This is a genomic window from Streptomyces sp. NPDC002133 (assembly GCF_040296405.1).
GTDB lineage: Bacteria > Actinomycetota > Actinomycetes > Streptomycetales > Streptomycetaceae > Streptomyces.
The window spans coordinates 56,234-112,408 of record NZ_JBEOXF010000019.1 but is presented as its reverse complement, the minus strand read 5'-3'; the positions used below and the strand labels follow the sequence as shown (position 1 = coordinate 112,408).

Here is a 56,175-nt window from a genome sequence, read left to right as displayed (position 1 = left end):
CCCCGCGGCCGCCCGCCGGGGCGGGGTGCGGGGTGACCCGGTGCCGGGTCGGCGTCCGGGATGTCCGTCCTCCAGGCGCGGGACGGGCTGGGTGTGGGATCGGCCCGTGCCGTGCGGTTGCCGTCGGGGGCCGGGCCCCCGGTGGCTGAGCCGGGTGGGCGGGTGCCTCATGGTTCGTGGGGGGTCGTTCCGCGCCCGTGATTCGTGGGAAGTCGTTCCGCAGGCGGACGGGCGGGCACAAACCACCCACCTGGCGGCAGACGGAGACGCACCCCGACTCGGGGTGACCGGGCGACACGTGCCCGGAGCGGGTAGGCGTACCCGCAGACACACGCATACGCACACAACGACATCAGAGAGGCACACCGTGGCGCAGGACCTGATCGCGCAGGCCCAGGCTTGGCTGGCCGAGGACCCCGACGCGGAGACCCGGGACGAGCTGGGCAAGCTCATCGAGGCCCAGGACACCGACGAGCTCGCCGCCCGATTCGCCGGGACGCTGCAGTTCGGGACCGCCGGGCTCCGCGGTGAGCTGGGGGCGGGCCCGATGCGGATGAACCGCGTCGTGGTCATCCGCGCCGCCGCGGGACTCGCCGCCCACCTCAAGGCCCAGGGCCACACCGGCGGGCTCGTGGTCATCGGCTACGACGCCCGCTACAAGTCCGCCGACTTCGCCCGCGACACCGCCGCCGTCATGGTCGGCGCCGGCCTGCGCGCCGCCCTGCTGCCGCGCCCGCTGCCGACGCCCGTGCTCGCGTACGCCATCAGGCACCTGGGCGCCGTCGCGGGCGTCGAGGTGACCGCCAGCCACAACCCGCCCCGGGACAACGGCTACAAGGTCTACCTCGGCGACGGTTCCCAGATCGTGCCCCCTGCGGACGGCGAGATCGCGGCCCGCATCGACGCGGTGGGCAGCCTGCACGACGTGCCGCTGCCGGAGGCCGGCTGGGAGACCCTCGGGGACGAGGTCCTGGAGGCGTATCTGGCCCGCACGGACGCCGTGCTGAACCCCCACTCCCCCCGTACCGCCCGCGTCGTCCACACGGCCCTGCACGGCGTCGGCAAGGACGTGCTGCTGGCGGCCTGGGCGCGGGCCGGGTTCCCCGCGCCGGTGCTCGTCGAGGAGCAGGCCGAGCCGGACCCCGCGTTCCCGACCGTCGCCTTCCCCAACCCGGAGGAGCCGGGCGCGATGGACCTCGCCTTCGCGAAGGCGCGCGAGGCCCGGCCGGACGTCGTCATCGCCAACGACCCGGACGCCGACCGCTGCGCCGTGGCCGTCCCCGACGACAGTGCGGACGGAGGCTGGCGGATGCTCCGCGGCGACGAGGTCGGCGCACTGCTCGCCGCGCACCTCGTCCACAAGGGTGCGCGCGGCGCGTTCGCCGAGTCGATCGTGTCGTCGTCGCTGCTGGGGCGCATCGCCGAGGCGGCCGGGCTCCGTCACGAGGAGACCCTGACCGGATTCAAGTGGATCTCGCGCGTCGAGGGCCTGCGGTACGGCTACGAGGAGGCGCTCGGCTACTGCGTCGACCCCGACGGCGTACGCGACAAGGACGGCATCACCGCCGCGCTGCTCGTCGCCGAGCTGGTGTCGGAGCTCAAGGAGCAGGACCGTACGCTCTCCGACCTGCTCGACGACCTGGCCGTCGAGCACGGGCTGCACGCCACCGACCAGCTGTCGGTGCGCGTGGAGGACCTGGGCGTCATCGCGAACGCGATGCGGGAGCTGCGCGAGCAGCCGCCCGTGCTGCTGGCCGGCCTGCAGGTCGTCGAGGCGGAGGACCTGACGAAGGGCAGCGAGAAGCTGCCGCCGACGGACGGCCTGCGGTACTACCTGGAGGGCGAGTTCAAGGCCCGCGTCATCGTCCGCCCGAGCGGCACCGAGCCCAAGCTGAAGTGCTACCTGGAGGTCGTGGTCCCGGTCGCCGACGCCAGGGGACTGGCGAGCGCCCGGGCGCGGGCGGCGGAGGTGCTGGACGCGATCAAGCGCGACCTGGCGGCCGCGGCCGGTATCTGACGCCCGGCTCCCCGGCAGCCCGCTCGGCGTTCTCCGGGAACGGACGCCCCGGCCCGCCGGTCGGTGCCGGGGCGCCCGCCACAGGTGCGCCGACCGGGCAGGTCCGGCGCCGAACCCCGAACGGGTGAATCCCGTACGGCAGTCGACGCAGCACCCCGTGCCCTCACGCGGCCCACGGGCGAAGGTGACCCCGGTACCGCCCGCCGAGTCACCGGAGCTGCCGCAGTGCCCCCGATCGCGACACACCGCCCGACCGTCCCCGCCTCCCGTCGGCCACCGGCCCCGGGGGGCGGCGGCGTACCAGGTGGTGAGGGCCGGTTGGTCCGGGCGCTGGAGCGGGCGGCGCCCGCGCTGCTCGGGTATCTCGTGGTGCGGCTGTTCGGGCTGCTGGTGCTTGCGCGGTGGGCGCACATCCAGGAGCGCGGCATCTGGCCGACGCTCGCCACGACATGGGACTCCAACTGGTATCTCGGCATCGCCGACCACGGGTACCAGCGGGAGCTCGGCACCGCGCTGGACTCGAACAACCTGGCCTTCTTCCCGCTCTACCCGGCCCTGGTGAAGGCCGTCGCGGCGGTGACGCCCGGCACCAGGGCCTCCGTCGCGCTCGTGATCGCGGCCGTGGCGTCGCTGGTCGCGGCGTGGGGGATCTTCGCGGTCGGAGACCGGCTCCACGGGCAGCGCGCCGGGACGGTGCTGGCGGTGCTGTGGGGCGCGTACCCCGTCGCGGTCGTCCAGTGGATGGGCTACACCGAGTCGCTCTTCACGGCGCTCACCGCATGGTCGCTGTACGCGACGCTCAACGACCGGTGGACGTTGGCCGGTTCACTCGCCGTACTGGCAGGGCTGACCCGGCCCACGGGGATCGCCCTCGCCGCGGCCGTGACCGTCGCGGGCCTCCTGGCGTACGTACGCACGCGCGACCGGCGGGCGCTCGCGGGGGCGCTGCTCGCGCCGCTGGGGTGGTGCGGCTACGTCGCCTGGGTCGGGCAGCGCGTCGGGCGCTGGGACGGCTACTTCGCCGTACAGAAACTGTGGCGCAACCAGTGGGACGGCGGGCGGTCGACGCTGGTCCAACTGCGCCAGCACCTCGCCTACGACGCGAGCCCGATGCTCTTCCTGGTGCTGGTGTCGGTCGTCCTGGTGGGGTCGGTGGGGCTGTATCTGCTCTGCCTGACGGACCGCCAGCCGCTGGTGCTGCTCGTCTTCACGGGGGTGCTGCTGGTGATCGTCCTCGGCAGCGGCGGCGTCTACTTCCCGCGCGCCCGCTTCCTCCTGCCCGCCTTCCCGCTGCTCCTGCCGATCGCGGTGGCCGTGGCGCGGGCCCGGCGTCCGGTCGCGTTGGTGGTGCTGGGCGGGGCGGCGCTGTCGTCGGCGTGGCTCGGTGCGTATGCGCTGCTCGTGTGGACGGGGCCGCCGTGAGGGACCGTGGCAGCCTCAGACCAGGACCGGCACCGAGAACCTCATCCGCAGACCCTGCTCCAGCGGCTCGGCGGCGACACTGCCGCCGTACGTCTCGGCGACCTGGCGCACGATGGCGAGGCCGAGCCCCGAGCCGGGCAGCGAGCGCGCCACCGGTGAGCGGTGGAAACGGTCGAAGACGTACGGCAGGTCCGCCGCCGGGATGCCGGGCCCCTGGTCGCTGATCGTCACGGCGCCGCAGGACATCGCGCGGACCCGTACGTGGCCGTCGTCGGGGCACCGCTTGACCGCGTTGTCGACGAGCCCCCGCGCCCCCTCCCTGCCGGCCTTCCTCGCGTACCGGCTCAGCCGGTGGCCAGCAGCACCACGAGGGCGACCGCACCCGCGGCCGCGGGGCCGATGACCTCATAGGCCCAGCGCACCTGCGGCTCGCCCTGCGCACCCGGGCGGGCGGCGCTGCGCTCGGCCAGCTCCCGCAGGTCCGCGACCGTCTGGTCGGCCGGAGCCAGGCGGGACGTGCTGTCGGTGACGTCCGCGGTCACGGACGTCCGGCCGTGGGGGTCGTCGTGGGCGGCCATCGCCTGGCGGCGGGCGGCCCGCTTGCGCTGCCGCAGCGACACCGGCACGGCCCACAGCTGGTACTTGACGCCCTTCTGCGTGAAGACCTCGCTGGAGTAGCCGGCGCGCACATCCGCGACCGCCGCCCAGGGAACCGTGATCGTGCGGAACGGGTTCCTGATCCGCAACCGGTCGTCATTCACGTACACCGCGGGCCGCAGCGTGAACGCGACGATCAACGGCACCACGAAGAGCAGCCCCGCGAGCCCCAGCCACGGCATGCGGCCCTCGCCGCGCACCAGCGCGTCCACGCCGATCCAGCAGACCAGCGCCAGCATCAGCGCACCGGCGGCCATGGCGGGCCTCGACCGGAAGACGCGGTCGGCGTAGGTCGGCTCGGGGTCGGGGGCGCGGCTCGTCATGCTCCTGATTCTGCCTCACGCGTCACAGCGGACGAGTTCGGCGTACACGATGACGGTCTCGGGCCGGTGGCCCTCGGTGAGCTCCCCGCCGCAGGTGGTGAGCCGCAGCTCGGGACGGGCGGTGTCGCCATGGACCTTCCGCGTCGGAAGGCCTTCTTGCTCACCTGTTCCAGCTCCCGGACACGGAAGGCGGCGGTGCTGCCGTCGGCGCGTGCGACGCTGGTCTCGCGCCCACGCGGACCTCGGCGACGTCCTTCAGCACGGCCGGGCCCTTCACCGTGTCGAAGTGGCCGATCAGGACTGCCGGTCCGGTCTCGCCGGGCGTGACGCCGAGGTTGTACCAGCCGATCCGGTCCGCGTCCGCCACGGACGGCACCTCGGCACTGCCGTCGGCGGCAGGGACGAAATCGGTGATGACGTGTGAGGGGTTCGTCCGGTCCATGCCACAGGGGTGTGAAAGGCGTCACGTGTACACGTGTCCACCTGCGAATTCTCGCCTGGATCGGCCTCGGGGGTGTACAGGCCGCTACGCGCGTAGATATGCTCCCCTGGTGACCATGCCCACCATTGCACCTGCATTCGCTGACGTGACCTCGTCCGACAGCGCACTGCGCCGCTTCCTGCACGGGCTCCCCGGTGTCGACCCCGTCGGCCTGGAAGCGCGCGCTGCGTCTCTCGGCACCCGTTCGATCAAGACGACGGCCAAGGCGTACGCCATCGACCTGGCCATCTCGATGATCGACCTGACGACGCTGGAAGGCGCGGACACCCCGGGCAAGGTCCGGGCGCTCGCGGCGAAGGCCGTCCATCCCGATCCGACCGACCGTACGGCCCCGAAGACGGCCGCCGTCTGCGTCTACCCCGACATGGTGGCCACCGCCAAGGCCGCCCTGCAGGGAGCGGACGTCAAGGTCGCCTCCGTCGCCACCGCCTTCCCGGCCGGCCGCGCCGCGCTCGACGTGAAACTCGCGGACACCCGTGACGCCGTCGCCGCCGGGGCCGACGAGATCGACATGGTGATCGACCGCGGCGCCTTCCTCGCGGGCAACTACATGAAGGTCTTCGAGGAGATCCGGGCCGTGAAGGAGGCCTCGGGCGCCGCTCGCCTGAAGGTCATCTTCGAGACCGGCGAGCTGTCCACGTACGACAACATCCGCCGCGCCTCCTGGCTCGGCATGATGGCCGGGGCCGACTTCATCAAGACGTCGACCGGAAAGGTCGCGGTCAACGCGACCCCGGCGAACACCCTGCTCATGCTCGAGGCCGTCCGCGACTTCCGGGCGCAGACTGGAGTGCAGGTGGGCGTGAAGCCCGCCGGCGGCATCCGCACCAGCAAGGACGCGATCAAGTTCCTCGTGCTGGTCAACGAGACCGCGGGCGAGGACTGGCTGGACAACCACTGGTTCCGCTTCGGCGCGTCCAGCCTGCTCAACGACCTGCTGATGCAGCGCCAGAAGCTGGCCACCGGCCGCTACTCCGGCCCCGACTACGTGACGGTGGACTGAGACCCCATGACCATGGACAAGCAGACATCCGTATTCGAGTACGCACCGGCTCCCGAGTCCCGGTCCGTCGTCGACATCGCGCCGTCGTACGGCCTGTTCATCGACGGCGAGTTCACCGACGCCGCCGACGGCAGGGTCTTCAAGACGGTCTCCCCGTCCACCGAGGAGGTCCTCTCCGAGGTCGCCCAGGCGGGTGCCGAGGACGTCGACCGCGCCGTGAGGGCCGCGCGCAAGGCGTTCGAGAAGTGGTCCGCGCTGCCGGGCTCGGAGCGCGCCAAGTACCTCTTCCGTATCGCCCGGATCATCCAGGAGCGCAGCCGTGAGCTGGCCGTCCTGGAGACCCTGGACAACGGAAAGCCGATCAAGGAGACCCGTGACGCGGACCTCCCGCTGGTCGCGGCGCACTTCTTCTACTACGCGGGCTGGGCCGACAAGCTCGACCACGCCGGATACGGCCCGAACCCGCGTCCGCTGGGCGTCGCCGGCCAGGTCATTCCGTGGAACTTCCCGCTGCTGATGCTCGCGTGGAAGATCGCCCCGGCGCTCGCCACCGGCAACACGGTGGTTCTGAAGCCCGCCGAGACCACCCCGCTGTCCGCCCTGTTCTTCGCGGACATCTGCCGTCAGGCCGGGCTGCCGAGGGGTGTCGTCAACATCCTTCCCGGTTACGGAGACACAGGCGCCGCGCTCGTCGGGCACCCGGACGTCGACAAGGTCGCCTTCACCGGTTCGACGGCGGTCGGCAAGGCCATCGCCCGCTCCGTGGCCGGTACGGACAAGAAGGTCACCCTGGAGCTGGGCGGCAAGGGCGCCAACATCGTCTTCGACGACGCCCCCATCGACCAGGCCGTCGAGGGCATCGTCGGCGGCATCTTCTTCAACCAGGGCCAGGTCTGCTGCGCGGGCTCGCGTCTGCTCGTGCAGGAGTCGATCCAGGACGAGCTGCTCGACTCGCTGAAGCGGCGCCTCGCGACCCTGCGCCTCGGTGACCCGCTGGACAAGAACACCGACATCGGCGCGATCAACTCGGCCGAGCAGCTGGCCCGGATCACGGCCCTCACCGAGACCGGCGAGGCCGAGGGCGCCGAGCGCTGGACCGCGCCGTGCGAACTGCCGTCGTCCGGCTACTGGTTCGCGCCGACGCTCTTCACGAACGTCACGCAGGCGCACACCGTGGCCCGCGACGAGATCTTCGGCCCGGTGCTGTCGGTGCTGACGTTCCGTACGCCGGACGAGGCCGTCGCCAAGGCCAACAACAGCCAGTACGGCCTGTCGGCGGGCATCTGGACGGAGAAGGGCTCCCGCATCCTCGCGGTGGCGAACAAGCTCCGCGCGGGTGTGGTGTGGGCCAACACCTTCAACAAGTTCGACCCGACCTCGCCCTTCGGCGGCTACAAGGAATCGGGCTTCGGCCGCGAGGGCGGCCGCCACGGTCTGGAGGCCTACCTCGCCCCGTCGACCCCGGAGGGGGAGCGCAAGTGAGTCCCGTTGAGCAGACGCGTCTGTCCGTCTTCAAGACCTACAAGCTGTACGTCGGGGGCAAGTTCCCCCGGAGCGAGAGCGGCCGGGTGTACGAGGTGACCACAGCGACATCAGCCGCCGGCGCGGCGGGCAAGGGCAAGTGGCTGGCCAACGTGCCGCTGTCCTCGCGCAAGGACGCCCGTGACGCGGTCGTCGCGGCGCGCAAGGCGTTCGGCGCATGGTCGGGCGCGACCGCGTACAACCGGGGCCAGATCCTCTACCGCATCGCCGAGATGCTGGAGGGCCGCAGGGACCAGTTCGTGCGCGAGGTCGCCGACGCCGAGGGCCTGTCGAAGTCCAAGGCCGGCGCGGTCGTGGACGCCGCGATCGACCGCTGGGTCTGGTACGCGGGCTGGACGGACAAGATCGGCCAGATCGTGGGCGGGGCGAACCCGGTCGCGGGCCCGTTCTTCAACCTGTCGACGCCCGAGCCGACCGGTGTGGTCACGGTCCTGGCGCCGCAGAGGTCGTCGTTCCTGGGCCTGGTGTCGGTGATCGCCCCGGCGATCGCGACCGGCAACACGGTCGTCGTGATCGCCTCGGAGCAGGCACCGCTGCCGGCGCTCTCGCTGGGCGAGGTGCTGGCGACGTCCGACCTGCCCGGCGGCGTGGTCAACGTCCTCTCCGGCCGCACGGCCGAGATCGCGGCCCCGCTCGCCGCCCACCAGGACGTCAACGCGATCGACCTGACCGGCGCGGACGAGCAGCTGGCCACGGAGCTGGAGGTCGCCGCCGCCGACAACCTCAAGAGGGTGCTGCGTCCGCGCGACGAGGACTGGTCCGCCGACCCGGGCACGCAGCGCATGACCGCGTTCCTGGAGACGAAGACGGTGTGGCACCCGACGGGTTCGCTGGGCGCGTCCGGCTCGGCGTACTGACGTCCGGCGAGACCGCCGTACAACGCGCGAGACCGCCGCACAGTGACACTGCCGTGCAGCGACGAGGGGCCCGCAGGATGCTTCCTGCGGGCCCCTCGCCTCCGCCGGGGCCGACGGGTCCGTCAGCCGGGCAGCAGGCCGCCCAGCAGCGGGCCTGCGACCGGGAGGTCCGGCGCACTGGCCAGGTCGCCGGTGAGGGTCCGGCTGTTGACCCCCTCGAAGCCTGCACCCTGGGTGGCGACGCCGTTGTCGAGCGGGTCCACGCCGGTGTTCGCGAGCGGGTTCAGCGGGAGGTGCTCGGCGGTCGCCGCGGTGGTCCGCAGCGCCGCCCCCGGGTCGAGGTCGCCCGCCTGACCCGCCTGCGCCACGCCGGCACCGGCGCCGAGCGCCGCACCGAGCGCGGTGACGGTGAGACCGGCCGATCTGAGCAATGTGGGACGTGCCATGAGAATCCTGCCTCGACGAGAAGTGACAGCTGGAGCACGCAGCGTAGTTCCGGTGTGATGCTCGATACCAACGGGACCTCCGAGGGGTCCCCCACACGGCTGAATGCCCCAGACTGGTGTCCCGTGAATTCCCAACCCCTTCCGACGCGCGTCGTCCTGCTCACCGGGCCCTCGGGTTCCGGCAAGTCGTCCCTCGCCGCCCGCTCCGGCCTCCCGGTGCTGCGCCTCGACGACTTCTACAAGGAAGCGGACGACCCCACGCTCCCGCTGATCGCGGGCGGCACGGACATCGACTGGGACTCCCCGGCCTCCTGGGACGCGAACGCGGCGGTCGAGGCGGTCGTGGAGCTGTGCCGCAGGGGACGTACGACCGTTCCCGTCTACGACATCGCCACCAGCTCCCGGACCGGGGCCGAGACCCTCGCCATCGAGCGCACCCCGCTCTTCGTCGCCGAGGGCATCTTCGCGGCGGAGATCGTCGACCGCTGCCGGCAGGCGGGGGTACTCGCCGACGCGCTGTGCCTGCGCGGGCGTCCTTCCACGACGTTCCGCCGACGCCTGCTGCGCGACCTGCGCGAGGGCCGCAAGTCCGTGGCGTTCCTGCTCCGCCGCGGCTGGCGCCTCATGCGCCTGGAACGCGGCATCGTCGCCCGCCAGGCCGCGCTCGGCGCCCACCCCTGCGGCAAGGAGGAGGCCCTCGGCCGCCTCGCCGCCGCGGCGGCGGGCCGCTGCCGCCGTACGCCTGCGGCAAGCGAGGCGTAGCCGCTACGAATACGGCGTGAGCCGGTGCCGCAGCGCGGCGTGGGGCCTGTCCAGGTGCCTCGTGCCGGGTCAGCGGCCCGCGTGTCCGTCCTCAAACGCCGGACGGGCTGGGTGGTGGGGGTGACCCGGCACGAATGGGTTGCCGTCGGGGGCCGCTTCGGGGTCACCGCACAACGACCCCGGGGCCGGCCAGGACCTCTCGGTCCTGACCGGCCCCGGGGTCCCCCGTGTCCCCCCGTGTCCCCCCGTAATCCCTCAGGCCACCAGCTCGCCGAAGGACTCTTCCTCGTCACGGCCGAAGCTGAGGACCTCGTCCTCGCGCAGCCGGCGGAGCGACCGCCAGATGCTCGACTTCACCGTGCCGACACTGATGTCGAGGATGTCCGCGATCTCGGGATCCGTGCGGCCCTCGTAGTAGCGGAGCACCAGCATCGTGCGCTGCAGTTCGGGCAGCCGCGCCAGCGCCTGCCACAGCACCGCCCGCAGCTCCGTGCCGCGCATCGCGTCCGTCTCGCCCACCGTCTCCGGGAGCTCCTCGGTCGGGTACTCGTTCAGCTTGCGGCGGCGCCACGCGCTGATGTGCAGGTTGGTCATGGTCCGGCGCAGATAGCCGCCGACCGCGGCCTTGTCGCTGATGCGGTCCCACGCCCGGTACGTCGAGAAGAGCGCGCTCTGCAGCAGGTCCTCGGCCTCGAACCGGTCGCCGGTCAGGTGGTACGCGGTCGCGTACAGGGAGGCGCGGCGCTCCTGCACGTAGGCGGTGAACTCCGCCTCCGACACTCCCCTTGCCTCCGGCAGCAGCGACCCCATCCGCTCCCCCTCGGCCTCCCCCCCGTACGCGGCCCCCCCGTGGCCCCCCTCGTGCGTGGTGTCGACAACCGTCATGTACGTCGTGGCCGGCGTCGGCGCCTTGTGCTGGCGCCCGGCGCCGCGAACGCACCCCCGCCCGTTCACGGCGCCGGACTTCTCGGTGCTCCGCACGACGTCGTGCAGACGCGTGACAACTGCGCTTGACGTGGTGCTGTGCAGTTCGTTCATCTCGCGCCCCCCGTCGGTTGGAGTCGGCTGCGGGTCGTCTTCCGGCCCTGTGCGAAAAAGATTGCCCGGGCACCTTCACGCCGGTGTCCGCCGACTGTCACAGGGCTGTCACAGGGCCACGTCGTGGCGGGAGGCGTCCCAACTGTCGAACTCCGGCTCCCCCATGAGTCAGAATGACCTCCGTGCCTTTCCTGTTGCTGATCGAGGACGACGACGCCATCCGCACGGCCCTCGAACTCTCGCTGTCACGCCAGGGCCACCGTGTGGCCACCGCGGCGACGGGAGAGGACGGCCTGAAACTGCTGCGTGAGCAGCGGCCGGATCTGATCGTGCTGGACGTGATGCTGCCCGGCATCGACGGTTTCGAGGTGTGCCGGCGGATCAGGCGCACGGACCAGCTGCCGATCATCCTGCTGACCGCGCGCAGCGACGACATCGACGTCGTGGTCGGACTGGAGTCCGGAGCCGACGACTATGTGGTCAAACCCGTGCAGGGCCGTGTCCTGGACGCACGTATCCGGGCCGTACTGCGGCGCGGTGAGCGCGAGTCGACGGACTCGGCGACCTTCGGCTCGCTGGTGATCGACCGTTCCGCGATGACGGTCACCAAGAACGGCGAGGATCTGCAGCTCACGCCGACCGAGCTGCGGCTTCTGCTGGAGCTGAGCCGCCGTCCGGGCCAGGCGCTGTCCCGTCAGCAGCTGCTGCGGCTGGTGTGGGAGCACGACTACCTGGGGGACTCCCGCCTGGTGGACGCGTGTGTGCAGCGGCTGCGCGCGAAGGTGGAGGACGTGCCGTCCTCGCCGACCCTGATCCGTACGGTCCGTGGCGTGGGCTACCGACTGGACGCCCCTCAGTGAGCGACGCATGCGCGGCCGCCGGGCCGCAGCCGTCCACGACGGCCGCACTACTGCGTCGCGCGGGCGGAGACGGGCGCCCCGCCCGGGCGTCAGCTCCGGGTGAGAACGGGACGGCGCGGTGACGCAGGCCGAGAAAAAGGGTTCCGCGAAGAGAGGCATACTCGCGGGATTCGGGTGGACCAGCCTGCGGCTGCGGCTCGTCGTCGTGTTCGGCATGGTCGCGTTGACGGCCGCGGTGTCCGCCTCGGGGATCGCGTACTGGCTCAACCGCGAGGCGGTACTGACGCGTACGCAGGACGCGGCGCTGGGCGACTTCCGGCAGGAGATGCAGAACCGGGCCGCGACGCTGCCCGCGCGTCCCACGCAGAGCGAGCTGCAGACGACCGCCGAGCAGATGGCGAGCGGCAACGCCGGTTACAGCGTCGTGCTGCTGGGCGAGCGCGAGGCGGGCAAGCCGATCGTCGGGGCGTCCGACCCCGACGTGTTCACGCTCGACGACGTGCCGAAGTCGCTACGGGACGCGGTCAACGAGCGGCAGCCGGTGACGGCCGGGAACGCGTACCCGTACCACCTCTTCTGGCTGCGGACGGAGCAGGGCAGCACGCCCTATCTGGTGGGCGGTACGAGGATCACCGGCGGCGGGCCGACGGGCTACATGTTCAAGTCGCTGGACCAGGAGCGGGCGGATCTGAACTCGCTGGCCTGGTCGCTGGGCATCGCCACGGCGCTGGCGCTGGTCGGCTCCGCGCTGATCGCCCAGGCCGCGGCGGCGACCGTGCTCCGGCCGGTGCGGCGCCTCGGCGAGGCGGCGCGGCAGCTCGGCGAGGGCAAGCTCGACACCCGGCTGAACGTCTCCGGTACGGACGAACTGGCGGAGCTGTCGCGGACGTTCAACCGCGCGGCGGAGTCGCTGGAGAAGAAGGTCGCGGACATGAGCGCGCGGGAGGAGTCGAGCCGCCGCTTCGTCGCCGACATGTCGCACGAGCTGCGCACACCACTGACCGCGCTGACCGCCGTGACCGAGGTCCTGGAGGACGAGCAGGAGAGCCTCGATCCGATGATCGCGCCCGCGGTCGCGCTGGTCGTGAGCGAGACACGGCGCCTCAACGACCTGGTGGAGAACCTGATGGAGGTCACCCGCTTCGACGCGGGCACGGCCCGGCTCGTCCTCGACGACGTCGACGTCGCCGACCAGGTCACCGCCTGCATCGACGCACGCGCCTGGCTGGACGCGGTCGAACTGAACGCGGAGCGCGGCATCGTGGCCCGCCTCGACCCGCGCCGCCTCGACGTCATCCTGGCCAACCTGATCGGCAACGCGCTGAAGCACGGCGGCTCCCCGGTGCGGGTGTCGGTGCGCACGGAGGCCGGCGGCAGGGAAGGGGACGAGCTGATCATCGAGGTACGGGACCACGGGCCCGGCATCCCCGAGGACGTACTGCCCCATGTCTTCGACCGCTTCTACAAGGCGAGCGCCTCACGCCCTCGCTCGGAGGGCAGCGGTCTGGGCCTGTCGATCGCGATGGAGAACGCCCTGATCCACGGCGGCAGCATCACCGCGGCCAACACCACGGACGGCGACGGCGGCGCGGTCTTCGTGCTCCGCCTCCCGCGCGACGCCTCGGACATCACGCCCGCGGACGAGAACGACGGGCACGAGGCAGGTGACGCACGGTGACACCGTCGACCACCGTCAGCACCGCCCGTGCCCGGCTGCGGCGCGGTGCCGCCGCGCTCGCCGGCGCTCTCGTCGTGGCCGCCGCGGCCACCGGCTGCGGTATCCGTACCACCTCCGTCCCCGTCGACGCAGGCCCCGCCCCGTCGCGCGTGCCGTGCTCGCTGACCGGCAAGGAGACGCGCACGCCCGCCGCGCCGGGTGCCGTGCCGGTGCGGGTGTATCTGGTGTGCGCGTCGGCACTGGAGCCCGTGGACCGTACGGCGACGGTCTCCGAGAAGGCCGCCGGCGACCGGATCGTCATCGCCAGGGCACTCCTCGACCAGTTGCAGGCGGACCCGTCCGCGGCCGAGCGCGAGGCCGGCTTCGCCACCGACGTACGAGGCCCGCTGACCGTGGCCCCGGCGCGCGACGGCGACCCCGAGGGCACGCTGCGGCTGACCCGGCAGCCGGAGGACCTGCCGCCCGTCGCGCTCGCGCAGATCGTGTGCACGCTCGCGGAGAGCGAGGCCGCGGCGGACTCCGGCACGGTGGTCCTGGGCGGGCCCGGGGAGTACGCGCCGCGCGGATACCGGTGCACGGACGCGGCCAAGGAGCGCCCCGAGACGGTTCTCCCGACGGTCGGCCCGCTGCCTGCCGCGAGTGGTTCCTGACGTTCGCGTCACTCGGCGGAACCGATCCCGCCGGTCGTGTCGTCTTGTGGGTCGTGCAGCGTCAAGGTTCGGGCGGCAGTGCCGCCATCCGCTTCCGCGTGGCGGGGGTCGTCCTCCTCCTCGCCCATCTGGCACTCGTGGGATGGCTGACGCTTCGCCCTCTCGACGTGATGTGGGTGACGGCGGCGAATCTTGAGCCGCTCGCGGGCATCAAGGCGGATCTCGCCCTGGGCCCGGTGCAGGCGGCCCGCCGGATAGGTGAGGGGTTGCTGCTGCTCGCCCCGCTCGGTGTGCTGCTGCCGATGGCGGGCGGCCGGCTCGTCGTCTCCCCTCTGGCCTCGCTGGCCCGTACGGTCGCCTCGGGCGCGCTGCTGTCGCTGGGCATCGAGCTGCTGCAGACAGGGGTGCCGGGGCAGGTCGTCGACGTGGACTCGCTGCTGCTGAACACGGCGGGCGTGGCGCTGGCCCATCTCGCGGTCGTCCCCGCGGGCCGCGCACGGCTGCGCCGCAGGCGCCGCAGGCAGTCCGAGGGCCCGAGGAAGCAGCGGGGACCCCTGCTTCGGGAGGACACCTCTCAGGGGCCGACCCCGACGATTCCCAGGGTCGGGATCGCCCCGTAGAGCGACGCTTCGTCCCTGTTCGCGGCGGGAGCATGGAGTCATCGGGAGCCCGGTGAGTGGCTCCCAGTCGAGGACTCGAGGAGCCCACCATGGCCGCACTTGCCCGCCCCCGTGACTGGGGGCACCTCCCACGCCGCAGGCGTGGGGAGAGCATGATCGGCGGAGTGTGCGCAGCGCTGGCACGGCGCTTCGGCACCTCCGCGACCACGATGCGCGTGATCTTCGTGGTCTCGTGCCTGCTGCCCGGCCCGCAGCTCCTGCTCTACCTGGCGCTGTGGCTGCTGCTGCCGTCCGAGAAGAGCGCGTCGACCGCCCGGTGACGGCGCCTCGACAGCGCGCAGGGGCGCACACCCGCACCGGGTGTGCGCCCCTCTCGTCGTCCGCGGGTCAGCGCAGCGGCAGACCGCCGAGGAGACCGGTGGCCGCCTGGGCGGGCCCGAGGAGACCGGTGGCCTGCTCGGCGGGCCCCGGCGGCAGCGCGTTCGTGCCGGCACCTTCGAGGGCCTGCTGGACGGCGGAGGCGACCGCCGGGTTCTGGAGGAGGGAGACGGCGTTGAGCGGGGTGCCGACCTCGGGGAGCTGCGGGGCGGCGGAGGCCGTACCGGCGGCGGCAGCGGCGAAGGCGGCACCGAGCGCGGCGACACCGAGGGTCTTGGCAGCGTGCTTCATCAGCGACTTTTCCTTGGGGAGGGGGAATGTGAGCGGCTTTGCAAGCTAGCCAGCGCGAACTCCGCCCCGCAAACGGCCGTGCCGACGAAAAGGGCCGGGAGTTGACGCTCCCGGCCCCTTGCCGCTTCCGCGCTCAGCTCTCGCCGGGGGAAGACTCGCTGGTCGTGACGGTCTGACGGAACAGCCATTCGGATTTCAGCTCCGCGTAGCCGGGCTTGATCACGTCATTGATCATCGCAAGGCGTTCATCGAAAGGAATGAACGAGGACTTCATCGCATTGACGGTGAACCACTGCATGTCGTCGAGCGTGTACCCGAAGGTCTCGGCCAGATGCTCGAACTCACGGCTCATGCTGGTGTTGCTCATCAGCCGGTTGTCCGTGTTGACGGTGGCCCGGAAGTGCAGCCGCCGCAGCAGACCGATGGGGTGCTCCTCGTACGAAGCGGCCGCGCCCGTCTGCAGATTGGACGTCGGGCACAGCTCCAGCGGGATGCGCTTGTCGCGCACGTACGCGGCGAGACGGCCGAGCTTCACCGTACCGTCGGCGGCGACCTCGATGTCGTCGATGATGCGGACGCCGTGGCCGAGGCGGTCGGCACCGCACCATTGGAGGGCCTGCCAGATCGACGGCAGTCCGAAGCCCTCACCGGCGTGGATGGTGAAGTGGTTGTTCTCGCGCTTGAGGTATTCGAAGGCGTCGAGGTGGCGGGTGGGCGGGTAGCCCGCCTCGGCGCCCGCGATGTCGAAGCCGACGACGCCCGAGTCCCGGTAGCGGTTGGCGAGTTCGGCGATCTCCAGGGCGCGGGCGGCGTGCCGCATGGCGGTGAGCAGGGCGCCGACGCGGATGCGGTGCCCGTTCGCGCGGGCGCGGCGTTCACCCTCGCGGAAGCCCTCGTTGACGGCCTCGACGACCTCTTCGAGGGTCAGGCCGGCTTCCAGGTGCTGCTCGGGGGCGTAGCGCACCTCGGCGTAGACGACACCGTCCTCGGCGAGGTCCTCCGCGCACTCGAGGGCGACGCGCGTCAGCGCCTCACGGGTCTGCATGACGGCGCAGGTGTGCGCGAACGTCTCCAGGTATCGCTCCAACGAGCCGGAGTCGGCGGCTTCGTGGAACCAGATGCCCAGCTTGTCGGGCTCGGTCTCGGGGAGGGACTCGTAGCCCGACTCGCGGGCGAGATCGATGATCGTGCCGGGGCGCAGCCCGCCGTCGAGGTGGTCGTGGAGCAGCACCTTGGGGGCGCGGCGGATCTGGTCCGCGGTGGGCCTCTCAGGTCCGGGGGCGGTTCCCCGGGATGACACATGGGTGGTCTGCCTCGTCATCTCCGCACTCTAATCCCTACGCGCGTAGAGGGCGGCTGTACGAACCACCCGTCGATACATAACAGTGACCGTGCGGAAGGGTGGAGTACACCGCACTTCTGAGACTGTTCTGTCATGGCACACCACGCACTGCCCCGGCGGTGGGGGCGTCCGGCCGAGGAGGCCGGAGCGGCACAGGCCCGTCTCGAAGCGAACGTGACGCGAGGAGGCGGTTCAGTGGTACGGCCGAGCCTGGGCCGGCCGGTCCGGGGGACGGTGGCCGGCCCGACGCCCGCGGACGGGGCCGTGAGCGGGGTGGTGCTGCTGCTCCCGGACGGTGCACCGGAGTCGGCACGCGGGCCTTCGGCCCTGTCGCACGCGGCCGCGCTGCCTCTGGCGCGCTCACTGGCGCGGGCCGGGCGCGCCGACGGACTCGTCGCCCACGTCGTGCGCTACCGCGGGCGCGGCTGGAACGGACCCGACGCACGGCTCGCGGCGGACGCCGCATGGGCGGCGGACGAGGCGATACGGCGGTACGGGGACGTCCCCGTGTGCCTCGCCGGGCACGGCATGGGCGGCCGCGCCGCGCTGCACGCCGCCGGGCACGGCGCCGTCAACTCCGTGCTCGCTCTGGCCCCTTGGCTGCCCGCGGAGGACGTGGCGGCGCAACCCGAACCGGTGAAACAGCTCACCGGCCGCCAGGTCCTCATCGTCCACGGCACGAACGACGCGCGTACGGATCCGGAGCTGTCGTACCGGCTGGCCGAGCGCGCGAAGAAGTCCAACCGGGACACCTGCCGCTTCGAGGTGCACTCGGACGGCCACGCGCTGCGTCAGTACCAGGCGGAAGTCCTGGCCCTGGCCGCCGACTTCGTCCTCGGCGCGCTCTTGTCGCGCGGGTACGCCCGCCCGGTCGCGGACGCGCTGGCGGCGCCGCCGCCGCTGGGGCTGCGGATGCCGCTCGCGGCGGGCTTCGGGCGCTCGCTGCGGCACTGACACCTCGACGCCGGCCGAGACCACGACGCCGGACCACGGCCCCACGCCGCGACGCCGACGCCGTCCGCTTTCCCGCCGGATCAGTCCGGCAGCAGATTCCCGCGCCGCGACAGCAGGAACTTCTTGAAGGCCGCCACCGGTGGCGTGTCCGGATGCCCGTCGAGCCAGGCGACGCCGACCTCGCGCACCGCGCGCGGGGCCGTCACCGTCAGCTCGACGACCCCGGGGCGCGGCACCGCGGGCGGCGGAAGCAGGGCCACGCCGAGGCCCGCCGCCACGAGGCCGCGCAGGGTCTCGGCCTCCTCGCCCTCGAAGGCGACGCGCGGGACGAAGCCCGCCTCGGCGCACAGGGCGTCGGTGATGCGGCGAAGACCGTAGCCGGGTTCCAGGGTCACGAAGGTCTCGTCCGCGGCCTCGGCCAGGCGGACGCGCCTGCGCGTGGCGAGAGGGTGGTCGTCGGGGACGACGAGGCGCAGGCGCTGCTCGTCGAGGCGGCGGGCGACCAGGTCGGGCGCGTCCGGGATCGGCGAGGTCAGGCACAGGTCCAGCTCTCCCGCGCGAAGGCGCTCGATCATCGCCTCACCGTAGTTCTGGACGAGCGTGAAGCGCACCCGGGGGTGGTCGACGCGGAAGGCGCGGATGAGCTCGGGCACGGTTTCGGAACCCATGGTGTGCAGGAAGCCGAAGGCGACCTTGCCACCGGAGGGGTCGGCGTCGGCCCGTACGGACTCCGCGGCCCGTTCGACCTCGGCGAGGGCCCGCTCCACGGACGTGAGGAAAGTGCGGCCCGCCGCGGTCAGCGACACCGTCCGCCCCTTGCGCGTGAACAGCGCGACCCCCAGATCCTGTTCGAGCCGGACCATCGCCCGTGACAGCGTCGACTGCGGCACGGCCAGCTCCTGCGCGGCCCGGGTCACATGCTCGTGCCTGGCGACCCCGGCGAAGTACGCGAGCCGCGGCGCGAGCAGCAGCCGCATGTCTTCTTCGTAACTGCTCGGTGACAGGTGAGCCCCTGAGCTGTAGTCATGCGCCATGGGAACGATTAAAGCCGTTCCATGCATTGGACGCATCAGAAGGACGTGCCTACCTTCGAGGCATGCCTTCCGCCAGTACCGGGGCGCCCACCACCATGGGTGCCCTCACCTCGCCGTCCCGTCAGCTCGCCCCCGGCCTGCCCGGCTACCGCCGTATGAGCTTCGCGCTCTTCGCCGCGGGCGTCGCGACGTTCGCCCTCCTCTACTCCACGCAGGCCCTGCTGCCCGCCGTCTCCGCCGGCTTCGGCGTCACCGCGAGCGCGGCCAGCTGGACGGTCTCCGCGGCCACCGGCGCACTCGCCCTGTGCGTGCTGCCGCTGAGCGCGCTCTCCGAGCGCTTCGGGCGGGTGCGGCTGATGACGGTGTCGCTGGTGGTCGCGACCGCGATCGGACTGCTGGTGCCGCTCGCGCCCGACCTCGAGTGGCTGGTCGTGCTCCGCGCGGTGCAGGGCGCGGCGCTGGCCGGTATCCCGGCCTCGGCGATGGCGTATCTCGCCGAGGAGGTGCGGCCGAGGGCACTCATCGCCGCGATCGGCCTGTTCGTCGCGGGCAACAGTATCGGCGGCATGAGCGGCCGGGTCGTCACCGGCTGGGTCGCCCAGCTGTGGGGCTGGCGGGCGGCGCTCGCCGCGGTGGGTCTGATGGCCGTGGTCTGCACGGTCGCGTTCCGGCTGCTGCTGCCGAAGGCACGACACTTCGTCCCCGGGTCGCTGAACCCGCGCGCGCTGGCGGAGACCGTCCGCGGCCACCTCTCGGACCCGCTGCTGACGCGGCTGTACGGGATCGGCGCGCTCTTCATGACCGTCTTCGGCGCGGTCTACACGGTGATCGGCTACCGCCTCGTCGACGCCCCCTTCAACCTCCCCCAGGGCGTGGTCGGTTCGGTCTTCCTCGTCTACCTGGTCGGTACGGTCTCCTCCGCTGCGGCCGGCAGGCTCGTCGGCCGCATGGGCCGCCGCGGAGCGCTGTATCTCGCGGTCGGCACGACGGCGACGGGACTGCTGCTCTCCCTCGCGGACTCCCTGACCGCGGTCCTGCTCGGCCTGGTCCTCATCACCGCGGGCTTCTTCGCGGGCCATGCGGTCGCCTCGTCCGAGGTGAGCCGTACCGCGAAGACCGGCCGCGCCCAGGCGTCGGCGCTCTACCAGTCGGCGTACTACCTGGGCAGCAGCGCGGGCGGCACGCTCGGCGCCATCGCCTTCCACTCCGGCGGCTGGGCGGGCACCGTCCTGCTGGGGCTGCTCGCGGTCCTCGGCGTCGTGTCGATCACCCTGTACGGCACGTACGCGGCCCGGGCGAAGATACGGCGGCCCGTCCTGAGGACGGCGGCCGCCCACCACTGAGGAAATCTCCGGAAATCCACGGCCACTTCCCTGCAACTCCGGCACCCCTGCAAGCGTCCAACGGTAGAGCAACCGCTCTGGCGCCCAGGGGAGTTGGTGACCGTGGAACGTGCAAGGAGCATCACGAGCATACGGAGACGGGGCGGCGTCGCCCTCGGTATCACGGGGATGGTGGTGCCGCTGACGCTGGCGCTCGGCGCCGCCCCGGCACAGGCCGCCTCGTGCAACATGAGCACCGGGCCTTACCAGAAGCAGGTCGAGAAGTTCCTCGGCCTCCGCGTCGACGGACGGCAGTCGGCGAGCGACTGCCAGGCGATCAAGGCGTTCCAGGCCAAGCACGGCATCACGCCGACGATGGGCTACGCCGGACCGATCACCTGGCGCACGATGAACACGATGCTGGCGCAGAAGGCGGCCGGCAGCACGCCCAACAAGGCCGGCAAGTGTCCGACCAACAAGGGCCGCATCGCCTGTGTGGACCTGACCCGGCAGCTGAGCTGGATCCAGGACGGCTCCCGGCTGAAGTACGGCCCGGTGCCCGTGCGGACCGGACGGGACGGGGCGGAGACCCGGACCGGCTCGAAGAGGATCTACTACCGCAGCCTCAACCACTGGTCGACGATCTACCGCGTGTGGATGCCGTACTCGCAGTTCTTCGACGGCGGGATCGCGTTCCACTCGGTCACCAAGTCGATGTACAACCCGCCGGGATCCGGCGGGTGCGTCAACATGCGGTCGGCGGACGCCAAGGCGTACTGGAACCTGCTGAAGAACGGGGACGACGTCTACGTGTACGGGCGCAAGCCCGGAACCTGACCCCCGTTTGTCAGTGCCCTCCTGTAGCGTCCGAAGGGCTGGTGCCAAGGGCGACAGGGGTGGACCCGATGAGTGATCTGGCAACGACGCAGGATCTCGATTCCCGGCTGGAGAAGTACCGGACGGAGCTGACCGGCTACTGCTACCGCATGCTGGGCTCCGCCTTCGAGGCGGAGGACGCCGTCCAGGACACGATGGTCCGCGCCTGGAAGAGCTTCGAGAAGTTCGAAGGCAGGTCGTCCCTGCGTTCGTGGCTGTACCGCATCGCGACGAACGTGTGCCTGGACATGCTGAACGCGGGCAACCGCCGGGCCCGCCCGATGGACCTGTCCCCCGCGACGCCGGTGGCGCAGGCCCAGCTCAACGCCCGTCCGGAGATCACCTGGCTGGAGCCGGTGCCGGACGGGCGCGTGCTGCCGTCGGTGGCCGATCCGGCCGAGACGGCCGTCGAGCGGGAGTCGATCCGGCTGGCGTTCGTCGCGGCACTGCAGCATCTGCCGCCCAAGCAGCGCGCCGTGCTCATCCTGCGCGAGGTGCTGGCCTGGAAGGCAGCCGAGGTCGCCGAGCTGCTGGGCACGTCGGTCGCCTCGGTCAACAGCGCACTGCAGCGCGCCCGCGCCACCCTCGCCCAGTCCGAGCCCCGGGAGTCCGACTCGGCCGACCCGCTCGACGAGGAGCAGCAGCGGCTCCTGGAGCGCTATGTCGCCGCCTTCGAGGGGTACGACATGAAGGCGCTCACCGCGCTGCTCCACGAGGACGCGACGATGTCCATGCCGCCGTACGACCTGTGGCTGCGCGGTCATGACGACATCGTGGGCTGGATGCTCGGAGTGGGCGAGGTCTGCCGCGGCTCGAAGCTGGTGCCGACCGTGGCGAACGGCTCGCCGGCGTTCGCGCAGTACCACCCGAGCCGGTCGGGCGACGGGTACGAACCGTGGGCGCTGATCGTTCTGGATGTCTCGGACGGCAAGATCGGCGGGATGGACTTCTTCCTGGACACCAAGCGCTGGTTCCCGCTGTTCGGCCTGCCCGACCGGCTCAGCCGCGAGGACTGAGCGCGGGCGGCCGGTCCGGCTCCGGGCCCGCGTCCGGCTCCGGGTCGTCGTCGCCGAGCCCGACGAAGTCGAGGAGCGCGAGGAGTTCGGCCCCGGCGTTCCTCAGCCGCAGTCCGCGGCCGAGGCGGTGCGCCGTGAGGCGCAGCCGGGCGATGGCGTTGACGGCCGCGAGGTCGGCGACGGCGAGGCCCCCGACCTCGCAGATCACATCACCGGTTTCGGTGCCCGTGGCCGATGCGGTGACGACCTGTGCGTGCAGGGACGCGCACAGCAGTGGCACATGGTCCGGGGTGACCCGGCCGATGAGCTCGAGAACGATCGGCGACTGTGTACGGTCCACGGGGAAGAGACCTCTGCCACGGCGGGAACTCATCGCCCCGCTCGGTCGTGCACCGCAGGGCTGCCCGGCAGAGCGGCCAGGTGCGGTTCCCCAGGGCCGATGACCGCGTCAGCTGACGGGGAATGCGCAGGTGTCGATCGTGAGGTCGAAGGGCGCGGGCAGGTGGATCTCTTCGCCGTACTTCACGGTGTCGAGCACGCGGTACATCGCGTTCTTCGGCTCCCCGTACAACGTCGCGGTGGGGCGCCCCGAGTGCCAGCTGTCGAGCAGCAGGTACAGCGGCACGCCCGCCGTCGCGTAGCCGTGCAGCTTCTCGATCCGGTCGTGGTTGGCGTTGGACTTCGAGGTGATCTCGACGACCAGCTCGGCGGCTGCGGCAGGGATGTCGTTCCCCGACTCACGCAGGGCCGACCTTGGCGCCACGACCAGATCCGGGATGAACATCCCCAGGCGGGAGGGGATGGCGACAGCGAGAGTCTGGTAGATGCCCCAGTGCTCGGGGATCACTGTGTACAGACGCCGCTGGACAGTGTCGGCGACGTCGTTGTGATTGTTGGCTGGCGTGGGTGACACGGTGACGATCCCCTCGATGATCTCCACCTTGCAGCCCTCAGGTGCGTCCGTCTCCTCCCAGATCCGGACGACGTCGTCCCACTCTTGGCCCTGGGCCGTCGGGGGTTCGACGGTGAGTGCGCTCATGGCGGTCTCCTCTGTCGGTGCGTCACCGAGTCCAGCATGCCGAACGGGACCGGCGGGGGTCCACCGATCCCGTTCACCCGAAAGAGGCCACTGGCATATGCCCAGGCGTGGCGAGGCACGTCAGGCGATTCGTCCCAGCACCACCGGGCTCGCCTCGTGCGCCGTGCCCGCCGGGGCGATGTCGTACGCGCCCTCCAGGGACCCGAGGGCGTAGTCGAACTTCTCCGGGGTGTCCGTGTGCAGCGTCAGCAGCGGGGCGCCGGCGGTCACCGTGTCGCCCGGCTTGGCGTGGAGCTCGACGCCCGCGCCCGCCTGGACCGGGTCCTCCTTGCGAGCCCGGCCCGCGCCGAGGCGCCAGGCGGCGACGCCGACGCCGTACGCGTCGAGGCGGGTGAGGACACCCGAGGAGGGGGCCGTCACGACGTGCTGCTCACGGGCGACCGGGAGGGCCGCGTCGGGGTCGCCGCCCTGCGCCGCGATCATCCGGCGCCAGACGTCCATCGCGGAACCGTCGGCCAGTGCCTTCTCCGGGTCGGCGTCCTTGATGCCGGCCGCGTCGAGCATCTCGCGCGCCAGCGCGAGCGTGAGCTCGACGACGTCGGCCGGCCCGCCGCCCGCCAGCACCTCCACCGACTCGCGGACTTCGAGGGCGTTGCCCGCGGTGAGGCCGAGCGGGGTCGACATGTCGGTGAGCAGGGCGACGGTCCTCACGCCGTGGTCCGTGCCCAGGCCGACCATGGTGGAGGCGAGTTCGCGCGCGTCCTCGATGTTCTTCATGAAGGCGCCGGAGCCGACCTTGACGTCCAGGACCAGCGAGCCGGTGCCCTCGGCGATCTTCTTCGACATGATCGAGGAAGCGATCAGCGGGATGGCCTCGACGGTGCCGGTGACGTCGCGCAGCGCGTACAGCTTCTTGTCGGCCGGGGCCAGGCCGTCGCCCGCCGCGCAGATGACCGCGCCGGTCGTTTCGAGGACGTGCAGCATCTCCTCGTTGGACAGCAGCGCCCGCCAGCCGGGGATGGACTCCAGCTTGTCGAGGGTGCCGCCGGTGTGGCCGAGACCGCGGCCGCTCAGCTGCGGCACGGCCGCGCCGCAGGCGGCGACGAGCGGCGCCAGCGGCAGGGTGATCTTGTCGCCGACGCCTCCGGTGGAGTGCTTGTCGGCGGTCGGGCGGGACAGCGACGAGAAGTCCATGCGCTCGCCGGACGCGATCATCGCGGCGGTCCAGCGGGCGATCTCGCCGCGGTTCATGCCGTTGAGCAGGATCGCCATCGCCAACGCGGACATCTGCTCGTCGGCGACCTCGCCGCGGGTGTAGGCGTCGATGACCCAGTCGATCTGCTCGGGAGTGAGTTCGCCGCGGTCCCGCTTGGTGCGGATGACGGAGATGGCGTCCATGTCTTTCCGGATTCCTTCCAGGTACGAAAATGTCGCGGCCCCTCCGCCGTGGGGGAGCGGAGGGGCCGCGGGTCTAGCCGAGCTTCTCCGGCCCGAGCTTCTCGGGCCCGAAGGCCAGCGGAAGCATCTCGGCGAGCGTCAGGATGCCCGCCGCGGTCTCCAGCAGCAGGCCGGGCCCGCCGAACTCGTACAGCAGCTGACGGCAGCGCCCGCAGGGCATCAGCACTTCGCCGTTTCCGTCCACGCAGGTGAAGTGCGTGAGCCGGCCGCCGCCCGTGGCCTGCAGCTGCGAGACGAGACCGCACTCGGCGCACAGGGACAACCCGTACGAGGCGTTCTCGACGTTGCAGCCGCTGACCGTGCGACCGTCGTCGACGAGGGCCGCCGCGCCGACGGGGTAGCCCGAGTACGGGGCGTAGGCGTGGGACATCACGCCCCGCGCCGCCTCGCGCAGGGCCTCCCAGACGGCGGAATCGGCGGCAGCCGCCGCCGGATACGTCATTTGCCCTGTCCCCTCTTGTACGGCAGGCCGTCCGCCTTGGGCATGCGCAGCCGCTGTGCCGACAGGGCGAGGACCAGCAACGTCGTGACGTACGGCGCGGCGTCCACGAACTGGCTCGGCAGCGCGTCGGTGAGCGAGTACCAGGTGAACAGCAGAGCGGAGACTCCCAGGGAGATCGCGGCCTGCCAGTGCTTCTTCTTGTACAGCTGCCAGGCGAACACGAGCACCAGCAGGATCGCCAGCAGCAGGAGCATCGCGTGGACGTTCTCGGCGCCGCCGCGCAGCTTGAGGCTGTCGGTGAAGCCGAAGAGGCCCGCGCCCAGCGCCATGCCGCCGGGCATCCAGTTGCCGAAGATCATCGCGGCGAGACCGATGTAGCCGCGGCCGCCGGTCTGGCCCTCCTGGTAGATGCCGGTGGAGACGATGGCCAGGAAGGCGCCGCCGAGGCCCGCCAGAGCGCCGGAGACGATGACGGCGATGTACTTGTACTTGTAGACGTTGACGCCGAGGGACTCGGCGGCGACGGGGTTCTCACCGCAGGACCGCAGCCGCAGGCCGAAGCCGGTGCGCCACAGGATCCACCAGGTGGCGGGGACCAGCAGGATCGCGAGAACGGTCAGCACCGACAGGTTGGTGATCAGACCGCCGAGCACGCCCGCGAGGTCCGAGACGAAGAACCAGTGTTTGGCCTGGAGTTGGGCCATCCAGTCCGACAGGCCCGGGATGGTGATGTCGGCGATCTGCTCGATGCGTGGGGACTGCTTGGAGGAGCCGCCCGGAGCCTCGGCGAAGGTGAAGTTCGACAGGTAGCGGGTGACGCCGACGGCCAGGATGTTGATGGCCACACCCGAGACGATGTGGTTGACGTTGAACGTCACCGTCATGATCGCGTGCAGCAGACCGCCGAGCGCGCCGCCGACGATGCCCAGCAGGACACCGCTCCACGGGCCCCACTGGTAGCCGGCCCAGGCGCCGAACCAGGTGCCCATGATCATCATGCCTTCGAGGCCGATGTTGACGACGCCCGCCCGCTCGGCCCACAGACCACCGAGACCGGCGAGACCGATGGGCACGGCGAGCTGGAGAGCGCCGGACACCTGCCCGACGGAGGTGAGGTCGTTCGCGCCGCTGATGACACGGACCAGCGAGAACAGCGCAAGACCGCCCGCGATGATGAGCAGGATCATGGGCACGGACAGAGTGCGACGGGCGCGCTTGATGGGCGCCGCGCCGGCCGGGACGGCCGTGGTGGTCACGCGGCCACCTCCTTCTTCATACGGGCCTGGGCGGCAAGCTCCTCGCCGACCTTCTGCTGCTGACGGCGGAGCCCGTACTGGCGGACGAGCTCGTAGGACACGACGACCGAGATCACGATCAGGCCCTGCATGATCGTGGCGATCTCCTTCTCGTAGCCGTACTGGTCGAGATCGGCCGAGGTCTTCTCCAGGAAGGAGATGAGCAGGGCGGCGAAGAAGATGCCGACCGGGTTGTTGCGGCCGAGCAGCGCGATGGTGATGCCCGTGAAGCCGACGCCGACCGGGAAGCTCAGGCTGTACGTGTGGGTCTGGCCCAGCAGGAGCGGCAGACCGGACAGACCCGCGACCGCACCGGAGATCAGCATGGCCGTGAGGACCATCTTCTTGGAGTCGACACCGCTCGCCCGGGCGGCGGACTCACTGGCGCCGGTGGCGCGCAGGTCGAAGCCGAAGCGGGTGCGGTTCAGCACGAACCAGTAGACGATGCCGAGCGCGAAGGCGATGAAGGTGAAGCCGTAGATCGAGCCGCCCTCGAGATCGAGGCCCGGGAACCGGCCGGACTCGGCGATCTCGCCCGTGGTCAGGTCGTTGGAGCCGGGCAGCTGCACACCGAGGTTGGCGGGCAGGATCATCCACGCGATCAGGCTGGTCGCGATCGCGTTGAGCATGATCGTGGAGACGACCTCGCTGACCCCGCGGGTGGTCTTGAGGACGCCCGCGATACCGGCCCACATGGCGCCGACGAGCATGGCGACGACCACGATCAGCAGGATGTGGAGCGGTCCCGGCAGCTCGACGGACGCACCGACGACGGCCGCCAGCATCACGGCGAGGCGGTACTGGCCGTCCACGCCGATGTTGAACAGGTTCATCCGGAAGCCGATGGCGACGGCGAGCGCAGCGAGGTAGTACGTACCGGTCTGATTGATGATCAGCACCTGCACGTCGGTGAACTCGGCGCTGTTGATCATCAGCTGGTACGGCTCGATCGGATCACGGCCCGATACGAGCAGCACCACCGAGGTGAGCAGGAAGGCCACGACCAGGGCGAGCGCCGGGCCTGCAAAGCCCAGGATCAGCCGGTCCTTGTCGAATTTCCTCATCGGCCCTCACCGTTCTCAGGCTGCTCGTCGAGGTTGCCGGTGGCGGCGCCGGTCATGGCCGAGCCCAGCTCCTCGGGGGTGATCGTGGCGGGGTCGGCGTCCGCGACCAGCCGGCCGCGGTACATCACCCGCAGGGTGTCGGAGAGCCCGATGAGCTCGTCCAGGTCGGCGGAGATCAGCAGCACCGCCAGGCCCTCGCGGCGCGCCGCACGGATCTGGTCCCAGATCTGGGCCTGCGCGCCGACGTCCACGCCCCGGGTGGGGTGCGCGGCGATCAGCAGCTTGGGCTTGTGGCTCATCTCGCGGCCGACGATCAGCTTCTGCTGGTTGCCGCCGGACAGGGAGGCCGCGGTGACCTCGATGCCGGGGGTGCGGACGTCGTACTCGCGGACGATGCGCTCGGTGTCCTTGCGGGCGGCCCTGAGGTCGAGCAGGCCGTGCTTGCTGTTGGGGCTCTCGGTGACATGGCCGAGGATGCGGTTCTCCCAGAGCGGGGACTCCAGGAGCAGACCGTGCCGATGGCGGTCCTCGGGGATGTAGCCGATGCCGTTCTCGCGGCGCTTGCGGGTCGGCGCATGCGAGATGTCGGTGCCGTCGAGGGTGATCACACCCTTGTCGGGATCACGCATGCCCATCACGCCCTCGATGAGCTCGGTCTGGCCGTTGCCCTCGACGCCGGCGATGCCCATGACCTCGCCCTTGTGGATGGTGAAGGTGACGCCGTCGAGAACCGCGCGGACGATCCCGTCGGAGTCGGTCTCGCTCAGGTGCAGCTCCCGCACCTCGAGCATCGGCACATCGGTGACGGTCGACTCGCGGGTCTCCGGCGAGGGCAGCTCGCTGCCGACCATCAGCTCCGCGAGCTGCTTGGTCGTGGTGGTGCGCGGGTCGGCGGTGCCCACGGTCGTACCACGGCGGATGACCGTGATGTCGTCGGCGACCGACAGGACCTCGCCCAGCTTGTGGGAGATGAAGATGACGGTCAGGCCCTCGGCCTTGAGCTCGCGCAGGTTGTCGAAGAGCGCGTCGACCTCCTGCGGGACGAGCACGGCGGTCGGCTCGTCGAGGATGAGGGTGCGGGCGCCGCGGTAGAGGACCTTGAGGATCTCCACACGCTGACGGTCGGCGACTCCGAGGTCCTCGACCAGGACGTCGGGGCGGATGTTCAGCCCGTACGCGTCCGAGATCTCCCTGATCTTCTTGCGGGCCCTGGCGCCGATGCCGTACAGCTTCTCGCCGCCGAGCACGATGTTCTCCAGCACCGTGAGGTTGTCGGCCAGCATGAAGTGCTGGTGGACCATGCCGATGCCGGTGGCGATGGCGTCGGCCGGGCTTTGGAAGGAGACCTGGCTGCCGTCGATGGTGATGGTGCCCTCGTCCGGCTTCTGCATGCCGTAGAGGATCTTCATCAGGGTCGACTTGCCGGCACCGTTCTCACCGACGAGGGCGTGCACGGTGCCCTTGCGGATCGTGATGTCGATGTCGTGGTTGGCGACGACGCCGGGGAAGCGCTTGGTGATGCCGCGCAGCTCTACGGCAGCAGCACCGGGCGGCGATGACGGACTGGACGCGTTGATGACGCACTCTCCTGGGCGGGAAAGGAGCGAGGGCAGGGCAAGGGGCTGTCGCAGCGGCAGGGGGGTGGGGCGAAGTTATCGCGCCGGAGAGGGATCTACGCGCGTAGCCATGCCAAATGACAAAAACCGCTGGCCAGAACCTGATCCGGGGTCCGGAAGGGCGGTTTTCGCCACCCCTCCGGACCCGCGGACCCTGGTCCGGCCGCTCGGTTACGGAGCGGTCTTGACCGTGATCGTGCCGGCGATGATGTCGGCCTTGGCCTTGTCGACCGCGGCGACGACATCGGTCATCTTGGTGAAGGCCGGGTTGGAGGTGGCCAGGCCCACGCCGTTCTTGTCGAGGCCGTAGCGGATCTCGCCGTTCTGCGGCTTGCCGTCCTTGACCGACTTGATCAGGTTGTAGACCCCGCCCGAGACGTCCTTCGTCACGGAGGTGAGGATGGACTCCTTGTACTTCGCGAGACCCGACTGGTTGTACTGGTCGGAGTCGACGCCGATGGCCCACTTCTTCGCGTTGGCGGCGGCCTCGATGGAGCCCGAGCCGGCGAGACCGGCGGCGGCGTAGATCACGTCGGCGCCCGCGTCGATCTGACCCTGCGCGGCGGCCTTGCCCAGGTCGGGCTTGGAGAAGCCACCGAAGTCCGGCGGCTGCGTCAGGTACTGGACCTTGACGTTGACGTTCTTGTTGGTGTCCTTGACACCCTGGACGAAGCCCGCCTCGAACTTCTTGATCAGCGGGGTCTCGACGCCGCCGATGAAGCCGACGGTGTTGGACTTGGTCACCTTGGCGGCGGCGACGCCGGCCAGGTAGGAGCCCTGCTCCTCGTTGAAGACCAGGTTGGCGATGTTCTTGCCGGTCTTCGACGTGTCGTCGATGAGCCCGAAGGTGGTCTTCGGGAACTTCGGTGCGACCTCGGCGATGGCCGGGGCGTAGGCGAAGCCGACACCGATCACCGGGTTGTTGCCGGCGCGGGCGAGGGAGGTGAGGCGCTGGACCTTGTCCGGGTCGGCCTCGCCCTCGCTGGGCTCGGCCTCGGTGCCCTTGACACCGAGCTCCTTCTCGGCCTTCTCCAGGCCGGCGAAGGCGGCGTCGTTGAACGACTGGTCGCCGCGGCCACCGATGTCGTAGGCGATGGCGGCCTTGGTGCCGCTGTCCGAGTCAGCCTCGGACGACGTCTTGCCGCCACACGCGGTGGCGGACAGTGCAAGCGCCGCGGACGCGATGCCCACGGTGGCGATCCTGGTGATCCGGCGCACTGGGAGGCTCCTTTAAACCTGACCGAAAGCGCCACTTCCGGCGCTGGGTTCGCGGCGATCGTAACGCGCGTAGATGTCAGGTAAAGGCGTGTTCGACAGCCGTTATCGGATCGACGCGTACGGCGAACGAAGGGTGAACTGGCCGATTACGAACGGTGGCGATCGAGTGGGTCCAGACCCCGTCGAGCACTACGAACGGTGACCGTCGAGAAGCGCCGCCGCGGTGAACAGCTCCACACCCACCGTGATCGCCGACTCGTCCACGTCGAAGTCTCCGCGGTGCAGATCGAGCCTCGCGCCCGACCCCGGGGGCCGCACCCCGAGCCGTGCCATCGCGCCGGGGACGTGCTCCAGGTACCAGGAGAAGTCCTCGCCGCCGAGGCTCTGCTCGGTGTCCTCGATCGCATCCAGTCCACGCCGGGCGGCGTGGGCGTCGCGCAGGAGCTCGGTCACGGCGGCGTCGTTGACGACGGGCGGGACCCCGCGGACGTAGTTGATCTGCGACTTGGCGCGGTGGAGCGTGGCGACCTCGTCGATCGCGGCGTGCACCAGGTCGGGCGCCTCGCGCCAGGCGTGCAGGTCCAGGCAGCGGACGGTGCCGGAGAGCTCGGCGTGCTGCGGGATGACGTTGCAGGCGTGGCCGGACTCGATGCGGCCCCAGGTGACGGCGAGCCCGGCGCGGGCGTCGACGCGGCGGGACAGCACCGCGGGGACCTCGGTGACGATCTTCGCGGCCGCGGTGACCAGGTCGGTGGTCAGGTGCGGTCGCGCGGTGTGACCGCCGGGGCCGTCGAGGGTGACCTCGAGACGGTCGCAGGCGGAGGTGATGGCGCCGACGCGCAGCCCGATCCGGCCCGCGTCCACCCGGGGGTCGCAGTGCACGGCGATGATCCGGCCCACTCCGGTCAGCACGCCGGACTCGATCGCGTCGGCGGCGCCGCCGGGCAGCACCTCCTCCGCGGGCTGGAAGATCAGCCGCACGGCGTTCGGCAGGAGGCCCTGCCGGTCGAGCTCGGCGAGGACGAGGCCGGCGCCGAGCACGGCGGTGGTGTGCACGTCGTGGCCGCAGGCGTGGGCGCGGTCGGGCACGGTCGAGCGGTAGGGCACGCCCGTCTTCGTGTCCGGGATGGGCAGGGCGTCGATGTCGGCGCGGATCGCGAGCATGGGACGTACTCCGCCCGCCCGTCGCCCCCCACCGCCCATGTTCGAGCTTCGCGCCCCTCCTTCTGCGCCGATGTCGCACACGAGACCGGTGCCGGTGGCGAGCACCTGGGGCTGCAGCCCCGCGGCCTCCAGCCGGGCCTTGAGCGCGGCGGTGGTGCGGAACTCCTGGTTGCCGAGCTCGGGGTGCATGTGAAGGTCCCGGCGGAACGCGATCAGCTCGGTGCGCAGGGCATCGGACAGCGTGCCGGGCAGTACGGCTGCGCCGCTCAGGTCGGCGTCGGGCTCGCGGGACATCAACTGGTTCACCCGTTGAAGCGTAGGCCCCTTTGAGCCCCAACTAACTCGAGATCAACAAAAGTTCAGCCCGTTAGGGGAAAGAAAGTCGCCTGACGACGCATAGCGGTTCGTCGGTGTGGGTAAGCTCACGCGATCAATGACCACGATGCGGACAAGCCGGGCCCCGCAAGGGGCCCGGCCACATCAGGTCCCCTCACGCGGGGGCCGCGATCCGGTGGACGTCACGGGCCGTGCCGGTGACCCCCGCCAGAAACCCCTGCGCCCGGGGTGACGCGCTGTCGTTGAGCCACTCGGGTGGGATGTCGCACACCGCGACCCTGATCCCCGTTCCCGCGAGGGCGAGCGGCAGGGTGTGCACGACGGTCGACGGAAAACTGAGCACCGTACGTCCTATCGGGCCACGCCTGGCGATCAGCTCCAGCGGCAGATCGGGCCGGACGATCTCCAGGCCGGTGCGCTCCGCGAGCCGGTGCAGCTTGGCCGGGCTCTCGCGGCGGTGCGCGAAGTAGCGGGTCGCGCCGTGCTCACGTGCGAGCGAGGCGACCGCCTCCTCGTACTGCTCCGGATCGACGACGCCCGTCTCGACGAGGGAGGTGCCGACCAGGTCGGCGCCCCGGGTGAGACGCGGAGGGCCGAAGCGGGAGCGGGTCCACGCGAAGGTGTTGGCGGTGACCGTGATCCCGGCCGGCGGTTCCACGGGCATCGAGGTGAAGACCTCGACCTCGCGGGTCCTGGACGGCGAGAGCCGGCGGCGTGCGGCGGCGGAGACCGGCGCGAGCACGAACTCGCGCGGTCCCCGCCGTCCGCGCCGGTGCCAGCGCACGAGGCGCTCGCCCCGGGCCACCTGGGAGACGTACTCCATGGTGGCGGTGCCGTCGTCGACGACCGTGAGGTCCTTCGCCCCGACCAGGGTCAGCAGCATCTGGACGTAGCGGGAGAACGGGTCGCCTATGACGACCCGCCGCGACCTGCGCAGCAGCGGAGCCAGCTCCCGGATCGTCCGCAGGGGCGCGCCCTTGCCGCCGCGCGCCTCCTGCCAGCGGACCGTGAAGCCTTCGTCGCGGGCGAGCTCGGCCATGCGGCGCAGCTGACCGCGCGACATGGGGTCGGTGGGCGACAGGACGACGACGGTCAGTTCCCGTGCCGCCGCTGCCGCGCCACCCGTGGCCGGGGCGGCCGGCTGGACCGGAAGCCCCGGCATGCCGGCCGTGCCGGCCTGCGTGCTGTGTGCCCACTCCAGGACGTTCAGCAGCTGGACCGGGCTCTCGACGAAGGCGAGGTCCATGGTCGTCAGACCGCGACGGTTTCGGCCTGCTCGGCCTCGACCTCGGCCTCGGCGACGACGCCCGCGACCCGGCGGAGCTTCTTCATCGGGGCGAGCTCGGACTCGTAGACCTTCTTGACGCCGTCACCGAGAGCGTCCTCGATGGTGCGGATGTCGCGGACGAGGCGCTGCAGACCGCCGGGCTCGACGGAGGCTGCCTGGTCGGAGCCCCACATGGCGCGGTCGAGGGTGATGTGGCGCTCGACGAACGTGGCGCCGAGGGCGACGGCGGCGAGGGTGGTCTGCAGACCGGTCTCGTGGCCGGAGTAGCCGATCGGGACGTTCGGGAACTCCTGCATCAGGGTGTTGATCACGCGCAGGTTGAGCTCCTCGGCCTTGGCCGGGTAGGTCGACGTGGCGTGGCAGAGCAGGATGTTGTCGCTGCCGAGGACCTCGACGGCGTGGCGGATCTGCTTCGGCGTCGACATACCGGTGGAGAGGATGACCGTCTTGCCGGTGGCGCGCAGCGCGCGCAGCAGCTCGTCGTCCGTGAGGGACGCGGAGGCGACCTTGTGGGCCGGGACGTCGAACTTCTCCAGGAAGGCGACGGCCTCGGTGTCCCACGGGGAGGCGAACCAGTCGATGCCGCGCTTCTTGCAGTGCTCGTCGATCTGGTGGTACTCGTCCTCGCCGAACTCGACGCGGTGGCGGTAGTCGATGTACGTCATCCGGCCCCAGGGCGTGTCGCGCTCGATGTCCCACTGGTCGCGCGGGGTGCAGATCTCCGGGGTGCGCTTCTGGAACTTGACCGCGTCACAGCCGGCGTCGGCGGCGGCGTCGATCAGCGCGAACGCGTTGTTCAGGTCGCCGTTGTGGTTGATGCCGATCTCGCCGGTGACGTAGACGGGGTGCCCGGGGCCCGCGGTCTTGCTGCCGAGGGTGCGCAGACGGGAGTTCATGTGGGGTTCCTTACGGGGTGGTGGCAGGGGACGGGGTGTTGAGGGTGGGACCGAGGAGCCATGCGGCGATCTCACGGATTGCGCCGGCGCCACCAGGGGTGGTGGTGACGGCGCGGGCGGCGGCGCGCACGGAGTCGTGCGCGCTCGCCACGGCTACGGGCCAGCCGACGAGCCCGAAACAGGGGAGGTCGTTGACGTCGTTTCCGGCGTAGAGGACCCGCTCGGGCGCGACCGACTGCTCGTCGCACCACTCCTTGAGCGCGAGGTCCTTGCGGTCGATGCCGTGCAGAACGGGGATGTTGAGCTTCCGGGCCCGCGCGGCGACCACGGGGTTCTGCTCGGTGGAGAGGATGAGCAGCTTCAGCCCGGCGCGCCGGAGCGCGGCGATGCCGAGCCCGTCCCCGCGGTGCACGGCGACGAGTTCGCGGCCCTCCGAGTCGATGAGGACACGGTCGTCGGTCTGCGTGCCATCGAAGTCGAGGACGACGGCGTCGACGTCCGCCCTGGTGGGCAGGGGCGACGGATCGAGCAACGGGGCGAGCGCCCGGGCACGGGCAAGGTCGTGCGGGTCGTCGATCTCCAGCACCCGCGCGGGGTCGGTCTCGACGAGCACGGTCCGCCCGAAGAAGCGGTGCTCGTGCTTCCGGAAGCCCGTGGCCTCCATGGCGTACGCGGCCCCGGTCTCGAGGAAGTCCTCGGGCCGGTCCTGCCGGCGCGGGCGGTAGGACTTGTCGTGGTTGACGCCCTGGCCGTCCTCCACCGTGGCCGCGGCGTCCTCGTCGGCGGCGCCCGGCTGCGCCGGGAGCGCGGCGAGCGCGGGCGTACGGCGCCAGACGAAGGCGTGGAAGGGGGCCACCGTGACCGCCGTGTCCGCGCCGTCCTCGACGACCGCCGAGGCGACACCGTCGATGTCCTCGCTGGTCAGGAAGGGGCTCGTGCACTGGACGAGGAGAACCGCGTCGGCCGGGGCGCCGTGGATCGCCTCGTGGGCGTCCATCGCGTGGAGGACCGCGGACTCGCTCGTCGCGGTGTCGCCCGCGATGGCCGCCGGACGCTGGACGCAGTGCACCCTGTCGGCTGCGCCGAGGGCCGCTCCGGCGGCGCGGGCGGCGTCCGCGATCGCGGCGTCGTCGGTGGAGACCAGGACGTGCGTCACGAGACGCGCACCGAGGCAGGCGCGCACGGCGCGGGCGACGAGCGGAATGCCGCCGACCTGCGCCAGGTTCTTCGCGGGGACGCCCTTGGAGCCACCGCGGGCTGGGATCACGGCGAGAACGGTGGACATGGGGAGGGGCTCCTTCGGGTGGATCACAGTGCGCCCATGCGGCGGATGACGGGGGCGACGCGCTGCACGCCGTGGCGGTACGCACCGCGCGCCGCCCCCCGCACCGCGGCGCGCACCAGACGGCGCGCCCCGGTGGGTTCGGTGGCCGCGGCCGCGCCGGGCAGCGGGGTGCCGTCGGCGGCGAGGTGGTGGCGGGCCAGGATGCCGGGCAGATAGCCGGGTGCGGTGGCCGTTGTGTAGTACGGGGCGACCGGCGGGAGTTCGGCGCGGCCCAGCAGGTCGGCGACCCGCCTGCGGGCCTCGTCGAAGGCGGTCCCGTACGAGCCGTCGGCGGCGACGCCCTGCCCGGCCAGCCACTCCTCGTCCGGTCGCGGCGAGTGCCCGCCGTCCAGGGCGTCCCAGGAGGTGAGCAGCCCGGAGCCGAGGAAGTGGTGGTTGCCGAGCGCCTCGCGCACCCCGAGGTCGGACAGCACCGCGGTCGGGATGCGGCGGTGCAGCGCCTCCAGCGCGGCCGTCGAGGAGACGGTGACGAGCAGGTCGGTGCGGTCGAGGACCTCGCCCATGTGCCCGTACACCAGGCTGAAGTTGGGCGGCAGTCCGCCGGGGAGCCTGTCGGCCAGCTTCTGGTACGGCAGCTCCTCCAGGTGCGTCGTGTGCTCACCGGGCTTGGAGCGCAGCTTCAGCAGGACCTCGCGGCCCGGATGGAGTCGGGCGTGCTCGACGAGCCTGCGCAGCAGGTACGTACGGTCGGCGCGGCTCTCCGGCACGGACGGCTGGGCCGCGAAGACGACGGTGGCGCGGCCGTCCCTGCGCTCGTACGGCGCTCCGCCGAGGAACGGCAGTGCTGCCTCGGTCACCGCGGACGCGTCGGCGCCGACGCCCTCGTACACGGCGCGGAAACGGTCCGCGTCATGGCGCGAGTTGGCGAGCACGATGTCCGCGCCGTGCCGCAGCAGCAGGCCGTCGGCGAGCTTTTCGTAGACCACCCCGACATAGCCGGTGACCAGCACCGGCCTGCGCGGCAGCCGCAGTGCGGCCAGTCCGTGGAGCATCGCCTGCACGGCGCCGCCGACGAGCGCGAGGACGACGACGTCGTACTCCTCGTCGCTCATGGCGCGCAGGAATTCGACGCCGGTCACTTCGCGCAGGTCGTCCGCGGTGACCCCGACCTCGGCGAGCTGGCGGGCGGTGGGCGTAGCCCGGCCGCGCAGGAGGAATCCGGTGAGGGCTGTGCCCCGGTCGGATTCTTCGGCGGCGTCCGGGGCGGTGATCCGGCGCGCGGTGAGCGCACCCCACTTCCACCGGGTGTCGGAGTCGGCGAGCACGGCTACGCGCAGCGCCTTACTGGTACTGGATGGCACGTCGAAGACGCTAGAAAGGCATTCCGGTCGGCAGCCCAACTGGACAGCAACAAATGGTTAACAGCACGTCGACGAATCGAGAAATGGCCCAACAGTCGTACCGGTTAACAATTCCGCCGCACCTTGTTCACCCACTGTCTTTCCTGGCGTCAGAGTGGATGACGGGCCGGCGCTTAGTGTCCGGTGGGTGGTCAAGCTCTCCGTCATCGTGCCGTTCTACAACGTCCAGTCATACGCGCCCGACACCCTCAGAAGCCTGCGCGCGAACGCGCGTGAGGACTTCGAGTTCCTGCTCGTCGACGACTGCTCGACGGACGGGACGCCCGAGATCCTCGAGCGCGCCGAACGTGAGGTTCCGGGAACGGTCCTGATCAGACACGAGAAGAACGGCGGGCTGGCCACGGCCCGCAACACCGGCCTGGACGCCGCCCGTGGCGAGTACATCACCTTCCTCGACGGCGACGACTGGCTGGCCGCCGGCTACTACGAGCAGCTCCTCGCCTCGATCGAGGAGCTCGGCGTCGACTTCGTCCGCACCGACCACGTCCAGTGCACGGGCCGTGAGCGCAAGGCGTTCCGGGTGCCGGTGGGCCGCCGGGGCGAGGTGCTGCGGCCGCGCGACGCGATCCTGCCGGCCGACCGCACGACGTCCGTCGACTACCCGATGGCGTGGGCCGGCATCTACCGGCGTGAGCTGCTCGACCGCGGGCTGCTGCACTTCACGGACGGGCTCCGGACGGCCGAGGACCGGCCGTGGATCTGGCGGCTGCACCGCGAGACGGAGTCCTTCGCCGCCGTGGGGCTGCTCGGGATCTTCTACCGGCGCGGGGTCGCCTCGTCACTGACCCAGATCGGCGACGTCCGGCAGCTCGATTTCATCAGGGCTTTCGACGAAGTACTCGAAGAGACGGCAAAGGATCCGGATTCCGACCGGCTGATGCCGAAAGCCGTACGAACATACTGTGCGCTTATTTCCCACCACCTGGGATCAATGGAGAGGTTCGAACCTGCCGTGGCCCGGAAATTGCGTTCGATGAGTGCGGCCGCGATGCGGCGGATGCCGCAGGACATTCTGAAGGACGCGCTCGGCTCGATGGACGCCGAGCGGGCGACCCGGCTGCGCCGGGTGCGCCGCAGGGCCCTGGGCGTGCCGGCCCCGGCCGCGGTCGATTCCGCGGGGGCGGCCGCCTGATGGGGACGACGCGCACCACCCAGATCTTCTTCGCCTCCACCCTGTACGGCGCCGCGACGCTCGCGGCCGCGCTCGACAGCGGCTGCTTCGAACCCGCCGACCGACGGCTGCTGCTGGTCAGCAACAACGCGCCGATCCCGGAGACGACGGCGCCGCTGGACGAGATGCCGGGCTTCGAGCGGCTGCGCGGGCGGTTCGACGAGGTGCTGTCCTGGAACGAGGCGATCGAACCGCTCCACCCCAGCGGCTGGACGCCGCGGCCGGACGACGTCCCGATGTGGGAGCGGTATCTGCGGGTCCTGTGGGGGCTCGGGGACGACCGGATCGAGCTGGCACTGGAGTCGATCCAGGTCAGCCCGGCGCTGGCGGTCGCCCAGCTCTTCCCGGACGCACGGCTCGATGTGTACGCGGACGGCCTGATGAGCTACGGCCCCACGCGCAACAAGATCGACCCGCTGGTCGGTGAGCGCGTGCGGCGGCTGCTCCATCTGGACCTGGTGCCGGGGCTGAAGCCGCTGCTGCTGGCGGAGTTCGGGGCCGAGCCTCGGCTCGTGCCGGCCGAGGCGTTCACGAAGGTCGTCGAGGAACTGGCGGAGGACGCCGGGGGCACCCCCCGCCCCGAAGGCCATGAGGGAGAGTCGTCGGTGACGGGCGGGTCCGCCGGTCACGACTCCGCCGGTGGCGAGGCTCCGGCTCTGCTGCTCGGCCAGTACCTCGCGGCGCTGGACATCCTCACCCCGGACGAGGAGGAGACGCTGCACCTGCGCATGGTGCGGGGCGCGGTCGCGCTCGGCCACCGGCGTCTCGTCTTCAAGCCGCATCCGGTTGCCCCGGCCGCGTGGTCTTCGGCACTGGAGCGGGAGGCGGAGCGGCTGGGCGCGGAACTGACCGTGCTGGAGGAGCCGTTGCTGGCCGAGGTGCTGTACCAGGAGGTCAGGCCGGGGCTCGTGGTGGGCTGTTTCTCGACCGCGCTGCTGACGGCGAGCACGTTCTACGGCATCCCGGTCGCGAAGATCGGCACCGCCCCGCTGCTCGACCGGCTCACGCCGTACCAGAACAGCAACCGGGTACCGCTGACGATCGTCGACGCGCTGCTGCCCGATCTGGAGGAGGGCGCGGCGGGCGCCGCCGGGCAGGCGGACGAGGAGCTGTCCGGGCTGGTGCGGGCGGTGGGCTTCGCGATGCAGCCGCAGATCCGCTCCGATCTGCGCAAGGCGGCCGAGAGCTATCTGGCCGCCCATCTCTCGCCCCGCACCTGGCGCTACTTCAAGCGCCGCCGCCTGACGGTCCTGGGCCTCCCGGGCGGCATCCCGGTCCCGCGGCACGCTGCGGTGCGGCGGGTGGCACGGCGAGTACGCCGCCTGAAGCGCGCGGCGCTCGGCTGAGGGTTTTCGGTCCCCGGGCCCGCCCGGTACTGCCGGGCGGGCCCGCGTGTTCGCCCACCGTCCGAGGCCGAGCCATAAGGCGGCCCGTGGCTGCTCCCCCGGTGGCGTACGCAGGAGATCATGCACGCCCGCCTCACCGAGCCGGGCGGCGGCGTCACCTTCGGCGCAGGACTGGCGCAACTCACCCAGGACGACGTCCTCGCGACCGCCACCCTGTCGGACGGCACCACCGTCCGTGCCCGTTACGTGGTCGCGGCCGACGGCGGCCGGTCCACCGTGCGCGGTCTGCTGGGCATCGGCATGACCGGTGACACGGTCGACCCGAAGCCGATGCTGTCGCCGACGTCCGCATCCCGGCGCTGGACCGGGACAACTTCGCGGTCGGCGCGGACGCGCCGCTGCCCGACTCCCTCCCCGCGGCCGTCCGCGTCCGGCGCGTCCCGGCGTACGAGCCGTACGACAAGGGCCTCTTCCTGGTGCGGCCCGACGGATACGTGGGCTGGGCCGGCGAGGACACGACCGGCCTCGGCGCCCATCTGGCCCGGGTCACGCGCTGCTGAGCGACAGCTTCACCGCGAAGCCGAGGAACAGCGCACCGGCGGCGGACGTGGCGCCCGCCGACAGCCGCTTGCGGCGCCGGAACGCGGACGCCAGATGCGTACCGGTGAATATCAGCAGGCTGAGGTAGAGGACGCTCGCCAGCTGGGCGAGGGTGCCGAGCACCATGAAGGAGAGCGCCGGGTAGGCGTAGCCCGGGTCCACGAACTGCACGAAGAAGGCGACGAAGAAGAGGATCGCCTTGGGATTGACGAGGCTGACGACGAAGGCGCGCCGGAACGGCCGCTCGATCCCGGCCCCGGCCGCCGTCGCACCGGCCACGGTGTCCGCATCGGCCGGCCCGTCCGGCACGCGCTCGTGCCGGGTGCGCCACATGCCCCGGGCCGCCCGCAGCATCCCGATGGCCAGCCAGGTCAGATAGCCCGCACCGGCGAACTTCACCAGGGCGAAGAGCACGGCGTTGGCCTGCAGCAGGGACGCGACCCCGGCGGCCGACAGAGTCATCAGGACCGTATCCCCGCACCACACACCGGCCGCGGCCGTATATCCCGTGCGCACACCCCGGCGCGCGGCGACCGAGAGCACGTACAGCGAGTTCGGCCCCGGGAGCAGAACGATCAGGACGAGGCCCGCCAGATAGGTCGGAAGATCTGTCACACCCAGCATGAAGCGGAGTGTCGCACAGGGGTGCGACACTCCGCCGTTGCGTTTCGCATGGCGGGAAGCCCCGCCACCTGGAGACGCGACGAGAGACGAGAAGCGGGACCCGAGAGCGAGACGCGAGACGATCAGAACGCGTCCGTCGGGACGTACGTCCCCCACACCTCCCGCAGCGCGTTGCACACCTCGCCGACCGTCGCCCGCGCGCGCAGCGCGTCCTTCATCGGGTAGAGCACGTTGTCCGTACCCTCTGCGGCCTTCTTCAGCGCGGCGAGGGCGGCGTCGACCGCGGCCTGGTCGCGCTCGGCGCGCAGCTTCGCGAGCCGCTCCGCCTGCTGGGCCTCGATCGCGGGGTCGACGCGCAGCGGCTCGTACGGCTCCTCCTCGTCGAGGGTGAAGCGGTTGACACCGACGACGACCCGCTCGCCGCTGTCGGTCTCCTGCGCGATGCGGTAGGCACTGCGCTCGATCTCGCTCTTCTGGAAGCCGCGCTCGATGGCGTTGACCGCGCCGCCGAGCTCCTCGACCTTCGCCATCAGCTCCAGCGTCGCGGCCTCCACGTCGTCCGTCATCGACTCGACGACGTACGAGCCGGCGAACGGGTCCACGGTGGCGGTGACGTCGGTCTCGTACGCGAGGACCTGCTGGGTGCGCAGTGCCAGGCGGGCCGACTTGTCCGTCGGCAGGGCGATGGCCTCGTCGAAGGAGTTGGTGTGCAGCGACTGGGTGCCACCGAGCGCGGCGGCGAGGCCCTGGACGGCGACGCGCACGAGATTGACCTCGGGCTGCTGGGCGGTCAGCTGCACGCCCGCGGTCTGGGTGTGGAAGCGCAGCATCAGCGACTTGGGGTTCTTCGCGCCGAACTCGTCCCGCATCACCCGCGCCCAGATCCGGCGCGCGGCGCGGAACTTGGCGACCTCCTCGAGGATCGTCGTGCGTGCGACGAAGAAGAAGGAGAGACGGGGCGCGAAGTCGTCCACATCCATCCCCGCGGCTACAGCCGTTCGGACGTACTCGATGCCGTCCGCAAGGGTGAACGCGATCTCCTGCGCGGGCGAGGCTCCCGCCTCGGCCATGTGGTAGCCGGAGATCGAGATCGTGTTCCACTTCGGGATCTCGGCCTTGCAGTACTTGAAGATGTCGGCGATCAGCCGCAGCGAGGGCTTGGGCGGGAAGATGTAGGTGCCGCGGGCGATGTACTCCTTGAGCACATCGTTCTGGATCGTGCCGGTCAGCTTGTCCGCGGGGACGCCCTGCTCCTCGCCGACGAGTTGGTAGAGGAGCAGCAGGAGGGCGGCAGGAGCGTTGATCGTCATCGACGTGGAGACCTTGTCCAGCGGGATCCCGCCGAACAGAACGCGCATGTCGTCGAGGGAGTCGATGGCCACACCGACCTTGCCGACCTCACCGTGCGCGATGGGGGCGTCGCTGTCGTGGCCCATCTGGGTCGGCAGGTCGAAGGCGACGGACAGGCCCATCGTGCCGTTCGCGATCAGCTGCTGGTAGCGGGCGTTGGACTCGACGGCGGTGCCGAAACCGGCGTACTGCCGCATCGTCCACGGGCGGCCGGTGTACATCGACGGGTAGACACCGCGCGTGAAGGGGTAGGAACCGGGCGCGCCGAGCTTCTCGGCCGGGTCCCAACCGTGGAGGGAGTCCGGCCCGTAGACCGGCTCGATGGGAAGTCCCGATTCCGACTCGCGCGCCATGTGCTGTGCCTCCCGCTGGAACTACTGCTGATGCTGCTATTACCGACTGGTACCGACCCTCGCGACGGACTGTAGCGGCGGGCGTGCGGCGCGTGGAGTGGCGCACGCTGGGACCTTCCTCACAGGATGCTCCCACCGTCCGCAACCAAGCACGGCCGGGAAGCATCCCTACTGATACACAACCGTCCCGGGGGGGCACGTATGCGCCGAATGTCTGTACTGCACAGAACCATGATGGCCGCCGTCGCCGTGGCGCTCGCCGCCGGTTGCAGCGCCCGGGCCGCGGGGGGCGGCGAGGCGTCTGCGAGCGGTACGCCGTCGAAGGGGCCCGCCGCGTCGGCCGACCCGGTCACGGACGCGAAGCCGAGCTCGGTACCGTCGCCCTCGCCGTCTCCGGCGGACGCAAAGCCCTCGGCCCCGGCGCCCGAGCCGATCATGAAGGAGGGGACGGAGAGCGAGCAGGTACGTGAACTGCAGGCGCGGCTCCGTCAGATAGGTCACTTCCACCGCTCGCCCACCGCGTTCTACGGCTCGATGACCGCGAAGGCGGTCCGCGGCTTCCAGACGAAGCGCGGGCTGACGGCGACCGGCTCGGTCGACGCCACCACCTGGGCGCAGCTCGTCGCGATGACACACCCGCCGACGGCCGCCGAACTGCGCCCGCCGACGACCAACACGCTGGACAAGCCCGACGCACGGTGCATGACGGGCCGGGTGCTGTGCATCAGCAAGGAGAGCAGGACGCTCGCCTGGATGATCGACGGCAAGGTCGTCTCGGCGATGGACGTGCGCTTCGGCTCGGAGAACACCCCGACCCGTGAAGGGTCGTTCCGCGTGGACTGGAAGGCCAGGGAGTGGACGTCGACGATCTATCACACGCCGATGCCGTACGCGATGTTCTTCAGCCGCGGCCAGGCGGTGCACTACTCGGCGGACTTCGCGGCCCGCGGCTACAACGGCGCGTCGCACGGCTGCGTCAACGTCCGCGACAAGGGAAAGATCGCGGCGGTCTTCGACCAGGTGAAGGTCGGCGACAAGGTGGTCGTCCACTGGTGACGGTCGAAAGAACAGGGGGCGCGGGCGGGACCGGGGGAACGTGTCCCGCCCGCGCCGAGTGCGCCGAGCCGTAGGTACGGGGGGAACCCCGGCTCAGGCGCCGCCGATGACCAGTCGGCTCACTTCCTACTGCGCCGTAGCGCCGAAAAACGTCACACCTGGCCGGAAGTTTTTCTGCGGGAAAGGAAAACCGCAGGTCAGGGGTTACGCGGCAGTCAGTACCAAGGTGGTGGGCGCCGGACGGGAAGGCAGGCTCGGGACGGACGGACCCGGGAGCGACGGTGCGGGCAGCTGGACCGGGGGCGCCGGCCTGACGGGAAGTACCGGCTTGACCGGCTCGACCGGGAACGCGGGGTGGGCAGGCTCGGCAGGGAGGGCCGGGGGTGCGGGGTGGGCAGGCTCGGCAGGGAGGGCCGGGGGTGCGGGGGACCCGTCGGCGTCGTCGTCCCCGCCGGGGTCACCGTCGTCGCCGTCGCCGTCGCCACCGCCGTCGCCGTCACTGCCGCTTCCGCCGTCGTTGCCGTCGCCCGACGTGCCGTCGCCGCCGGACAGCACCCGGTCGCAGAACCGCCCGATCCTGTCCGCGCCGTTGGCCGCGTCCTCCAGGCGGCGCCTGCGGTCCTCGTCGAGCCGCCCGCTCCGGTAGTCGCGGCAGGCTTCGACGGTCTTGCGGTACCGATCGCCGAAACCGTCGCGGTCGTTCCCGGAGGGCTGGTCCGTCCGGCCGTCCTCACGGCCGCCGCCGCCTGCCCCCTTGTCGAGGCCCGTCCCGCCCGTGGGCACGGATGCGCCCGAGGACGGGGGTGCCGACGGGCTGCCCGGCCCGGACGAGGGCGCCACCGGAGTCGTCACCCCGGCGCCGTCCGTCGGTACGTCGGACACCAGAGGGCCCGGGGTGACGGCGGCCGAGACGGAGGACGCGGGCACAGGGTTGCGGTCGCCGCCGAAGGGAGTGGGGAGCAGACCGGTCCCGGCGGCGACGGCCACACCGCCCACCGCGAAACCGGCGAGCGAGGCGGCCAGTCCCCAGCGCGCGGGCCGGGCCCAGCGGACCGGCCGCGACGACGCGGGTGCCGCGAGCTGCACGGTCGGGAGCAGTTCCGCGCCGCCGCCGTCGCGCGCCTTGCGGAAGGCCGCGAGGGCGGCCTCCTCGCCGCGCAGCGGCTCCGCCGCCGGTGTCCCTCCCGGCCCGGCGCCCAAAGTCCGTACGGCGTCGAGCGCGTCCGCGAGCCGGCGGGCCTGGTGCTGTGTGTGATCGCCGATGGACTCGACCTGCTCACCGCGCAGCAGTCGCTCCGCCGCATCCTGGTCGAGCCACTGGTACCGCTCGTCGGCCATCACATGTCCTTCTGCGTCCGCGGACGCGTATGCGTCACACCGGCCGAGCGTGCCGCTCCGGGGCGGAGGCCGCGCTGCGGCGGTACAGCGCCGAGTTCCGAGCCGCGTCCGAGAGTATCGCCGGCCCCGTTGCTCATGTGACCGCCGGGCTCGCCGCCCGCGTTGATGAGCTCGGCGAGCCGCTTGAGTCCTCGGTGCGCGGCGGTGCGTACCGCGCCGGGCCGCTTCCCGAGTGTCTTGGCCGCGCTCTTCGCGTCGAGGCCGACGACGACGCGCAGCACGACGGCTTCGGCCTGGTCCTGCGGCAGTTGGGCGATCAGTTCCATCGTCCGGCCGGTGGCGAGAGCCTCCATGGCCTCGTCGGCGGTGTCGGACTCGGCGGGCTTCCCGGTGAGTTCGGTCTCGTCGCCGCCGATCGCCGGGCGCCGGCCCCGCATCCGTATGTGATCCAGCGCACGGTTGCGGGCGATCCGTGCCGCCCAGCCGCGGAACCGGTCCGCGTCCCCGCTGAACCGTTCCAGGTCCCGCGCTATCTGCAGCCAGGACTCGGACGCGACATCCTCGGCGTCCGGTTCGCCGACCAGCGTGCGTATGTAGCCGAGCAGCCGCGGATGCACGGCGCGGTACACAGTCCGGAAAGCGTCTTCGTCTCCGTCCTGAGCCGCGAGCACCGCGGCGGTCAGCTCCGCGTCGTCCCCCAGCACTCCCACTACCCGTTCGTCATCGCGGCTGGTCACCACCACCGCACGCCCCTTCGCGCAGAAGCACGCTACGTGCCTACCGCTGGGTACGTCCATGTCTTGTACAACTTGCAACATTCTGCTGCAGCCGTGCGTGTGACAGAAAACGCACCCCTGGCGCTGTAGGTAGTACGGGGTCGCTCAGCGGCCCCGGCGGACGACGACCGGGGCCTCTCCTGTGGGGGGTGGCGGCCCCGGTCGTCCTTTCCGGACTTCCCGCCGCAGAACCCCGCACCGCTTCAGGCCGCCATCGGAGCTGCCTCGCGAAGGCGTGACGGCACATCAGATTCCGCTCGGGTCAGGACGGCCGTGACGAATCGCGACCGCCGTGCGCTGGGGTAAGCGCTCACACCCATGCACCGCCCGCCCGAACCACAGCGAACCAAGGGATTACGTACCGTTCATGAGATCTCGTCGCATATGGGTCACGGCTGCCACTGTGGTGGCCGGACTCGCCGGAGTACTCGTCTTCGAGGGGGTGACCGGCGGGCCTTCGGCGGACGCCGGTCTGGAGAACAAGGCCGGACCGGTCAAGGCAGATTCTCGGACAACTGCTTTGAAAATGGACGGCGGTGGCCGTAAGGCCTCGCTGCCCCGGCACGACACCGAGCCCTTCAGCATGCTCGGAGTGACGTGGACCGATCCGGCCGCCCGGGTCACCGGCACCGTCGAGGCACGCACCCGCGCGGTCGGCTCCGGGAAGTGGTCCGACTGGCTGAAGCTGGACGGCGACAGCGGCCCGGGGGAGAGCTCGGCCCGGCGCGGAGGAACCGAACCCGCCTGGGTGGGTGCGTCCGACGGAGTGGAGGTGCGGGTCACGGCGGGCGGCACGACCTCGTCCCGCCTTCCCGCCGGGCTGCGCCTCGACATGGTCGACCCGGGCAAGGGCGGCGGCTCGGCGATGGAGCCCGCCGCCTTCGTGGCGGAGGAGACCGTGACCCCGACTCCGACGTCGGAGTCCCCCGTCCCCGACGACACGACGTCGGCGCCCACGTCATCGGCTCCGGTCGAGGAGCCGACGGACACGCCGACGGACACACCGACGGACACGGCGTCGCCGAGCGCGACGGCATCGGAGTCCGCCCCGAGCGAGTCGGCCTCGCCCTCGGCGCCGGCCTCGTCGTCGCCCGCCCCCACGGCCACGGCCCCGACGGCCCCGCCGTCCACCGCCCCGCGCCCGCCGATCACCTCACGGGCGGGCTGGGGAGCGGACGAGTCGATCAGCCCGGAGGAGCCGGGCTATCTGCCCGGCGAGAAGATCAAGGCGGTCGTGGTCCACCACACGGCCGAGAGCAACACCTACGCCTGCGCCGATGCCCCCGCCGTGGTGCGCGGCATCTACACGTACCACGTGAAGCAGCTCGGCTGGAAAGACCTCGGCTACAACTTCCTCGTCGACAAGTGCGGGACGGTCTACGAGGGCCGCAAGGGCGGCGTCGACCTGCCCGTCCTGGGCGCCCACGCCTACGGCTTCAACACCGAGACGACCGGCATCTCCGTGCTCGGCACGTACACCGACGCCGCTCCCTCGCAGGCGGCGATGACGTCGGTGGCCCGCATCGCGGCCTGGAAGCTGGGCCAGTACGGCGTCAGCCCGACCGGGACCGCGACGCTCACCGCCGGTGCCGCCGGCCAGAACTACTTCGGCGCCACCTGGGCCCAGGGCGCCCAGCGGACGCTGCCGGCGATCCACGGCCACCGTGACGGGTACAACACGCAGTGCCCGGGCACGGCCTTCTACGGTCAGCTCGGCACCATCCGCAGCTGGGCCGGCGGCCCGGTCACCGGACTCACCGTCAAGTCCGTCACCGGCGGCGGCGTGTCCGGTTCGACGTACTACACGAAGGCGGGCATCACGGTCGGCTGGTCGGCCTCGACGCCCGCCGCGCTGATCGGCAGGTTCGAACTCCTCGTCGACGACAAGGTCGTGGCGACGGCTGCCGGCTCGGCCACCTCCGCCAAGGCCACACTTGCGGTCGGCACCCACAAGGTGGCGGTGCGGGCGGTCCACCAGTCCGGGAAGACGGCCACCTCCGCCGCCGCCACGGTGGTCGCCGAGACCACCGCGCCGGTCTTCACGACGAAGCCGTCGCTCGCGCTGCGCACGGGCACGGTGAACACCACCGCAGTGCCGCTCACGCTGTCCTGGAAGGCGAGCGACACCGCGGCCCTGAAGGAAGTGCGGCTGACCGCGCCGGTCGCCAAGACCTACGGCCCGACGGTGACGAGCGCCGCCCACACCGCCAAGTCCGGTGTGGCCACGGCCTGGAACATGACGGCCTACGACCAGGCCGGCAACACCGCCGCCGCCTCGGTCTCCGGGACACCGGTGATCCTGCAGGAGACCTCCGCGGTCCGGAGCGGCACATGGTCCACCAGGTCCTCGACGAGCTATCTCGGCGGCAAGTCCTACTCCGGCACCGCCAAGAACGCCTCCCTGACGTGGACGTTCACCGGACGCTCCGCGGCCTGGGTCGTCTCGCGCGCCTCCACGTCGGGCCAGGCGTACGTCTACGTGGACGGAGTGAAGGTGGCGACGGTGGACCTCAAGTCCGCCACCACCAAGTACCGTGACGCGATCTGGACGAAGACGTGGACCACATCGGCCAAGCACACCGTCAAGATCGTGGTGGTCGGCACGGCCGGCCGTCCGACGGTGACGACCGACGGACTCGTCTACCTCAAGTAGTCGCGTGAGAACGGCGCCGCCGCTCACCCGCATCGCCGGGTGAGCGGCGGCGCCGTTTCGTCTCCGGGTGTTCGGCGCCGGGTCAACGGGCCGTCCTGGGCCCCTGCTTCGCTGGTGCTCCGGTGACGCCGGGACCTAACTCCTTGGCCGGCTCGCCGGATCCGGGGCTGCCTTCCGGACTGTCCTCCGGGCTGTCATCCGCGGGCTGTTGCGGGCCTTCCTGAGGCACCTGTGCCGAGCCCCGGTCCCGTACCGAATCACGGCCGGACTGCGGCCCCTGCCCGGCGGTCAGCCGCTCGCAATAGGCGCGTACACCCTCTGGACCGCCGGCTTCCGTTTCCAGCCTTCTCATGGCCTCACCGCGGGGCGGAAAGCCCTTGCGGTCCAGGGCCGCCAGATATGTGCGGCAGCGGGCGGCATCGGCTTCTGCGGCATGAGGAGGCACGGTCGGAGGCACGGGCGCGGCGGGGCCCGACGGCGAGTCCGTGGGACCCGCCGCGTTCTCCGCACCCCGCTCCGTGTCACGGGTCTCCCCCTGGCCCGGCTGATCAGGACCGGGCGTCGCGGAGGAGCTCTGTCCGGGCCCCGGCTCCGTGCCGGCCCCGAACGGCGTGGGGATCACGCTGTTCCCTGCCGCGACCGCCACGCCACCGAGCGCCCCCACGGCCAGACTCGTGAGCAGCCCTCGGACGAACAGAGATCCGCGGCGCCGCTCACGGGCGGGCCGCCAGTCGTCCCGGGCACGCCGCCACCGCGCCGGTGCGGCGTGCAGGCCCTCGTCCCGCGCCACGCGAAAGGCCGCGACCGCCCGCTCCTGAACGGCCGCATCGGGCGTGCCGCCGCGGCGTGCCGCATCGAGGAGAGCGCCCAACTCCGGGGTTCGGACGTCTTCCGGCTCCGGCTTCATCGTTCTCCTCCCCTCCCGCCCCGCCCTGCGGGCGTCTCGCCGCCCGGGGCTCCCGTGTGTGCCAGTTCCCCGGCGAGTCTCTTCAGTCCGCGGTGCGCTGCGGACCGTACCGCCCCCGGCCGTTTGCCCAGCACCCGCCCCGCCGCCGGACCGTCCAGCCCGACGACCACGCGCAGCAGCACCGCCTCGGCCTGGTCGCGGGGCAGGCTCCCGATGAGCGCCAGCGCCCGCTCGGTGGCCAGGGACTCCATCGCCGCCAAGGCGGTGTCGTCCGGGTGCGGCAGCTCCAGCAGGTCCTGCTCCAGGAGCGAGGGGCGTGGGCGCCGCTGCTGTCTGCGCAAATGGTCCAGGGCCCGGTGGCGGGCGATCGTCGCCGTCCAGCCGCGGAACCCCGCCCCGTCCCCACGGAAGCGCCCCAGATCGCGGGCTATCTCCAGCCACGCATCGGACGCCACGTCCTCGGCCTCCTCGCCGACCAGCCCCCGCAGGAAGCCCAGGAGCCCCGGCTGCACCATCCGGTACGCGCGCGCGAACGCCTCCTCGTCCCCCTGCTGGGCCCGCTCGACGGCAGCGCCGAGCTCCCCGTCGTACGCGCGCACTCTTCCCTCTTCGTACCGGCCGGCCGCCGGACACCGTGTCCGGAGGCCCGCTGCCCCGGCCCGCGCGGACGCCTCACGTCGCGTCACGGAGAACTCAGCACGACACCGTCCGGCGTACCCGGCCATGGAGCTGGAGATAGAGCCGCTGCACGGACTCCTCCGTGCCCGCCTCGAACCGCTTGACCACCTTGCCCAGCGGATTCCAGACCCTGCCGTCGGGCATCCGGACGCCGACCGGCTGCCCGAAGAACTCCCGCTGCTCGGCGTCGAAGTCGATCCACTGCGCGCCGGCCCGGCGCACCATGACCTCGCCGACGTACGCGCCGAGACCGCGCAGGACTCCGTCGACCTGCACCCGCTCGGGACGGCCCCGCCGTAGTCCGTCGACGACGAAGTCCACGATCCGCAGGCTGGCCACGGAGTAGTCGAGCGGCAGCCTGTTCCGCTCGGTCAGCTGCGCGACAAAACGGGAGACGTACGCGCGCATGTCCTGCGCGCCGGGCAGTGTGCCGAAGTCGCTGTCCATGTCTGATCAAGCGACAGCGCTTTCATGAGTATCACGGGAGACACGCGTATCCGTTGTCACACCAGAAACTTCCACCACCCGTACAACCTTTGCCGAGCTTCAGGCGTCGAGGGCAGTCGGTCGCGGGCCGGCTGTCGCCGGTCGCGCGTCAGCCGATCGCGATCTCGTGATGTTTCGGCGGCGGCATGCGCTGGGTTGAACGTGCCGGGATGGACCGGCGCGCCCACAAGCCGGCGTGACCCGGCCGGGCCCTCAGGACGGCACGTACGTGACGTGCGAGGCCCCCGCGCGAGGGGACGCCGGGCCGGCCTCGGGCAGTTCGCACCAGACGGTCTTGGTGCCGGGCCCCTGGTCCACGCCCCAGCGCAGGGCCACCGCGTCGAGGAGGGCGAGGCCGCGGCCGGTCTCGTCGCTCTCGGCGGCGCGGCACAGGACGGGCGAGGCGCGGGGATCGGGGTCGGTGACCTCCAGTCGCGTACGGCCGCCTTCGGCGGCTCGGACGACGCGGACGGTGACCGGCACGCCGTCGCCGAGGTGGCGGATGACGTTCGTGAGCAGCTCGCTCACGCACAGCTGGAGGTCGGCGCAGGGGACGCCGACGTACTCGCGCACGGTGCGGCGCACTTCGGGCACGGCCTTCGGGGTCGCAAGGACGTCGAGAGTCAACGGCAGCATCAGACGGTCCCCTTGCGCAGGGCGGCGAGCAGGGCGCGAGCGGTGGTCAGATTGCAGTTGCCCAGTGCAATCAGCGGCCGGGTAGGGCAGCGGGCCGCGAAGGTCGGCAGGTCGATGCCGAGCGACGGCAGCGTGATGCCGTGGGCGGCGAGTGCGGCGCGGAGCTGGTCGATGCACTCGTCCGCGTCCGTCGTGTCGTACATGGAAAACGCCTTCCTGTGCGCTCTGTGACGAATCACTCACACAGTGACGCGACAGCCCCTACCGTGAAAGGGGTTCCGATTCCCGGCCGTGAACAGCGCGAACTCGACGCGCAGTTGGGACTGCGCGGGGAAACGGCGGGAACGGTCGGGTAACAGCACCAGGCGGTGAACGATGGCACGACGCAAGGACATCGACGGATCGGCGGGCGTCCCCACCTTCTACGGCAAGGAGCTGCGCTGGCAGCGGGAGGAGGCCGGGCTCACGCTCCAGCAGCTGGTGGAGGGCAGCTTCTACGGGCCGAGCCATCTGAGCGAGATCGAGCGCGGCGAGCGGCGGATGCCGGCGGAGCTGGCGGAGCACGTGGACCGGGCGCTGAAGACGGACGGCTTCTTCAAGCGGCGGTGCGAAGACGTAAGGAAAGCGAGGCGGCGAGGGCACGCGCAGTACTTCGAGCGGGTGCTGGAGGCGGAGAAGCACGCGAAGACCATCGAGGAGTGGAGCCCGACGCTGATTCCCGGTCTCCTGCAGACGGAGGCGTACGCGCGGGCGTTGGTGCAGGCTGCGATGCCACTGGCCCCGAACGAGGAGGTGGAGGAGAAGGTCGGCGCCCGCATGGCGCGCGGCCATCTCTTCGAGGACGACCACAAGACCCCGATGTACTGGGCGATCCTGCCCGAGGTGCTGCTGCGCCAGCCGATCCTCCCGCCAGAACAGACGGCGGAACAGCTGTACCGCATCGCGGCGTTGGGGAGGCGTCGCCGGATCGTTCCACAGATCCTTCCGTGGAACTGCGGCCCGCACCCGCTCATGATGGGGATGGTCAAGGTCATGACCTTCCCCGACGCCCCTCCTCTGGTCTACCAGGAGTCGCAGCACAGTGGCGACACCATCGACGATCCGGCACTCGTGGAGGAGTACCGCAGGTCGTACGATCTGCTGAGGGCCGCCGCACTGCCACCGGAGGCGTCCCTCGCCATGATCGAGAAAGCGGCTGAGGATTACCGAAATGGCAAGCAACCGGATTGACTTGAGCGCTGCCGTCTGGCGCAGGAGCAGCTACAGCAACGGCACGGGCGGAGACTGCGTCGAGATCGCCGACGGCCTCCCCGGTGTCGTCCCCGTACGCGACTCCAAGGTGCCGGACGGCCCCGTCCTCATGGTCCCCGCGGGCGCCTGGGCCGCCTTCGTCACCGCCGTCAAGGCGTAACCGCGAGGCTCCACGCACCGCCCGAGTCACTTCGGGCGGTCGGTCGGCTTCACCGGCTCGTGTCCCTTGGACGGCCTCCCGGCCTCCGGACCGTCCTTCGGGCCGCCGGGCTTCTGCTGCTCGTCGGCCAACAGCCCCTCGCACCACACCCGTACAGCCCCCGGACCGCCGGCCTCCGCCTCCAGACGCGCCATCGCCTCACCGCTCGGCGGCACGCCCTTCCGGTCCAGCGAATCCAGATAGACGCGGCACAGCGCATCGTCCACCGCGGAGCCCGCCGCGCCCTGCTTCTGCCCGGGCCCGCCGGAACCTGTGGATGTCCGGGACGGCGTGACCGAGGCTCCCGGTGCCTCCGTCTCCTCCGTCGTCCGGCTCTCTGTCGGCTGCGGCCTGTCCGGAGCGGGCTCCTCGCTGCCGCCGAACGGCGAGGGGATCGCACCGTTCCCCGCCGCGACGGCCACGCCACCCAGTGCTCCCATGACCAGGCCCGCGATCAGCCCCCTGACGAGCAGACGACCACGGCGTCGCTCGCTCGCCGGCCGCCAGTCCTCCCGTCCGCGCAGCCGCCACCACGGCACCGGTGCGGCGTGCAGACCTGCGTCCCGCGCCGTACGAAACGCCGCGAGCGCCCGCTCCTGCGCGGCCGGAGACGGCGCACCGGGACGACGCGCCGCTTCGAGCAGCGCGTCCAGCTCTGGGGTGCGGGGCTCTTCCCGTTCGTCCCGTTCCCGTGTCATGTCGTCTCGTCCTTCAGCGCACGCGCTCGCGTGTGGGCCAGTCGTTCGGCCAGTCTCTTCAACCCCCGGTGTGCTGCGGATCGTACGGCCCCGGGCCGCTTGCCCAGTACCCGTGCCGCCGCGGGCCCGTCAAGACCGACGACGACCCGCAGCAGCACGGCCTCGGCCTGGTCCTGAGGCAGACTCCGGATCAGCGCCAGCGCCTGCTCGGTGGAGACGGACTCCAGGGCCGCGTCGGCCGTGTCCCGCCCGCCCGGAAGTTCGAGCACGTCCTGCTCCAGCAACGACGTCTGCGGCCGTCGGCGCTGCTTGCGCAGATGATCCAGCGCCCGATGCCTCGCGATCGTCGCCGTCCAGCCCCGGAACCCCGCGCCGTCCCCGCGGAAGCGCCCCAGATCGCGGGCGATCTCCAGCCACGCATCGGAGGCGACGTCCTCCGCGTCCTCGCCGACGAGTCCCCGGAGGTACCCGAGCAGCCCGGGCTGCACCACCTGGTACACCCGCACGAACGCGCCCTCGTCCCCCTCCTGAGCACGCGCAACGGCGACGCCGAGCTCCCCGTCGTACGCCTCCACACTTCCCTCTTCGTCTGTGCCCCGGAGCTCCCGCACACCAGCAGCTTCAGCTCTGCACCTGCTGAACGAACTCCTACGCCCCCACCTCGAACAGTCCGACCACCTTACCCAGGGGTTCTGACATCGGACCGTCGAGCACCTGAATCCTGGTCGCACGTGCGCCCGTCGCGACCACTGCCGTTCGACGACATGATGGTGCGGGGCCTGAAGGGAGAAGCGGCCCGGATCAGCGCAGACCCGCGGGCAGCTCGATCCGCCCGTCGTACGTGCCCCGGTTCTCTTCCCGGACGTCGTGCTCGTACGCGATGTCCTCACCGCCCGCGTAAGGGACGAGGATGCCGAACTCGAAGTGGTGGCTCGTGATCCGGTACGTCGCCGCATCCAGGACCAGGACCTCCTCCAGCCGGGACAGGGTCAGCTGCTCCTTGTTCACCGGGACACCGGCCTTGCGCAGCTGCTCGGCGGTGGGGTCGAACTCCCGCACCGCCTTCTTCGCCCACGCCCGGTCCATGACGGCGGTCAGTTTCTGCTCGCCGCCGGTGACCCGGAGTTCGATCGTGCCGTCAGTCTTGGACAGCTTCACGTCGCCACCGCCTGCGGCCTGCGCGTACGTCCGGAACTCCTCGATGACCGCCACCGGGTCCTCGGTCTTGTTCTCCATCTCGGGGTCGGAGGCGGGCGCGTGCTTCCACGCCGCGCCGTCCTCCTTGAGGTACGCCGTGCCGTCGACGACGTAGATCTCCTCGCCCTTCTTCGTCCCCTTGCTGCTGGTGCTGACGCCCTCGGAGTGCAGCGACCCGGGCTCCGTACCGCGCCGGACCGTGGCCCGGTAGGTGGCTGCGCTCTGCTGCCCCTGAAGAGTCAGCCCCTCCCGGCCCGTGACGGAGAAGGTCCATCCGCTTTCGCCGGCCATCGCCTTCTCGGCGAGGTCGAGGAAGTCCTCCGGCGACTCGGGGCTCTGGGGGGACGGCTCGGCGGACGGCGCCGCCTCGGGATTCCTCGCGGCGGCCTCTGCGGGCCCCTCGTCCGCACCGCAGGCGGCGAGCGGCAGCATGAGCGGGAGAACGAGTGCGGCGGTAAGGCGGCGAGTGCTCATGGATCTCTTCCTTGCGTGAGGGCGGGGCGCGCGGACTGTACAGCAACGGTCAGCCCGCGATCACGCCGGAACCCATTACGCGCGAATCACCAGGAATATCCGCCTACTCGCACCAAAACGGTCTTGCCATGGGGCCGGGGCGGGCGTCTGCCGCTGCCCGACGAGAGTTCAGCTGCAGGGACGAAGCGATGACCCGGGCAGCCCACAAGGACGAGGGGCGCACCACTCGGCACGTTGGCCGGGCAGTGCGCCCCTGTCCTGCGATCTGCTGGTGTCCTGCTGCTATGCCCTGCGCAGCAGATCTTTCTGGAACCGGATCGCCTCGACGCAGCGCGCGTTCGAGCGCTCAGCCTCGGGGGTCACCTCGTCGATCTCCTCACGGTCGACGATGCCTTCGTAGCAGTACGAGAGGATGGTGTAGAGACCATCCGCCGTGAGCCCGCCGTCCGCACTGTCGAAGCAGTCGGTCACGGCGGACAGCAGATGCGCCGTCCCTTCCTCCTCCGTCTCCTCATAGACCTCGTCGACTTCCTCGAGGAAGCCGTCCTCGCGTTCCACCTCACCGCTACCCGCGGCAAGCGCAGCCCGGCACGCGACCAGGCCCCGCTCGATCAGCGAACGAGTTGCCTCGTCCTCGACGGGAGGCCGCATCGTCGAGTACGACCACGCAAGTGCCTCCACCGCGGTCGACAGACGCTGCACCGCGTCCATCGCTTCGATCAGGGGCAGCTCCGGCTTCATCTCGTAGTCCCAGAGAAGCATGGCGCCCTCCCTCTCACTCGATGAGATTGATGTCCGGATAGTTCCCTATGCGAGCGCGGCAGTTCTGCCGATTCGGACCGCACGCAGGTCTCGAGGGCGCGGCCCTACCATTCGCGGGTAGCCGCCCCTGATCCACCGCGTTCATCATGATCTGCTCGGCGTCGGTCTGGTCCTTCCCGGTGAACTTCCTGCCGAAGATCCGCTTGTACTCGAGCTTCTCCGCCATCTCACGGATGGCCGGCGAGGTCTTGTTCCGGTTGACGGTGTAGACGAGCTCGCCGTTGAACTCACCCGTGGAGACCGTCATCTTGTTGAAGGCGAACTCCGCATCCTCGGGCGACTTCTTGCCGACCCGCACCTGCTCGTGGATCTTCTTCGCGTCCGCGAGCAGTTCCTCGTCGGCCTTCTTCGGCGCGCTCGGCTTCGGATCCGGTGCGGCCGGGGCGTCGCCTCCGCCGTCGGGACCGCAGCCGTTCTCGTTGTGTACGAGAACGGGTACGGCACCCGCCGCCACGTAGTAGCTGTGGACACCGTCGACCGTGAGGTTGTAGACGTGGGCGTGCCGGGACGAGTGCTCGACCGCCGTGATCTGCACCCAGGTACCGGACGAGGTCCGCAGCCACATGCCGGACTTGAGGGCCTCGGCCTTCACCCAGCGGCCGAAGTCCGGCAGCCAGTACAGATGGGCGTCGGTCGAGGTGATCTTCCGGGCCTCGTCGCCTCCGTCGCCGTCGGCGTCGACCGTGAGGGTCACCAGGTCCTTGAGGGACGCGTTGTTCCGGGTGTCGGTCACCTCGCGGACCGAGGTCGCCCCCGTCCCCGCCCCCGAACTCGCCGAGAAAGCGGCGCTGGGGAACGTGGAGAACAGGAACTCCGGCGACCGGCGCGGACTGTTGATCGCCGCGGCCGTGCTGCTCGCCTGCAGCGGACTCGTCGGCTACGGCGTGCTCACCACGGAGGACCAGCAGCCGAAGCCGCGCGCGGTGCCGACGGCCGAGGTGACGTACGAGGTCACGGGGTCGGGCACCGCCGAGATCTCCTACCTCGGCCACAGCGAGTCCGGCACGGCCACGGTCGAGACGAGCGTCACGCTCCCCTGGAAGAAGTCGGTTCAGGTTCCGCTCGGCAAGAACCCCACCGTCGGCATCGTCCTCGACGGAAAGGGCGGCCAGGCTTCCTGCACGCTCGCCGTCCGCGGCAAGCACGTCCAACGGTCCACCGCGATGGGCGGGTTCGGCCGCGCGACGTGCACGGGCCAACTGCCCGCCGCCGACGGGGGCGGCAGCGACCGAGGCTGATCCCGGCCACCCACCTTCCGGACGCATGGCGAGCAGCGACGCGCACTGTCCGGTTTATCCGCTCGGGTGCCACGCAACGCGCCCGTCGTGTATAACCGCTGCGCCGCCAGCCGGGAAATGTGGATTGCAACTCTCCATATCTGACAGGTGATTGCAGCGTTGCGCGTGTGCGCGGATGCGCAGATGCACTGCCGCTGCCTCGGTTTCCCA

Annotated in this window: 56 protein-coding genes and 2 pseudogenes; 24 read left to right on the top strand and 34 right to left on the bottom strand. The window is 71.2% G+C overall.

From position 1 onward, the window contains the following. The first annotated feature begins 367 nt into the window (after window positions 1–367). A complete protein-coding gene (locus tag ABT078_RS20185) occupies window positions 368–2,017 on the top strand; it encodes a phospho-sugar mutase (RefSeq protein WP_351229514.1) in 1,650 nt (549 codons plus the stop codon). A 225-nt stretch (window positions 2,018–2,242) separates the two neighbouring features. Next, window positions 2,243–3,439, top strand: coding sequence for a putative hexosyltransferase (locus tag ABT078_RS20180; protein WP_351229512.1), 1,197 nt, complete (start codon window positions 2,243–2,245; stop codon window positions 3,437–3,439). A gap of 15 nt (window positions 3,440–3,454) precedes the next feature. On the opposite strand, the gene ABT078_RS20175 is transcribed toward ABT078_RS20180, so the two are convergent. From ABT078_RS20175 to ABT078_RS42725, 3 genes and pseudogenes are all read right to left on the bottom strand, one after another. Continuing rightward, entirely contained in the window at window positions 3,455–3,787 is a 333-nt protein-coding gene (locus ABT078_RS20175; RefSeq protein WP_351229559.1) for a sensor histidine kinase, read from the bottom strand. After that, the gene (locus tag ABT078_RS20170) at window positions 3,784–4,419 is read right to left on the bottom strand and encodes a PH domain-containing protein (RefSeq protein ID WP_351229511.1); all 636 of its coding nucleotides are present in this window, start codon (window positions 4,417–4,419) and stop codon (window positions 3,784–3,786) included. The genes ABT078_RS20175 and ABT078_RS20170 overlap by 4 nt, the downstream gene beginning before the upstream one ends. 15 nt (window positions 4,420–4,434) lie before the next feature. Continuing rightward, window positions 4,435–4,816, bottom strand: a pseudogene (locus ABT078_RS42725) (sortase domain-containing protein); the annotation flags it as partial. Between the two features lie 160 nt (window positions 4,817–4,976). On the opposite strand from ABT078_RS42725, the gene deoC reads away from it, so the two are divergent. The 3 genes from deoC to ABT078_RS20150 are packed head-to-tail and all read left to right on the top strand — an operon-like array spanning window position 4,977 to window position 8,323. Continuing rightward, window positions 4,977–5,924: a deoxyribose-phosphate aldolase gene (deoC, locus tag ABT078_RS20160; RefSeq protein WP_351229507.1), complete on the top strand. Its 948-nt coding sequence runs from the start codon at window positions 4,977–4,979 to the stop codon at window positions 5,922–5,924. A gap of 6 nt (window positions 5,925–5,930) precedes the next feature. Continuing rightward, complete coding sequence (locus ABT078_RS20155; protein WP_351229505.1) at window positions 5,931–7,406, top strand: aldehyde dehydrogenase family protein; 1,476 nt, start codon at window positions 5,931–5,933, stop codon at window positions 7,404–7,406. Continuing rightward, a complete protein-coding gene (locus ABT078_RS20150; protein WP_351229503.1) occupies window positions 7,403–8,323 on the top strand; it encodes an aldehyde dehydrogenase family protein in 921 nt (306 codons plus the stop codon). The genes ABT078_RS20155 and ABT078_RS20150 overlap by 4 nt, the downstream gene beginning before the upstream one ends. 122 nt (window positions 8,324–8,445) lie before the next feature. On the opposite strand, the gene ABT078_RS20145 is transcribed toward ABT078_RS20150, so the two are convergent. Continuing rightward, window positions 8,446–8,769: a hypothetical protein gene (locus tag ABT078_RS20145; protein WP_351229501.1), complete on the bottom strand. Its 324-nt coding sequence runs from the start codon at window positions 8,767–8,769 to the stop codon at window positions 8,446–8,448. A gap of 57 nt (window positions 8,770–8,826) precedes the next feature. Here ABT078_RS20145 and ABT078_RS20140 point away from each other — a divergent pair, with 57 nt between their 5' ends. Then, window positions 8,827–9,531 carry a uridine kinase family protein gene (locus ABT078_RS20140; protein WP_351229499.1) on the top strand — a complete coding sequence of 235 codons (705 nt, stop codon included), beginning with the start codon at window positions 8,827–8,829 and terminating at the stop codon, window positions 9,529–9,531. 255 nt (window positions 9,532–9,786) lie between these two features. On the opposite strand, the gene ABT078_RS20135 is transcribed toward ABT078_RS20140, so the two are convergent. Continuing rightward, entirely contained in the window at window positions 9,787–10,569 is a 783-nt protein-coding gene (locus tag ABT078_RS20135; RefSeq protein ID WP_351229497.1) for a SigE family RNA polymerase sigma factor, read from the bottom strand. Window positions 10,570–10,751: 182 nt separating this feature from the next. Between ABT078_RS20135 and afsQ1 the strand changes: the two genes are divergently transcribed. The 5 genes from afsQ1 to ABT078_RS20110 all read left to right on the top strand — a co-directional run bounded on the left by afsQ1 (window position 10,752) and on the right by ABT078_RS20110 (window position 14,697). Next, window positions 10,752–11,429 carry a two-component system response regulator AfsQ1 gene (gene afsQ1, locus ABT078_RS20130; RefSeq protein ID WP_351229557.1) on the top strand — a complete coding sequence of 226 codons (678 nt, stop codon included), beginning with the start codon at window positions 10,752–10,754 and terminating at the stop codon, window positions 11,427–11,429. Between the two features lie 118 nt (window positions 11,430–11,547). Further along, entirely contained in the window at window positions 11,548–13,107 is a 1,560-nt protein-coding gene (locus tag ABT078_RS20125; RefSeq protein WP_351229495.1) for an ATP-binding protein, read from the top strand. Then, a complete protein-coding gene (locus ABT078_RS20120) occupies window positions 13,104–13,757 on the top strand; it encodes a hypothetical protein (RefSeq protein WP_351229493.1) in 654 nt (217 codons plus the stop codon). The genes ABT078_RS20125 and ABT078_RS20120 overlap by 4 nt, the downstream gene beginning before the upstream one ends. 53 nt (window positions 13,758–13,810) lie before the next feature. Then, window positions 13,811–14,377, top strand: coding sequence for a VanZ family protein (locus ABT078_RS20115; protein ID WP_351229491.1), 567 nt, complete (start codon window positions 13,811–13,813; stop codon window positions 14,375–14,377). Between the two features lie 89 nt (window positions 14,378–14,466). After that, complete coding sequence (locus ABT078_RS20110; protein ID WP_351229489.1) at window positions 14,467–14,697, top strand: PspC domain-containing protein; 231 nt, start codon at window positions 14,467–14,469, stop codon at window positions 14,695–14,697. Between the two features lie 67 nt (window positions 14,698–14,764). Here ABT078_RS20110 and ABT078_RS20105 read toward each other — a convergent pair whose 3' ends face one another. Further along, window positions 14,765–15,046, bottom strand: coding sequence for a hypothetical protein (locus ABT078_RS20105; protein WP_351229487.1), 282 nt, complete (start codon window positions 15,044–15,046; stop codon window positions 14,765–14,767). Window positions 15,047–15,179: 133 nt separating this feature from the next. Next, the gene (locus ABT078_RS20100) at window positions 15,180–16,367 is read right to left on the bottom strand and encodes an adenosine deaminase (RefSeq protein WP_351229485.1); all 1,188 of its coding nucleotides are present in this window, start codon (window positions 16,365–16,367) and stop codon (window positions 15,180–15,182) included. Window positions 16,368–16,661: 294 nt separating this feature from the next. Between ABT078_RS20100 and ABT078_RS20095 the strand changes: the two genes are divergently transcribed. Then, entirely contained in the window at window positions 16,662–17,342 is a 681-nt protein-coding gene (locus tag ABT078_RS20095; RefSeq protein WP_502981260.1) for an alpha/beta hydrolase, read from the top strand. Between the two features lie 80 nt (window positions 17,343–17,422). On the opposite strand, the gene ABT078_RS20090 is transcribed toward ABT078_RS20095, so the two are convergent. Next, window positions 17,423–18,376, bottom strand: coding sequence for a LysR family transcriptional regulator (locus ABT078_RS20090; protein ID WP_351229483.1), 954 nt, complete (start codon window positions 18,374–18,376; stop codon window positions 17,423–17,425). A 62-nt stretch (window positions 18,377–18,438) separates the two neighbouring features. On the opposite strand from ABT078_RS20090, the gene ABT078_RS20085 reads away from it, so the two are divergent. The 3 genes from ABT078_RS20085 to ABT078_RS20075 all read left to right on the top strand — a co-directional run bounded on the left by ABT078_RS20085 (window position 18,439) and on the right by ABT078_RS20075 (window position 21,590). Further along, window positions 18,439–19,719, top strand: a complete 1,281-nt coding sequence (locus ABT078_RS20085; protein WP_351229481.1) for an MFS transporter — start codon at window positions 18,439–18,441, stop codon at window positions 19,717–19,719. A gap of 168 nt (window positions 19,720–19,887) precedes the next feature. Further along, window positions 19,888–20,535 (top strand): L,D-transpeptidase family protein, encoded by a 648-nt coding sequence (locus tag ABT078_RS20080; protein ID WP_351229553.1) that lies wholly within the window; start codon window positions 19,888–19,890, stop codon window positions 20,533–20,535. 68 nt (window positions 20,536–20,603) lie between these two features. Beyond that, complete coding sequence (locus ABT078_RS20075) at window positions 20,604–21,590, top strand: sigma-70 family RNA polymerase sigma factor (protein ID WP_351229479.1); 987 nt, start codon at window positions 20,604–20,606, stop codon at window positions 21,588–21,590. Here ABT078_RS20075 and ABT078_RS20070 read toward each other — a convergent pair. The 13 genes from ABT078_RS20070 to ABT078_RS20010 form a co-directional block, all read right to left on the bottom strand. Further along, window positions 21,574–21,930 carry an STAS domain-containing protein gene (locus tag ABT078_RS20070; RefSeq protein ID WP_351229477.1) on the bottom strand — a complete coding sequence of 119 codons (357 nt, stop codon included), beginning with the start codon at window positions 21,928–21,930 and terminating at the stop codon, window positions 21,574–21,576. The two genes, ABT078_RS20075 and ABT078_RS20070, sit on opposite strands and share 17 nt — an antisense overlap. Before the next feature lie 108 nt (window positions 21,931–22,038). After that, the gene (locus tag ABT078_RS20065; RefSeq protein ID WP_351229475.1) at window positions 22,039–22,629 is read right to left on the bottom strand and encodes a Uma2 family endonuclease; all 591 of its coding nucleotides are present in this window, start codon (window positions 22,627–22,629) and stop codon (window positions 22,039–22,041) included. A 120-nt stretch (window positions 22,630–22,749) separates the two neighbouring features. Next, a complete protein-coding gene (locus ABT078_RS20060; RefSeq protein WP_351229473.1) occupies window positions 22,750–24,027 on the bottom strand; it encodes a thymidine phosphorylase in 1,278 nt (425 codons plus the stop codon). Window positions 24,028–24,100: 73 nt separating this feature from the next. Further along, window positions 24,101–24,529: a cytidine deaminase gene (locus tag ABT078_RS20055; protein ID WP_351229471.1), complete on the bottom strand. Its 429-nt coding sequence runs from the start codon at window positions 24,527–24,529 to the stop codon at window positions 24,101–24,103. Then, window positions 24,526–25,785 carry an ABC transporter permease gene (locus ABT078_RS20050; RefSeq protein WP_351229469.1) on the bottom strand — a complete coding sequence of 420 codons (1,260 nt, stop codon included), beginning with the start codon at window positions 25,783–25,785 and terminating at the stop codon, window positions 24,526–24,528. The genes ABT078_RS20055 and ABT078_RS20050 overlap by 4 nt, the downstream gene beginning before the upstream one ends. Then, on the bottom strand, window positions 25,782–26,888 hold the full coding sequence (locus ABT078_RS20045) for an ABC transporter permease (RefSeq protein WP_351229467.1): 1,107 nt from the start codon (window positions 26,886–26,888) through the stop codon (window positions 25,782–25,784). The genes ABT078_RS20050 and ABT078_RS20045 overlap by 4 nt, the downstream gene beginning before the upstream one ends. Then, window positions 26,885–28,465, bottom strand: a complete 1,581-nt coding sequence (locus ABT078_RS20040; RefSeq protein WP_351229551.1) for an ABC transporter ATP-binding protein — start codon at window positions 28,463–28,465, stop codon at window positions 26,885–26,887. Before ABT078_RS20040 ends, ABT078_RS20045 begins: the two co-directional genes overlap by 4 nt. A 210-nt stretch (window positions 28,466–28,675) precedes the next feature. Further along, the gene (locus tag ABT078_RS20035; RefSeq protein WP_351229465.1) at window positions 28,676–29,722 is read right to left on the bottom strand and encodes a BMP family lipoprotein; all 1,047 of its coding nucleotides are present in this window, start codon (window positions 29,720–29,722) and stop codon (window positions 28,676–28,678) included. A 189-nt stretch (window positions 29,723–29,911) separates the two neighbouring features. Then, window positions 29,912–31,180, bottom strand: a complete 1,269-nt coding sequence (locus ABT078_RS20030) for an amidohydrolase (protein ID WP_351229549.1) — start codon at window positions 31,178–31,180, stop codon at window positions 29,912–29,914. Window positions 31,181–31,376: 196 nt separating this feature from the next. Next, window positions 31,377–32,468, bottom strand: coding sequence for a hypothetical protein (locus ABT078_RS20025; RefSeq protein WP_351229463.1), 1,092 nt, complete (start codon window positions 32,466–32,468; stop codon window positions 31,377–31,379). Between the two features lie 5 nt (window positions 32,469–32,473). After that, on the bottom strand, window positions 32,474–33,406 hold the full coding sequence (locus ABT078_RS20020; protein WP_351229461.1) for an N-acetylneuraminate synthase family protein: 933 nt from the start codon (window positions 33,404–33,406) through the stop codon (window positions 32,474–32,476). Between the two features lie 10 nt (window positions 33,407–33,416). Next, window positions 33,417–34,691 carry a cytidylyltransferase domain-containing protein gene (locus tag ABT078_RS20015; protein ID WP_351229459.1) on the bottom strand — a complete coding sequence of 425 codons (1,275 nt, stop codon included), beginning with the start codon at window positions 34,689–34,691 and terminating at the stop codon, window positions 33,417–33,419. Window positions 34,692–34,714: 23 nt separating this feature from the next. After that, on the bottom strand, window positions 34,715–36,052 hold the full coding sequence (locus tag ABT078_RS20010; protein ID WP_351229457.1) for a DUF6716 putative glycosyltransferase: 1,338 nt from the start codon (window positions 36,050–36,052) through the stop codon (window positions 34,715–34,717). A 187-nt stretch (window positions 36,053–36,239) separates the two neighbouring features. On the opposite strand from ABT078_RS20010, the gene ABT078_RS20005 reads away from it, so the two are divergent. From ABT078_RS20005 to ABT078_RS19990, 4 genes and pseudogenes are all read left to right on the top strand, one after another. Continuing rightward, complete coding sequence (locus tag ABT078_RS20005) at window positions 36,240–37,244, top strand: glycosyltransferase family 2 protein (protein ID WP_351229455.1); 1,005 nt, start codon at window positions 36,240–36,242, stop codon at window positions 37,242–37,244. Further along, window positions 37,244–38,629: an alpha-2,8-polysialyltransferase family protein gene (locus ABT078_RS20000; protein ID WP_351229453.1), complete on the top strand. Its 1,386-nt coding sequence runs from the start codon at window positions 37,244–37,246 to the stop codon at window positions 38,627–38,629. The genes ABT078_RS20005 and ABT078_RS20000 overlap by 1 nt, the downstream gene beginning before the upstream one ends. Window positions 38,630–38,713: 84 nt before the next feature. Then, window positions 38,714–39,012, top strand: a pseudogene (locus ABT078_RS19995) (FAD-dependent monooxygenase); the annotation flags it as partial. A 93-nt stretch (window positions 39,013–39,105) separates the two neighbouring features. After that, window positions 39,106–39,189, top strand: coding sequence for a hypothetical protein (locus tag ABT078_RS19990; RefSeq protein ID WP_351229547.1), 84 nt, complete (start codon window positions 39,106–39,108; stop codon window positions 39,187–39,189). Here the strand turns inward: ABT078_RS19990 and leuE are convergent. Both leuE and ABT078_RS19980 read right to left on the bottom strand, forming a co-directional pair. Continuing rightward, on the bottom strand, window positions 39,176–39,853 hold the full coding sequence (leuE, locus tag ABT078_RS19985; protein ID WP_351229451.1) for a leucine efflux protein LeuE: 678 nt from the start codon (window positions 39,851–39,853) through the stop codon (window positions 39,176–39,178). The two genes, ABT078_RS19990 and leuE, sit on opposite strands and share 14 nt — an antisense overlap. A gap of 122 nt (window positions 39,854–39,975) precedes the next feature. Continuing rightward, complete coding sequence (locus ABT078_RS19980) at window positions 39,976–41,556, bottom strand: acyl-CoA mutase large subunit family protein (RefSeq protein ID WP_351229449.1); 1,581 nt, start codon at window positions 41,554–41,556, stop codon at window positions 39,976–39,978. A gap of 210 nt (window positions 41,557–41,766) precedes the next feature. On the opposite strand from ABT078_RS19980, the gene ABT078_RS19975 reads away from it, so the two are divergent. Then, entirely contained in the window at window positions 41,767–42,612 is an 846-nt protein-coding gene (locus ABT078_RS19975) for a L,D-transpeptidase family protein (protein WP_351229447.1), read from the top strand. Between the two features lie 204 nt (window positions 42,613–42,816). Here the strand turns inward: ABT078_RS19975 and ABT078_RS19970 are convergent, their stop codons facing one another. Then, window positions 42,817–43,950 (bottom strand): hypothetical protein, encoded by a 1,134-nt coding sequence (locus ABT078_RS19970; RefSeq protein WP_351229446.1) that lies wholly within the window; start codon window positions 43,948–43,950, stop codon window positions 42,817–42,819. Next, the gene (locus ABT078_RS19965) at window positions 43,950–44,654 is read right to left on the bottom strand and encodes an RNA polymerase sigma factor (RefSeq protein WP_351229545.1); all 705 of its coding nucleotides are present in this window, start codon (window positions 44,652–44,654) and stop codon (window positions 43,950–43,952) included. The genes ABT078_RS19970 and ABT078_RS19965 overlap by 1 nt, the downstream gene beginning before the upstream one ends. Window positions 44,655–45,093: 439 nt before the next feature. Here ABT078_RS19965 and ABT078_RS19960 point away from each other — a divergent pair, with 439 nt between their 5' ends. After that, a complete protein-coding gene (locus tag ABT078_RS19960; RefSeq protein ID WP_351229444.1) occupies window positions 45,094–47,379 on the top strand; it encodes a peptidoglycan recognition protein family protein in 2,286 nt (761 codons plus the stop codon). Window positions 47,380–48,282: 903 nt separating this feature from the next. On the opposite strand, the gene ABT078_RS19955 is transcribed toward ABT078_RS19960, so the two are convergent. The 4 genes from ABT078_RS19955 to ABT078_RS19940 form a co-directional block, all read right to left on the bottom strand. Further along, a complete protein-coding gene (locus ABT078_RS19955; protein ID WP_351229442.1) occupies window positions 48,283–48,885 on the bottom strand; it encodes an RNA polymerase sigma factor in 603 nt (200 codons plus the stop codon). 94 nt (window positions 48,886–48,979) lie between these two features. Further along, window positions 48,980–49,411: a hypothetical protein gene (locus ABT078_RS19950; RefSeq protein WP_351229440.1), complete on the bottom strand. Its 432-nt coding sequence runs from the start codon at window positions 49,409–49,411 to the stop codon at window positions 48,980–48,982. Window positions 49,412–49,663: 252 nt separating this feature from the next. Next, the gene (locus tag ABT078_RS19945) at window positions 49,664–50,086 is read right to left on the bottom strand and encodes an ATP-binding protein (protein ID WP_351229438.1); all 423 of its coding nucleotides are present in this window, start codon (window positions 50,084–50,086) and stop codon (window positions 49,664–49,666) included. Continuing rightward, on the bottom strand, window positions 50,086–50,289 hold the full coding sequence (locus ABT078_RS19940; RefSeq protein WP_351229436.1) for a hypothetical protein: 204 nt from the start codon (window positions 50,287–50,289) through the stop codon (window positions 50,086–50,088). The genes ABT078_RS19945 and ABT078_RS19940 overlap by 1 nt, the downstream gene beginning before the upstream one ends. Before the next feature lie 172 nt (window positions 50,290–50,461). On the opposite strand from ABT078_RS19940, the gene ABT078_RS19935 reads away from it, so the two are divergent. After that, window positions 50,462–51,316 (top strand): helix-turn-helix domain-containing protein, encoded by an 855-nt coding sequence (locus tag ABT078_RS19935; RefSeq protein ID WP_351229434.1) that lies wholly within the window; start codon window positions 50,462–50,464, stop codon window positions 51,314–51,316. Beyond that, a complete protein-coding gene (locus ABT078_RS19930) occupies window positions 51,297–51,497 on the top strand; it encodes a DUF397 domain-containing protein (RefSeq protein ID WP_351229432.1) in 201 nt (66 codons plus the stop codon). Before ABT078_RS19935 ends, ABT078_RS19930 begins: the two co-directional genes overlap by 20 nt. A gap of 26 nt (window positions 51,498–51,523) precedes the next feature. Here ABT078_RS19930 and ABT078_RS19925 read toward each other — a convergent pair whose 3' ends face one another. From ABT078_RS19925 to ABT078_RS19905, 5 genes are all read right to left on the bottom strand, one after another. Beyond that, window positions 51,524–52,234, bottom strand: coding sequence for a hypothetical protein (locus ABT078_RS19925; protein WP_351229430.1), 711 nt, complete (start codon window positions 52,232–52,234; stop codon window positions 51,524–51,526). Continuing rightward, on the bottom strand, window positions 52,231–52,809 hold the full coding sequence (locus tag ABT078_RS19920) for an RNA polymerase sigma factor (protein WP_351229543.1): 579 nt from the start codon (window positions 52,807–52,809) through the stop codon (window positions 52,231–52,233). Before ABT078_RS19920 ends, ABT078_RS19925 begins: the two co-directional genes overlap by 4 nt. Before the next feature lie 226 nt (window positions 52,810–53,035). Beyond that, window positions 53,036–53,905: a hypothetical protein gene (locus ABT078_RS19915; protein WP_351229428.1), complete on the bottom strand. Its 870-nt coding sequence runs from the start codon at window positions 53,903–53,905 to the stop codon at window positions 53,036–53,038. Window positions 53,906–54,187: 282 nt separating this feature from the next. Further along, window positions 54,188–54,667, bottom strand: a complete 480-nt coding sequence (locus ABT078_RS19910) for a hypothetical protein (protein ID WP_351229426.1) — start codon at window positions 54,665–54,667, stop codon at window positions 54,188–54,190. A gap of 13 nt (window positions 54,668–54,680) precedes the next feature. Further along, window positions 54,681–55,460, bottom strand: a complete 780-nt coding sequence (locus ABT078_RS19905; protein ID WP_351229424.1) for a polymorphic toxin-type HINT domain-containing protein — start codon at window positions 55,458–55,460, stop codon at window positions 54,681–54,683. Here ABT078_RS19905 and ABT078_RS19900 point away from each other — a divergent pair. Next, window positions 55,450–55,965 (top strand): MmpS family transport accessory protein, encoded by a 516-nt coding sequence (locus ABT078_RS19900; RefSeq protein WP_351229422.1) that lies wholly within the window; start codon window positions 55,450–55,452, stop codon window positions 55,963–55,965. The genes ABT078_RS19905 and ABT078_RS19900 overlap by 11 nt on opposite strands. The last annotated feature ends 210 nt before the right edge of the window (window positions 55,966–56,175 follow it).

Coding starts and splice junctions, on each gene's coding strand:
- ABT078_RS19925 (WP_351229430.1), bottom strand. CDS start 52,234: ATGACACGGGAACGGGACGAACGGGAAGAGCCCCGCACCCCAGAGCTG.
- ABT078_RS20015 (WP_351229459.1), bottom strand. CDS start 34,691: ATGTCCACCGTTCTCGCCGTGATCCCAGCCCGCGGTGGCTCCAAGGGC.
- ABT078_RS20145 (WP_351229501.1), bottom strand. CDS start 8,769: ATGGCACGTCCCACATTGCTCAGATCGGCCGGTCTCACCGTCACCGCG.
- ABT078_RS20080 (WP_351229553.1), top strand. CDS start 19,888: ATGGTGGTGCCGCTGACGCTGGCGCTCGGCGCCGCCCCGGCACAGGCC.
- ABT078_RS19975 (WP_351229447.1), top strand. CDS start 41,767: ATGTCTGTACTGCACAGAACCATGATGGCCGCCGTCGCCGTGGCGCTC.
- ABT078_RS20140 (WP_351229499.1), top strand. CDS start 8,827: ATGCTCGATACCAACGGGACCTCCGAGGGGTCCCCCACACGGCTGAAT.
- deoC (WP_351229507.1), top strand. CDS start 4,977: ATGCCCACCATTGCACCTGCATTCGCTGACGTGACCTCGTCCGACAGC.
- ABT078_RS19910 (WP_351229426.1), bottom strand. CDS start 54,667: ATGCTTCTCTGGGACTACGAGATGAAGCCGGAGCTGCCCCTGATCGAA.
- ABT078_RS20045 (WP_351229467.1), bottom strand. CDS start 26,888: ATGAGGAAATTCGACAAGGACCGGCTGATCCTGGGCTTTGCAGGCCCG.
- ABT078_RS20075 (WP_351229479.1), top strand. CDS start 20,604: ATGAGTGATCTGGCAACGACGCAGGATCTCGATTCCCGGCTGGAGAAG.
- ABT078_RS20060 (WP_351229473.1), bottom strand. CDS start 24,027: ATGGACGCCATCTCCGTCATCCGCACCAAGCGGGACCGCGGCGAACTC.
- ABT078_RS20155 (WP_351229505.1), top strand. CDS start 5,931: ATGACCATGGACAAGCAGACATCCGTATTCGAGTACGCACCGGCTCCC.
- ABT078_RS20135 (WP_351229497.1), bottom strand. CDS start 10,569: ATGAACGAACTGCACAGCACCACGTCAAGCGCAGTTGTCACGCGTCTG.
- ABT078_RS20030 (WP_351229549.1), bottom strand. CDS start 31,180: ATGTCCCGCGAGCCCGACGCCGACCTGAGCGGCGCAGCCGTACTGCCC.
- ABT078_RS20000 (WP_351229453.1), top strand. CDS start 37,244: ATGGGGACGACGCGCACCACCCAGATCTTCTTCGCCTCCACCCTGTAC.
- ABT078_RS20085 (WP_351229481.1), top strand. CDS start 18,439: ATGCCTTCCGCCAGTACCGGGGCGCCCACCACCATGGGTGCCCTCACC.
- ABT078_RS20105 (WP_351229487.1), bottom strand. CDS start 15,046: ATGAAGCACGCTGCCAAGACCCTCGGTGTCGCCGCGCTCGGTGCCGCC.
- ABT078_RS19950 (WP_351229440.1), bottom strand. CDS start 49,411: ATGGACAGCGACTTCGGCACACTGCCCGGCGCGCAGGACATGCGCGCG.
- ABT078_RS20065 (WP_351229475.1), bottom strand. CDS start 22,629: ATGAGCGCACTCACCGTCGAACCCCCGACGGCCCAGGGCCAAGAGTGG.
- leuE (WP_351229451.1), bottom strand. CDS start 39,853: ATGCTGGGTGTGACAGATCTTCCGACCTATCTGGCGGGCCTCGTCCTG.
- ABT078_RS19980 (WP_351229449.1), bottom strand. CDS start 41,556: ATGGCGCGCGAGTCGGAATCGGGACTTCCCATCGAGCCGGTCTACGGG.
- ABT078_RS20110 (WP_351229489.1), top strand. CDS start 14,467: ATGGCCGCACTTGCCCGCCCCCGTGACTGGGGGCACCTCCCACGCCGC.
- ABT078_RS19915 (WP_351229428.1), bottom strand. CDS start 53,905: ATGAGCACTCGCCGCCTTACCGCCGCACTCGTTCTCCCGCTCATGCTG.
- ABT078_RS19935 (WP_351229434.1), top strand. CDS start 50,462: ATGGCACGACGCAAGGACATCGACGGATCGGCGGGCGTCCCCACCTTC.
- ABT078_RS19970 (WP_351229446.1), bottom strand. CDS start 43,950: ATGGCCGACGAGCGGTACCAGTGGCTCGACCAGGATGCGGCGGAGCGA.
- ABT078_RS20055 (WP_351229471.1), bottom strand. CDS start 24,529: ATGACGTATCCGGCGGCGGCTGCCGCCGATTCCGCCGTCTGGGAGGCC.
- ABT078_RS19930 (WP_351229432.1), top strand. CDS start 51,297: ATGGCAAGCAACCGGATTGACTTGAGCGCTGCCGTCTGGCGCAGGAGC.
- ABT078_RS20100 (WP_351229485.1), bottom strand. CDS start 16,367: ATGACGAGGCAGACCACCCATGTGTCATCCCGGGGAACCGCCCCCGGA.
- ABT078_RS20025 (WP_351229463.1), bottom strand. CDS start 32,468: ATGGACCTCGCCTTCGTCGAGAGCCCGGTCCAGCTGCTGAACGTCCTG.
- ABT078_RS19945 (WP_351229438.1), bottom strand. CDS start 50,086: ATGCTGCCGTTGACTCTCGACGTCCTTGCGACCCCGAAGGCCGTGCCC.
- ABT078_RS19940 (WP_351229436.1), bottom strand. CDS start 50,289: ATGTACGACACGACGGACGCGGACGAGTGCATCGACCAGCTCCGCGCC.
- ABT078_RS20090 (WP_351229483.1), bottom strand. CDS start 18,376: ATGGCGCATGACTACAGCTCAGGGGCTCACCTGTCACCGAGCAGTTAC.
- ABT078_RS20020 (WP_351229461.1), bottom strand. CDS start 33,406: ATGAACTCCCGTCTGCGCACCCTCGGCAGCAAGACCGCGGGCCCCGGG.
- ABT078_RS20170 (WP_351229511.1), bottom strand. CDS start 4,419: ATGACGAGCCGCGCCCCCGACCCCGAGCCGACCTACGCCGACCGCGTC.
- ABT078_RS19960 (WP_351229444.1), top strand. CDS start 45,094: ATGAGATCTCGTCGCATATGGGTCACGGCTGCCACTGTGGTGGCCGGA.